We start from the raw sequence: 54,918 nt of genomic DNA, 5'->3' as shown, positions 1-54,918 counted from the left end.
GATGCGCCGTTCCATGAAGTCTCGTCTGTTGCATGCTGTCGTCTGCGCCGCCCTGGTCGGCGCCTCCTCCGTGGCGCTCGCGCAGGGCGCCTATCCCTCGCAGCCGGTGCGCCTGATCGTGCCGTTTGCCCCCGGCGGTTCCACCGACGTGCTGGCGCGCGTGGTGGCCGATGGCCTGCGCAAGGAACTGGGCCAGAGCGTGGTGGTGGAAAACCGCGCCGGCGCCGGCGGCCTGATCGGCACCGAGGCGGTGGCGCGCGCCGAACCCGATGGCTACACCCTGGGCATGGCCACGGTCAGCACCATGGCGGTCAATCCGCTGCTGTACGGCACCGCGCGCGTCGATCCGGCGACCCAGTTGAAGCCGGTCGGCTCGGTGGCGAATGTGCCGGTGGTGTGGATGGTCAATCCGGCGTTTCCGGCGACCGACTTCGCCCAGTTCCTGGCCGAACTACGCGCCCATCCCGGCAAGTATTCCTTCGGTTCGCCGGGCGTCGGCTCGCTCGGCCACCTGAACCTGGCGGCGATGAATGCCGACCTCAAGGTCGAGGTGCTGCACGTGCCGTACCGCGGCATGGGTCCGGCGCTGACCGCCGCCGTGGGCGGCGAGGTGCAGGTGCAGCAAGACCAGTACGCCTCGGCGCAGTCGCTGATCAAGGCGGGCAAGCTGCGCCCGATCGCGGTGGCCGCCCCAACGCGCCTGACGGGGCTGGCGCAACTACCGACGCTGGCCGAGCTGGGCTACCCGCGGTTGAACGCGCTGGGCCAGACCTGGTTCGGCCTGGTGGCGCCGGCCGGCACGCCCGACGCGGTGGTGGGCAAGCTCAACGACGCGGTGCGGCAAGCCATGGCGGATCCGGCGCTGGCGCAGCGCCTGGCCAGCCTGGGCGCCGAGCCCGACACCGGCACGCCGCAGGCCTTCGGTCAGCGCATCGCGCAGACGCTGGCCGCCAACCGCAAAATCATTGAAACTGCGGCCATCAAGCTTGACGAGTAAGCGTTGCACCGCCGGTGGCGCGTCGTCGCCGGCGCGGGTAGATCCTGTAGAACCAATCCTGTAGAACCGCCACTGGAGACACGATGGGAACCATCGACATTCTTGCCCCGTTCATTGACGCGCGCAGCGACCGCTACGCCGAGCTGAGCGACCGCATCTGGAGCCTGGCCGAGCTGCGCTATGACGAGCACAAATCGGCCGAACTGCACATCGCCATGCTGGAAGAGGCGGGCTTTCGCGTTACCCGCGACGCGGCCGGCATTCCCACGGCTTTCGTCGCCGAGGCGGGCACGGGCGGTCCGGTGATTGGCATCCTTGGCGAATACGACGCCCTGTCGGGGCTGAGCCAGGAAAGCGGGGCCTATGCTTGCCAGCCCTCGCCGGAAACGCCTAATGGCAATGGCCACGGCTGCGGCCATCACCTGTTGGGCACGGCCGCCCATTTCGCGGCGGTGGCGGTCAAGGAATTCCTGGAGCGCAACGGCCTGCCCGGGCGGATCCGCTTCTACGGCTGTCCGGCCGAGGAAGGCGGCTCGGGCAAGACCTTCATGGCGCGAGCCGGCCTGTTCGACGACCTGGACGCGGCGCTGACCTGGCATCCGGCTTCCCACACCGGCATCTTCCATCAATCGTCGCTGGCCAATATCCAGGCCTATTTCCGCTTTCGCGGCGTGGCCGCGCACGCGGCCAATTCGCCGCATCTGGGGCGCAGCGCGCTGGACGCGGTGGAGCTGATGAACGTGGGCGTGAACTACCTGCGCGAGCACATGGTGCCGGACGCGCGGGTGCACTATGCGGTGACCAACAGCGGCGGTATTTCGCCCAACGTGGTGCAGGCCCGCGCGGAGGTACTGTACCTGGTGCGCGCGCCCATCAATTCGCAGGCCGCCGAGCTATATGAGCGGGTCAAGAATGTGGCGCGGGGCGCGGCGCTGATGACGGGCTGCGAGCTGGAGATCGTGTTTGACAAGGCCTGCTCGAACTACATCCCCAACGGCGTGCTCAATCAGGTCATGTATGCCAACATGCAGGCGCTGCAGGGACCCGCGTACACCGACGGCGAGCAGCAGGCCGCGCGTCGCATGTGGGACGCGATTTCTGCCGATGACATCGATAACGCCGGCAAGAATCTGGGCGCGGTGCTGCGCAACCCCACGCCGCTGTTCAGCGGGGTGGCGCCGTACGAGCCCGGCAAGCACGAGATCAGCTATGGTTCGACCGACGTCGGCGACGTCAGTTGGGTGACCCCCACGGCGCAATGCTGGGGCGCGTGCTATGCCTACGGCACGCCGTTCCATTCGTGGCAGATGGTGGCCCAGGGCAAGCTGTCGCTGGCGCACAAGGGCATGGTGCACGCGGCCAAGATCATCGCGGCAACCGCGGCCGACCTGTATGGCCAGCCCGAGGCGCTCGCGCGCGCCAAGGAAGAGCTGCTGGAGATGCGCCGCGGCCAGCCGTATGTCTGCCCGATTCCGGCGGACGTGGTGCCGTCGTTCATGCGCAAGTAGGAGCGGGCGGGGCGGCCGCGATTCGGGGCCGCCCGGCGTATGCCGGTCCACGCCGCGGGCCGGCGTGTGTCAGGCCGGCAGGGATGGCGCGTATTGCGCTTCGGTGCTGACTTTCTGGTGGAATTCGACCACCTTGCGCACGACCTTGCGCGGATCATCCTCGATGATGAACAGATCCAGGTCGTGCGCCCCGATCATGCCATTGCCCAACACCTGGCCGCCGAGCCATTCGACCAGGCCGGACCAGTATTCGCTGCCCACCAGCACGATGGGCGCGGGCGGGACCTTGCCGGTCTGGATCAGCGTCAGGGCCTCGAAGAGCTCATCCAGGGTGCCGAAGCCGCCCGGCATCGCCACGTAGGCGAAGCTGTGCATGAAGAACGTGGCCTTGCGGGAGAAAAAGTACTCAAACGACAGGCTGATGGTTTGATACTCGTTGTTGTGGGCCTCGTGCGGCAGGCTGATGTTCAGCCCGATGCTGGTGCCGCCGGTTTCGAAGGCGCCCTTGTTGGCCGCTTCCATGATGCCCGGTCCACCGCCCGCGATGACCGCGAACCCCGCCTCGGCCAGGGCGGCCGAGATGGCCACGGTGGTTTCATAGTGGGGGGAGTTGCGGCTGACGCGCGCGCTGCCGAAGACACTGACCGCGGGCCCGATATGCGCGAGCTTTTCCGCCGCCGTCCGTATCTCTGACATAATCAGCGGAATTTGTTTTTCGGCGGGGGTAGCCGCAATTGTTGCCGCAGTTGTTGCCGCAGTTGTTGCCATATCTGCCTTTGTAACCATGAAAAAAACCTTATTGCTGGTCGACGGTTCAAGCTACTTGTACCGCGCTTTCCACGCTATGCCTGATTTGCGCAACGCGCAAGGCGAACCTACGGGTGCGCTGTACGGCGTGGTGAATATGTTGCGCAAGCTTGTATCCGACTATAAGGCAGAGTATGCCGCATGTATTTTCGATGCGCGCGGCAAGACCTTCCGGGACGACCTGTATCCGGAATACAAGTCGCACCGCCCGCCCATGCCGGAAGACCTGGCGGCCCAGATCGAACCCATTCACCGCGCCGTGCGGGCGCTGGGCTGGCCGGTGCTGGCCATCGAAGGCGTCGAGGCCGATGACGTGATCGGCACGCTGGCCTGCCGCGCCGCCGAACGCGGCGTGCACACGGTGGTGTCCACCGGCGACAAGGACCTGGCGCAGCTGGTCAACAGCCACGTCACGCTGGTCAACACCATGAGCGGCGAGGTGCTGGACGAGGCGGGCGTGGTCAACAAGTTCGGCGTGGCGCCGGACCGCATTGTCGACTACCTGATGCTGGTGGGCGATACCGTCGACAACGTGCCGGGCGTGACCAAGGTCGGCCCCAAGACGGCCGCCAAGTGGATCTCCGAATTCGGTTCGATCGACAAACTGGTCGAGGGCGCCGAGGGCATCAAGGGCGTGGCCGGCAGCAACCTGCGCGAAGCCATTCCCAATTTCCCGCTGACGCGCCAGCTGTTGACGGTCAAGTGCGATTGCGACCTGACCGGGTACGTCGACAGCGTCGACGACCTGACGCCGCGCGATCGCGACGACGCCACCCTGACAGAACTCTACGAACGCTACGGTTTCCGTACCTGGCTGCGTGACCTGACCGGCGACGCCGAGCGCGTGCCGACGGGCGACGCCCGCGTGGCGGCCGAAGTGCCAGCCGCGCCGACGGAACTGGATTACCGCATCATTGATGACTGGGCTGCGTTCGATGCCTGGATGGAATTGGTGGACAAGGCGCCCCTGGTGGCGCTGGATACCGAGACCACTTCGCTGGACGAGATGCAGGCCAAATTGGTCGGCCTGTCGATGGCGGTGGCGCCGGGCGTGGCCTGCTACATTCCGGTGGCGCATCGCGGCCCCGACGGCGCGACGCAATTGCCCAAGGCCGAGGTGCTGGAACGCCTGCGTCCGTGGCTGCAGGATGCCTCGCGCGCCAAGCTGCTGCATCACGCCAAGTACGACACGCATGTGTTCGCCAACGAAGGCGTCCGCCTGGCCGGCATTGCCGAAGACACCATGCTGCAGGCCTATGTGCTGGAGTCGCATCGCGGCGTCGGCCTGAACGACCTGGCGCAGCGCTACCTGGGCCGCAGCGGTGTCTCGTACGAGGACCTGTGCGGCAAGGGCGCCAAGCAGATCGGCTTTGATGAAGTGGCGGTGGACAAGGCCGGCCACTACGCCGCCGAAGACGCCGATTTCACCTTGCAATTGCATCAGGTGCTGCGTCCGCAGGTGGCGGCCGACGCCGGACTGGAACGCATCTACCTGCTGGAAATGCAGGTGTCCGCGGTGCTGACCACGATCGAGCGCAATGGCGTCAAGGTCGATGCCGCCGAACTGGGCCGCCAGAGCCACAAGCTGGGCCAGGAAATGCTGCAGCTCGAGCAGAAAGCCTACGAACTGGCCGGCCAGCCCTTCAATCTGAATTCGCCCAAGCAATTGGGCGAGATCCTGTTCGGCCGCATGCAACTGCCGGTGGTGCGCAAGACCGCTGGCGGCGCGCCGTCGACCGACGAGGAAGTGCTGAGCAAGCTGGCGCAGGACTATCCGCTGCCGCAGGTGCTGCTGGAGTACCGCGGACTGTCCAAGCTCAAGTCCACCTACACGGACAAGCTGCCGCGCATGATCAACCCCGATACCGGCCGCGTGCACACGCATTATTCGCAGGCCGCGGTGATCACCGGCCGGCTGGCTTCGTCCGATCCCAACCTGCAGAACATCCCGGTGCGCACCGAGGCCGGACGTCGCGTGCGCGAGGCCTTCATTGCCGAGCAGGGCATGCTGCTGTCAGCCGACTATTCGCAGATCGAGCTGCGCATCATGGCGCACGTGTCGGATGACGCCAACCTGCAGCGCGCCTTCGCGGCCGGCGAGGACATCCATCGCGCCACGGCGTCGGAAGTGTTCGGCGTGGCGCTGGCGGACGTGTCGTCCGAGCAGCGGCGCGCGGCCAAGGCGATCAACTTCGGCCTGATCTACGGCATGGGTGTGTTTGGCCTGGCGTCCAACCTGGGTATCACGCGCGACGCGGCGCAGGCTTACATCGACCGTTACTTCGCCCGCTATCCCGGCGTGGCGATGTATATGGAGAACACGCGCCGCGTGGCGCGCGAACAGGGCTACGTCGAAACCGTGTTCGGACGCCGGCTGCAGTTGCCGGAAATCCGCGGCGCATCCGGGCCGCGGCGCCAGGGCGCCGAGCGCGCGGCGATCAATGCGCCGATGCAGGGCACCGCGGCCGACCTCATCAAGATGGCGATGGTGGCGGTACAGGACTGGCTCGAAGCCGAAAAACTGCAGACCCGCATGATCATGCAGGTGCACGACGAACTGGTGCTGGAAGCGCCCGATGCCGAACTCGAATTGGTCAGGAAGACGCTGCCGCAATTGATGTGCAACGTGGCCGAGCTGCGCGTGCCGCTGGTGGCCGAAGTGGGCGTGGGCAAGAACTGGGAGCAGGCCCACTGAGTCAGGTTCCTGCACATCAGGGGGCCGTGGGCCGTCCGTCGCGCGGGCGGCCCATTTTTGCTTTTATGGCCGTAACAATATAATGTTGCGCTTCCTTCCCCAATAATACGTCCCCCAATGCTGCTGCTCTGGGTCCTGCTCGCCACCGTCACCGGTGGCCTCATCGCCGTCTTTGTCGCCAGCTGGCTGGCCTACAAGGTGTTCGCCCACTACCTGCACCACATGGTCAGCCTGTCCGTGGGCGTGCTGCTGTCGGTTGCGCTCCTGCATCTGTTGCCCGAGGCGTTCGAAAGCGGCGTGGCGGACGCCCACGTGCTGTTCGGGTTGATGCTGGCGTCGCTGATCGGTTTTTTCGTGCTGGAGAAGATCGCGCTGCTGCGCCACAGCCATCACCACGAGGGCGACGGACACCATCACCATCATGGCCACGACCGGCATGAGGCCGGTCGCGGGGGCGTGCTGATCCTGATCGGCAGTTCGTTGCACAATTTGTGCGACGGGGTGCTGGTGGCGGCGGCCTTCCTGACCGATCCGCTCCTGGGCGTGCTGACCGCGGCCTCGATCATCGTGCACGAGGTGCCCCACAAGCTGGGCGATTTCGTGGTGTTGCTCAACGCCGGCCTGGCGCGCCGCCGAGCGTTCGCGCTGATCCTGTTCACCAGCTTGTGTTCAGCCTTGGGCGGCATAATAGGCTACTTCGTGCTGCAACAGGCGCAGGATTGGGTGCCGTACGTATTGGTGGTTGCCGCCAGCAGCTTCCTCTACATTTCGGTGGCCGACCTGATGCCGCAGATGCACGAACGGGTATCCCTGGCCGATGCGGTGCCGCAGTTGCTGCTGGTGGGCGTGGGCGTGGCGCTGATCTACAGCGTGACGACCCTGATGCACCACGGGCACGACCACGAGGCGGACGCGGGCCACGGCGCGGCGCGTACGGAGCACATGCACACGCATTGAACCGTGGCGCGCGGTACCCGGCTTTGCTTACGAACCTGGCCGGTCACCGCGGATGCCCTGAAGGCGAGCCGCGGGATCGGTTCCGCGTTGATCCCTACACAGGAGTTCGCCATGAGTTTTTCCGCCGCCGCCGGCAACGTCGCCCCCACCGTGATCCACACCGATGCGCAGGGACTGGTCCACGGGGATTTCCGGCTGCCCGTGGCCGATGGATCCATCGATGCCTATTACGCCGCGCCCGAGGGCAAGCGCGACCTGCCGGTCGTGCTGGTGATCCAGGAAATCTTCGGGGTGCACGAGCACATCAAGGATGTCTGCCGCCGGGTCGCCAAGGCCGGCTATCTGGCCGTGGCCGCCAATCTGTACGAGCGCCAGGGGGATGCGTCGACCTATACCGATATTCCCAAGCTGATCGCGGAGATCGTCAGCAAGGTGCCCGACGAGCAGGTATTCGCGGATCTGGATGCCAGCGTGGCCTGGGCCGCGCAGCATGGCGGCGATCCGAAGCGCGTGGCGGTGACGGGGTTCTGCTGGGGGGGGCGCCTGACTTGGATGTACGCGGCGCACAATCCGGATGTGAAGGTGGGCGTGGCCTGGTACGGCAAGCTGAGCACGGGGCATGGGCCGTTGATCAAGCGCTATGCGTTCGATGTGGTGAATGACCTGCATGCGCCCGTGCTGGGGTTGTATGGGGCCAAGGATGCCAGCATTCCGGTGTCGGATATCGAGATCATGAAGACGAAGCTGGCGGCGGGCAATGAGAGTGCCCGGCGGTCGGAGTTCGTGGTGTATCCGCAGGCGGATCATGCGTTCATGGCGGATTACCGGGCGAATTATCAGGCGGAGGCGGCCAAGGATGGGTGGGGGCGGATGCTTGAGTGGTTCAAGCGGTACCTTTGAGGGGGGATTTTTCCTCTGGGCGTGATGAAGCCGCTGCGCGTTTGCGTGGCGGTTTTTTTTGGCGATTGTTGCTTCGTGGGGCGTCCGGCGCTACGTAGGCCCGCCCGGCGCGGGTGGCGCGCGGGTGGGCGCGCCTACGATTGCGGTCCGGAGCGTTCGCTCCGGACTTCCCCGCGCTCAACCTCGTCCGCCTTCGGCTCCCTACGGTTTCCGCCGGGCGCATCTGACGGCGCGCCCGCCCGCGCGCCACCCGCGCCGGGCTACCGGTTTCGAGGCTAGGGGCGCTGCTGGACCGAGGCGGCATGCGGGAGGGTTGCGGGGCCCGCCAGCGCCGGCTGCACGGGCAGCCGGCGCTGGCATACGTGGTGTGGGGCGTCGGGGCCGGGTTCGCTGCGCGCGGATGGCGATGTGTGTTTTGCTGGTAGGGTGACGCCGCATGGTGCGGTGCATCGTGATGCGTCGTGCTCACGTTGCATGTGCCGGTGTTTCCGCCTTGCGGCATTGCTGCTTCAAGCCGGGGTAGCTTCCAACGGTGGCAGCCAGTGAGGGGGAGCGCGGGCACCCTCAAAAACCTCCCGCCAGGATAGCCGCCCGGCCGCCCGGCTGCCCGAAGGCGGGCCAGGCCCCTCCGGGGGGGGGAGCAAGCGCGCAAAGCGTGCGCGGTGTGGGGGGGGCGCCCCGCCGCCCGGCCGCCCGAAGGCGGGGCAGCCCCCTCGGGGGGCAGCAAGCGCGAAGCGCGCCGCGTGGGGGCCGCCCCGCCGCCCGGCCGCCCGAAGGCGGGGCAGCCCCCTCGGGGGGCAGCTAGCGCGCAAAGCGCGCGCGGCGTGGGGGCCCTAATTCCCCGCTTCGCGCAGCCGGCTGGGGAGGAGTTCGCCGTGGCGGGCCAGGAGGGGGTAGGCGGCGGCGCCGACCAGGTGGGAGTTGATGCCCTTCATGTCGCGCAGGATGTCGAGGTAGAGGGCGCCGACTTCGGCGGCGTCGACCTGGCCGCCCTTGATCTTCTGCAGGTGGGCGTCGGCCGCCTGCGTTTCGATGGTGCGGAAACGCGACTTTTCACCGGCCAGGGCGCGGGCCTGGCGCAGGTCGTCGTTGACGAAGAGGGCGGCGGCCTGGCGTTGGTTGGCGATCAGTTCGCCCAGCGTGTCGTCGAGGCTGGCGCGTTGTTCGGGAGAGAAGGTCCAACCCTGCTTGCGCAGCTTGGCGATGTGGCTGAGCAGGCCATGGTGGGCGATGTCGCCGGCGTGGCCGATGTTGCTGATGAAGGCCAGGATGTCGTCCATGCGCTGCACGTCGTCGCGCGTCATGTTTTCCTGGTCTAGCGTGGCCAGGTAAGTGGTGATGGCGTTTTCGAGTTTGTCGAGGGCGGCGTCCAGCTGGCGGGCCTGCACCATGCGGTGCCGGTTGTCGCGCTTGAAGCCGGCGCGGGCGTACAGCAACAGGGTTTGCAGCATGTCGGCCATGCGCAGCGCCTCGCGCGCGGCGTTGCCCAGGGCGACGGCGGGCACATCATGGGCCCATTCATCCAGGTATTGGGGGCGGGACGGATCATTAGGGTCGGCGCGCTTGGGCAGCCAGCGGGTCAGCAACGCGGCGTAGGGCGCCAGCAGCGGCAGGAACACCAGCGCGATGACGGCGTTGAACAGAGTGTGGAAGTTGGCGACGGCGCGGGCCGGGTCGTTGGACATCTCGCTCATCAGCGGTTGCAGCCAGGGCAGCAGCACCAGGCCGGCCAGCACGCCCAGGACGCGGGTCAGCAGGTTGCCCAGGGGCAGGCGGCGGGCGGCGGGATCGTCGCCGGTGACGCCTTCGATCATGGGGTTGATGGCGGTGCCGAGGTTGGCGCCCAGCACCAGCGCGAAAGCCACGTGCGGCGCCACCATGTGGTGGCTGGCCAGCGACATGACCAGCACCACCACGGCGACGCTGGAATGGGCGGCCCAGGTGAAGGCGGCCGACAGCAGCACGGCCGCCACCGGCTGGGTGGCCAGGGCGTCCAGGATCATGCCCAGCATGGGAGCGGTCTGGAACGGCTCGAACAGTTCCACCAGTTGGTGCAGCGACAGCAGCAGCAGGCCCAGGCCGATGAAGACCCGCCCCAGGTCGCGGGTGCGCCCCGGCGGATAGCGGCGGAACATCCAGACGCCCGCCAGGATCAGGATGGGCGCCAGCGAGGTCAGGTCGAACGACAGCAACTGCACGATGAGGGTGGTGCCGACGTTGGCCCCCAGCATGGCGGCCAGGGCCGGCACCAGCCCGACCACGCCGCCGGCGGCGAAGCCGGTGATCATGAGGCCGGTGGCGGTGCTGCTTTGCAGCGCGGCGGTAATGCCGAGACCGGCGGCGAAGGCCCGCAGGCGGGTGCCGAGGGCGCGGCCCAGCGCGGCGCCCAGGGCGGCGCCGAAGGCGCGCTGCACGCCCGTCTGGACCATGTGCACGCCCCATAGCAGCAGGGCGACGTAGCCGGCGAAGTCAAGCAGGGTAATGAGTCCGGACATCCTGGGGCAGTTCCCTTCTTTTTATGACAAGAAATAATTCTGTAATGATCGCATGCCGGGAAGGGCGGGGAAACCCGTATCCGGAATACAGCATACGCCTCGCAGGGCTTTGCTGCGCAGCGCCGGACCTTCCGCGTATCATTGCCGGATCATTCTTGGATGCAGGGGTTTTGCGGTGGCCGTTTCCGTTTTCGATCTGTTCAAAATAGGCATAGGCCCGTCGAGCTCCCATACGGTCGGCCCCATGCGGGCCGCCTTGCTGTTTGCCCAGGGGCTGGAGCGAGACGGCCTGTTGCCCAAGGTGGCCAGCGTGCGCGCCGAGCTCTATGGCTCGCTGGGCGCCACCGGCAAGGGGCACGGCACCGACAAGGGCGTGCTGCTGGGCCTGATGGGCGAGGCGCCCGATACGGTCGACCCGGCCGCCATCGCCGGCATGATCGCGTCGGTGCGGGCCAGCCGCCAGCTGCCGCTGCTGGGCCACTATCCGGTGCCGTTCGTGGAAAAGGAACACATGATGTTCTACCGCCGCGAGGCCATGGCCGAGCACCCCAACGGCATGAAATTCCACGCCTTCGACGCTGAAGGGCAGTCGCTGCGCGAGGCCCGCTACCTGTCGGTGGGGGGCGGCTTCGTGGTGACGGCGGGTGCCTCCAACAGCCAGGTCATCGCCGCGCACGACCAGTTGCCGTACCCATTCCGCACCGGCCGTGAGCTGCTGACCATGTGCCGCGAAAGCGGCCTGAGCGTGGCGCAACTCATGATGAAGAACGAGCTGACCTGGCGCGAGGCGGGCGAGGTCGCGGGCGGGCTGGACCGCATCTGGCAGGTGATGCAGGACTGCGTGTCGCGCGGCTGTGGCATCAATTACCCCGAAGCCGATGGCGAACTGCCGGGTCCGCTGCGGGTGCGCCGCCGCGCCCCGGAGCTGTACCGCAACCTGACCCAGCGCGCCGAGCGCACGCTGTCCGATCCGCTGTCGGTGATGGACTGGGTCAACCTGTACGCCATGGCGGTGAACGAGGAAAACGCCGCCGGCGGGCGCGTGGTGACCGCGCCCACCAACGGCGCGGCGGGCATCATCCCCGCGGTGCTGCATTATTACGACCGCTTTGTCCCCGGTTCCAACCGCGAGGGCGTACGCGACTTCCTGCTGACCGCGGCGGCCGTGGGGCTGCTGTACAAGTACAACGCCTCGCTGTCGGGCGCCGAGGTCGGCTGCCAGGGCGAGGTCGGGGTGGCCTGTTCGATGGCGGCGGGCGGTCTGGCCGCGGCGCTGGGCGGTTCGGTCGAGCAGGTCGAGAACGCGGCCGAGATCGGCATGGAGCACAACCTGGGCCTGACCTGCGATCCGGTCGGCGGGCTGGTGCAGATTCCCTGTATCGAACGCAACGCGATGGCCTCGATCAAGGCCGTCAACGCTGCCCGCATGGCGCTGCGCGGCGACGGCCAGCACTACGTGTCGCTGGACTCGGTCATCAAGACCATGCGCGAGACCGGCGCCGACATGAAGACCAAGTACAAGGAAACGGCGCGCGGCGGCCTGGCGGTGAACATCGTCGAGTGCTGAGGCGGGGCCGCCCCCAACAAAAAGCCCCTTGATTGCTCAAGGGGCTTTTTCATTGCCGAGCCGCCTCACGATGAAAGCGCCCCGGGGGGACGCAAGCCGAAGGCGCGGCGTGGGGGCTTTTCCCAGGCCTGTGCCGGGATCAGATCACGCGGGCGTTCTGCAGCGCGGCGATGCGGGCCGGGATCGGCGGGTGCGAGGCGAACATGGCCGCCAGGCCGCCCTTGCCAGTGATGCCGGAGGCTTCGAACGACTTGGGCAGTTCGCCCGGCTCCAGGCCGCCCAGGCGGGCCAGGGCGCGGATCATGGGTTCGCGGGCGCCCATCAGGTGGGCCGAGCCGGCATCGGCGCGGTATTCGCGCTGGCGCGAGAACCAGGCCACGATGATCGAAGCCAGGATGCCGAAAATGATCTCACAGACGATCACGGTGACCATGTAGCCCGGCCCGAGGCCGCGTTCGTTCTTGAACACCACGCGGTCGATGAAGTAGCCGACCACGCGCGCCAGGAACACCACGAAAGTGTTGACCACGCCCTGGATCAGGGTCAGCGTGACCATGTCGCCGTTGGCGATGTGCGCCACTTCGTGGGCCAGCACCGCGGCCACTTCCTCTTCGCTCATGCTTTCGAGCAGGCCGGTCGACACCGCCACCAGCGAGTCGTTCTTGAAGGCGCCGGTGGCGAACGCGTTGGGCGCGCCGTCGTAGATGGCGACTTCCGGGCGGCCGATGCCGGCGCGGTCGGCGAGCTGGTGGACGGTGTCCAGCAGCCAGGCCTCGCGCTGGTTGCGCGGCGCGTTCGGGTCCAGCACCTGGGCGCCGGTGCTCCATTTGGCCATGGGTTTGCTGATCAGCAGCGAGATGATGGCGCCGGTGAAGCCGACCACGACCGAGAAGATCAGCAGCGCCTGCAGGTTCAGGCCGTTGGCGGTCAGGTAGCGGTCTACGCCCAGGATGCGTAGCGTGGCCGACAGCACGAGCATGACGGCCAGGTTGGTAATGACGAAAAGGATGATGCGTTTCATGCTTTTTTTGTTCCTCAGCGAGCGGGACTTGTGCGGGATTGGACTGTGCCGCGGCGCAGCAGTTCCCCGACTGCCGCGCTGCTCCCGGTGACGGAGAGTATAGTATCGCTTTCCCCTATTTCCCCCTCACTTTCACCTGAGCGCTAACCCCCAATGCAGGCACTTTGGATGTTGCTGGCGTCCGCCATGTTCGCCATCATGGGGTCGTTCGTGAAGCTGGGCACCGAGCACGGCGCGACGCTGCCGCAAGTGGTGCTGTTCCGCGGCCTGCCGTCGGTGGTGCTGCTGCTGATCTGGGCGCGCGCCGGGCGCCAGTCGATCGTGCCCACCAGCTGGAAGCTGCACCTGTGGCGCAACCTGTCCGGCGTCACCTCGATGTGGCTCGGCTTCTTCGCCATCGCCCACCTTCCCCTGGCCACCGCCACCAGCCTGAACTACACCGCGCCGCTGTTCATCGCCTGCTGGATGCTGGGGTGGGGCGGGGCGCAGCGCGATCCGGTGCGGATCGCCGCCGTGGCCCTGGGGTTCCTGGGCGTGATCGCGGTGCTGCGCCCCAGCATCAACGAAGACCAGTGGCTGGCGGCCTTGCTCGGCCTGGGCGCCGGCGCCATGTCGGCGATCGCCATGATGCAGATCCGCCAGCTTGGCCGCATCGGCGAACCCGAATGGCGCACGGTGCTGTTCTTTTCGGTGGCGGTGTGCGCCTCCAGTTTCGCCGGCCTGGGTTTCGAGGGCTGGGGCCAGGCCGACTGGACCGGCTACAGCTCGCTGCTGGGCGTGGGCGTGACCGGCCTGTTCGGCCAGTTGGCCATGACGCGGGCGTTCGGCCTGGGCTCGGCGCTGCTGACCGCCGCGCTGCAGTACAGCACCATTATCTTCGCGGCCCTGCTCGGCATGGGCTTCTGGGGTGACACCCTGGATGGCCTGGCCTGGGCCGGCATGGGCCTGATCATTTCGGCGGGTCTGCTGTCGGTCTGGCGCACCATGCGCGATCCCAAGCCAGCCTGATTCCGCGAACCCGACCCCATCAGAGGAGTATTTCCGATGACCATGACCCTGATTTCCGCGGCCGACCTAGCCACGCACCTGGGCGCGGCGGACGTGCGCGTGTTCGACGTGCGCCACGACCTGATCAATCACTCCGCCGGCCGCGAAGCCTATGCGGCGGGCCACATTCCTGGCGCCCGCTATCTCGACCATGAAACTGAACTGGCCGCCGCCCGCACCGGCCACAATGGCCGCCATCCGCTGCCCGAGCGCGGGCAGTTCGGCGCGCTGATGGCGGCGCACGGCGTCACGCCCGAGACCCTGGTGGTGGCGTATGACGCCAGCGGCGGCATGTACGCCGCGCACCTGTGGTGGATGCTGCGCTGGCTGGGTCACGACCGGGTCGCCGTGCTCGACGGCGGCTGGCAGGCCTGGCAGGCGGCCGGGCTGCCCACCTCCACCGAGGCGGCCGCGCCGGTGCGGCCGGGCGCGCCGGTGACGCCAGCGGCGCCGCTCGCGGGCAGCGTGGATGCGCAGGCGGTGCTGGACAACATCGCCCGGCCCGCGTTCACCGTGATCGACGCGCGCGCCACCAACCGCTATCGCGGCGAGGTCGAGCCGATGGATCCGGTGGCCGGCCACATTCCCGGCGCGCTGAATCGTCCGAACGGCCAGAACCTGCAGGCCGACGGCCGTTTCAAGGACGCGGCGCAATTGCGCGAGGAATTCACCGCCTTGCTGGACGGCCGCGACCCCGCGGCCATCGTGCACCAGTGCGGCTCGGGCATCACCGCGTGCCACAACCTGCTGTCGATGGAAATCGCCGGCCTGGCCGGCTCGCGGCTTTATCCGGGCTCGTGGAGCGAGTGGTGCAGCGATCCGTCCCGGCCGGTGGCCAAGGGCGAGTGAGCGCGCCGGCCGGCCCGGCCGCAAGCCGGGCCTGAAACCGCGCCGTGGTATCCCGACGGCGCGGGGGCGGCCTTACCAGACCGCAGCCAGCTTGACCCGTCCGGAGACGCTTTCGGCGATCTCCAGGAAGTGGTCCAGCGGCGGCGTGGCCAGCCCTGGCACCTTGGCCATGTCGTCCCAGCGCCTCAGGCGGATCGCATCCGGCGCGCCCGGCATGCTGGCGAAATCCACCGCCTGGCCCGCATCGAAGCTGCCCCCCTGAAGCGCCAGGCTGCGTTTCGAATCCTCCGAAAGCGACGCTTCATACTGCGGCTCCACATAGCAGAGGTAGCGCTTGGCCTCCACGTGCAGCCGGATCGGATCCAGCACCGCCGAACTGAACAACCCGCGCAGGAACGGCAGCACGAAATACTGGTGCTTGTCGTCGATGCCGCGCAGGGTGGGCGTGTCCGGATGGTCCGCGATCAGGTGGCCGAGGTCGTGCAGCAGGCAGGCAGTGATCAACTGGGCATTGGCGCCATGGCGTTCGGCCAGCGTCGCGGTCTGCAGCGCGTGGCGCAGGTGGCTGACGGATTCGCCATGATAGGAACGGTGCCCGCGTTCCAGGAAAAGCTGTTCGATGTCCTGCAGGGTCAAGGCCATGGTTGTCTCCTGAGTGGCCGCAAGGGGAAGAGGCGGGGCAGTGATCCCACGGATCAGCCGGCTGCCGGCGCCATCTCCAGAAAGCGCGCGATGAGCTGCACCGGTTGGCGCTCGCGCAGGCAGTACAGGTATTCATGCATCACGACATCGGCGCCCTCGATGTCCAGGGCCGCCAGTTCGGGATGGGACGGGATTTCGCGTGACGGGATCAGGCTGATGCCCAGTTCGCACAGGATCGCCTGGCGGATCGATTCGCGGCTGCCGATTTCCAGCGTGCGCTTGACCGTCACGCCGGCCGCCTGCAGGGCTTCTTCGGTCAGCTGGCGCGTCATCGATCCGGGTTCGCGCAGCAGCAGCGCGTGGTCGGCCAGGTCCGCCAGCGCCACCTTGCCGCGCCGCGCCAGCGGGTGGCCGCGGTGCGTCACCACGCGGATCGGATCGGCCGCGATCATGCGGCGGTACAAATGCTTGTCATCCATCAGAAACGAGGACGTGGCAATCTCGATACGATAATCATGCAGCGCCTGCAGCATGCTCTGCGAGTTGCCGATGGCCACGGTCAGGTCGATGCCGGGGTAGAGCTGGTTGTAGCGGCGCACCGTGTCCATGATGTAGTACGGCCCGGTGGCGCCGATGCGCAGGTTGCCCTCGCGCAGGTCGCTGGCGTCGCGTAGCCGGAAATCGATCTCGGTTTCCTGCTGCACCAGCTTTTCGACCATCGGCATCAGGCTGTGCCCGGCATCCGACAGTCGCATGCCGCGACCCTGGCGATGGAACAGCTCGACGCCATAGCGCGATTCCAACTGGCGCAGCTGCCCCGTCACCGTGGGTTGGCTGACGCCCAACTGGGCCGCGGCCTTGGTGACGGTGCCGCAGCGAGCCACGGCATAGAAGGATTTCAGTTCGGCGACGAGCACGTTGGGCAGGGCCTGTAAACGGATGAATCGGTGGACGGATTGCGCAAGACCGCCAGTACACCAAAATAATTTGATGTTTTTATTACTGCATTTACGCGAAGTGTCATAAACACTCAATACGCGCCTTCCATACTGCCTTCGTTCCCAGACCGGAGGCCCCATGGCCCAACAGCTCCAACGCGATACCAACACTGTTCCGACGGGCGCTACGCCCCAGCCCGGAGCGCAGCGCGGGGGCTTTCTTTCGGTCAGCAATCTCGTCAAGCGCTTCGGCAGCCATACGGCGCTCTCGGATGTGTCGCTGGATATCCGCGCCGGTGAACTGGTGTGCCTGCTGGGTCCCTCGGGGTGCGGCAAGACCACGCTGCTGCGCGCCATCGCCGGCCTGGAGCGCCAGGACAGCGGCACCATCCTGCTGTCGGGCCGTGACATCTCCCATGCCGAGCCGCAAGAGCGCGACTACGGCATCCTGTTCCAGTCCTATGCGCTGTTTCCCAACCTGACCGTGGCCCAGAACGTGGCGTATGGCCTGAGTGGCAAGCGCGCCCATCGCAAGCATGTGGCCGACCGGGTCGAGGAAATGCTGACGCTGGTGGGCCTGGCCGGCGCTTCCCATAAATATCCAGGACAGATCTCCGGCGGCCAGCAGCAGCGCGTGGCGCTGGCCCGCGCCCTGGCGCCGTCGCCGTCCCTGTTGCTGCTGGACGAGCCGATGTCGGCACTGGATGCGCGGGTGCGCGAACATCTGCGCATCGAATTGCGCGCGCTGCAGAAACGCCTGTCGATCACCACGCTGATGGTGACGCACGACCAGGAAGAGGCCATGGTCATGGCCGACCGCATCGCCGTCATGAACGGCGGCGTCATTGAACAATTCGGCACCCCGCGCGAGCTGTATCGCCAGCCGGGTTCTGCCTTCATCGCCGATTTTGTCGGCGAGGCCAACTGGCTGCCGTTCGAGCGCATCGATGCGCACCACGCTCGCGTCGGCCGCCAGGAACTGGCGGTGGACGAGGCGCTGGAGCGCAACGTCGGCAAGCTGTTCGTGCGGCCCGAGGCGGTGCGCGTGAGCGTGGCGCGTCCGGAGCAGCCCAACACCATGCTGGCCGACGTGCTGGACGGTGTGTTCCTGGGCCGCGGCTACCGCCTGGCGCTGCGCCTGGAAGGCGTGCCCGGCGCCACCGTGCACTCGATCGTGTCCCCTGAAACCGGAGATGCCCTGCTGGGGCCTCACGCTGCCAGCCGTTGCTGGGTGGAGCTGCCGCGCCATGCGATTCGCGCCTACGCTTGATCCGGCTGCGAGCCCCGTCCCCGCCGCCATGTCCATGCCCGCCGACACGTCCGTCGCCCCCGTTGCTGCGTCATTGGGCCGCCGGCCGCTGCCCGCCTGGGTCGGCGCCTTCGGGCTGACGCTCGGGCAGGGCGCCCTGGCGCTGGGCCTGGCGCTGTTCCTGGCCCTGCCGCTGGTGGCGATCCTGGCCAAGTCGGTCACCGACGCCAATGGCGACTGGGCCGGCCTGTCGGTGGTGCTGGGCATCATCGGCGCCGACGGTTTCCTCGGCATGGTCGGGCGCAGCCTGACGGTGGGCGTGGTCACCATGATGCTGGTGGTGCCATGCGCCTATGCCTTCGCCTACGCCCTGACGCGCAGCCGCATTCCGGGCAAGGGCCTGCTGCGCACCATCGCGCTGCTGCCGCTGCTGGCGCCGTCGCTGCTGCCGGGCATCGCGCTGGTATACCTGTTGGGCAACCAGGGCCTGCTGAAAGGCCTGTTCGGCGGCGCGACCATCTATGGCTTCTGGGGCATCGTGGTGGGCGAGGCGTTCTATACCTTCCCGCACGCGCTGATGATCCTGCTGACCGGCCTGACGCTGGCCGACGGCCGCCTCTATGACGCGGCGCGCGCCATGGGCGCCGGGCCGTTGCGCACCTTCGTGACGGTGACCCTGCCCGGCACGCGCTATGCGGTGTTCTCGGCCTGCTGCGTGGTGTTCACGCTGACGGTGACCGACTTCGGCGTGCCCAAGGTGGTGGGCGGCGACTACAACGTGTTGGCGATGGAAGCCTACAAGGCCGTGGTCGGCCAGCAGAACTTCCCCAAGGGCGCCGCCATCGGCATCCTGCTGTTGCTGCCGGCGCTGCTGACCTTCGTGCTGGACCGCCGCCTGCGGGCCCGCCAGGGCGCCCAGCTGAGCGGCCGCGCCCAGCCCTACGCGGCCGGCGCCAACCGCCGGCGCGACACGGCCTTCCTGCTGCTGGCAGGCGCCATGGCCGGGTTCCTGCTGCTCATCATCGGCGTGGCGGTGTGGGCCTCGTTCGTGAAGATGTGGCCCTACAACCTGTCGCTGTCGCTGCGTTCTTACGACTTCGACAACATGGATGGCGGCGGCTGGCTGGCCTGGCGCAACAGCCTGGAACTGGCCTTCTGCACCGCGCTGATCGGCACGGTGGTGGTGTTCCTGGGCGCCTGGATGATGGAAAAGGTGCCGGCCCGCAGCGCGTCGTCGCGCGGCCTGCGCGGCGTGCTGGGGATGCTGGCGCTGATGCCGATGGCCGTGCCCGGCCTGGTGCTGGGCCTGGGCTACATCTTCTTCTTCAACGGCGCCGCCAATCCGCTCAATGTGCTGTACGGCACCATGCCGCTGCTGGTGCTGTGCACGGTGGTGCACTTCTACACCAGCGCGCACCTGACGGCGGCCACCGCGCTGAACGCACTGGACCCGGAATTCGAGGCTGCCTCGGCCTCGCTCAAGGTGCCGCGCCTGACCACCTTCCTGCGCGTGACGCTGCCGATGTGCCTGCCGGCCGCGCTGGACGTCGCCCGCTACCTGTTCGTTTCCGCCATGACCACCGTGTCGGCCGTGGTGTTCCTGTACAGCCCGTCCACGGTACTGGCCGCCGTCGCGGTGCTGAACATGGATGACGCCGGCTTCATCGGCCCGGCCGCCGCCATGTGCACCGTGATCATGGCCAGCTCGGCGGTGGCGGCGCTGCTGCTGCACCTGGCCAGCCGCGCCCTGGTGGCGCGCAGCCAGGCCTGGCGCCGGCCCGCGACTCTTTGATTTGAATATTCTGCAAGGAAGACCCTCATGACTGTTTCGCCTCTGCCCGTCCGCCTGGAAGCGGTGATTTTCGATTGGGCCGGCACGCTGGTCGACTTCGGTTCGTTTGCCCCGACCAAGGTGTTCGTCGACGCCTTCGCCGAGTTCGGCATGGAGGTCACGCTGGAGCAGGCCCGCGGCCCGATGGGCGTGGGCAAGTGGGACCACATCCGCGCGCTGTGCGACGAACCCGCCATTGCCAATCAATACCAGGCCCGGTTCGGCCGCCTGCCGACCGACGACGACGTCACCGCCATCTACGAGCGCTTCCTGCCGATGCAGCTGGACAAAGTGGCGCAGTACTCGGCGGCCATTCCCGGCGCGGCCGAGCTGCTGCGCGCGCTGCGCCAGCGCGGCCTGAAGATCGGCTCGTGCTCAGGCTACCCCGGCAGCGTGATGCGCCGCGTGGTCGAGCGCGCCGCCGGCGAAGGCCTCGAACCCGATTGCATCGTCGCCAGCGACGACGTGCCACGCGCGCGCCCGGCGCCGGCCATGGCGCTCAAGAACGTGGTGGAGCTGGGCCTGGCGGATGTGGCCGGCTGCGTCAAGGTCGACGACACCGCTCCCGGCATCGAGGAAGGCCGCCGCGCCGGCATGTGGACCGTCGGCCTGCTGCTGTCGGGCAACGCCGCCGGCCTGACGCTGGACGAATACCTGAGCCTGGACGAGAACGGCCGCCAGGCGGCCCGCGAACGCGCCGGCCGTGAATTGTCGGGCGCCGCGCCGCACTACCTGATCGACACCGTGGCCGACCTGCCCGGCGTGATTGCCGATATCGAATCCCGCCTGGCGGCGGGGCAGCGACCCTGAGGCCGTCCACGCCGGGATCCTGACCCAACTTTTTTTCGCAACGCACCGCGGCGGGCATGGGCCGGCCGCGGCGACCCGACTCACCCTTTTTCCGCTCACCCACGGAGTACCCTCATGAAACGCTTCACGCTGCTTGCCCTAGCCGCCGCTTTCGCCGGCATCACCGGCGCCGCTTCCGCCGAGACCACGCTGACCGTCTACACGGCGCTGGAAGCCGACCAGATCAAGGCCTACCAGGCCGCCTTCGAGAAGGCCAACCCCGACATCAAGATCCAGTGGGTGCGCGACTCCACCGGCATCATCACCGCCAAGCTGCTGGCCGAAAAGAGCAACCCCAAGGCCGACGTGATCTGGGGCCTGGCCGGCACCTCGCTGGGCCTGATGGACAAGGAAGGCATGCTGCAGCCCTACGCCCCCAAGGGCCTGGACCAGATCGCCGCCAACATGCGCGATGCCAAGGCCGAGCCCACCTGGGTCGGCATGGACGGCTTTGCCGCCGCCATCTGCTTTAACACCGTCGAAGCCGAAAAGCAGAAGCTGCCCAAGCCCGAATCGTGGCAAGACCTGACCAAGCCGGTCTACGCCGGCAAGATCGTCATGCCGAACCCGGCCTCGTCGGGCACGGGCTTCCTGGACGTCAGCGCCTGGCTGCAGATCTTCGGCGAAGAAAAGGGCTGGGCCTACATGGACGCCCTGCACAAGAACATCGGTTCGTACACGCACTCGGGCTCCAAGCCGTGCAACATGGCCGCCGCCGGCGAATTCCCGATCGGCGTGTCGTTTGACTACCGCGCCGCCAAGCTCAAGGCCGACGGCGCGCCGGTCGAAGCCGTGTTCCCGTCGGAAGGGCTGGGCTGGGAAGTCGAAGCCACCGCCATCGTCAAGGGCACCAAGAACCTGGAAGCCGCGCGCAAGCTGGCCGACTTCTCGGCCAGCCGCGAGGCCAACGAGCTGTACAAGGCCAACTTCGCGGTGCTGGCGATTCCCTCGATCGCCACGTCCAACCCCAACCTGCCGGCCGACCTGACCAAGCGCATGATCAAGAACGACTTCGTCTGGGCCGCCACCAACCGCGATCGCATCATCGCCGAGTGGACCCGCCGCTACGACGGCAAGTCCGAGCCCAAGAAGAAGTAATCGGGCCAACGCGGCGGCCACGCCGCCGCGGCAGGGGAAGCGCCCGGGCGGGCGCTTCCCGCGCAACCTCTTTGCCTCGTTTTCCAAATGAAAAAATTCGACGTAGTCGTGGTCGGCGCCGGCATGCTGGGCATCGCCCACGCCTGGGCCGCCGCCAAGCGCGGCCTGTCGGTGGCCGTGATCGAACGCAGCCGCCAGGCGCATGGCGCGACCATCCGCAATTTCGGTCAGGTGATCGTCACCGGCCAGGCTCCCGGCATGATGCTGTCGCACGCCCAGCAGGCGCGCGAGCTGTGGCTGGACCTGGCATCCCAGGCCGGCTTCCATGTGCGAGCCAACGGCGCGCTGGTGTTGGCGCGCGACGCTGGCGAGGCCGACGTGCTGGACGAATTCGCCCGGACCCGCCTGCAACAGGAAGGCTATCGCGCCGAGCTGCTGTCGGGCCGTGAGGTGGCAAAGCTGTATGACGGCCAGCTGGCGCACCACTGCGCCGCGCTGCGCGGGCTGGACGACCTGCAGATCTACTCGCGCGAGGCCTTGCCGGCCATCACGCGCTACCTGGCCGATTCGCTGGGCGTCGAATTCGTCACCGGCACCCTGGCGCGCGCCGTCGAGCAAGGGCAGGTCGCGACCACCGCGGGCGACTTCGCCGGTGCGCACGTCTTCGTGTGTCCCGGCCATGACTACCTGACGCTGCTGCCCGAACAGTTCGCGCCGCTGAACCTGGAGGTGACGCGCCTGCAGATGCTGCGCGCGGCCTTCGAGACGCGTCCGATGGCGCTGGACCGCCCGCTATTGACTGGCCTGTCCTGCGTGCACTACGGCGCCTTCTCCGACCTGCCGTCGGCGCTGGCGCTGCGCGCGCAGATCCATGCGCGCACGCCGATGCTGCTGGAAAACGGCATCCACCTGCTGATCAGCCCCACGCCTTATGGCGAGCTGATCATCGGCGACTCGCACCGCTACGGCCAGGATGCCTTCCCGTTCAACGACGAGGCGGTCGACAACGCCATGCTGGACCTGGCGTCGCAGGCGCTGGGGGCGCGGCTGCGGGTGCTGGAGCGCTGGCAGGGCGTCTATGGCACGCACGGCCCCGCGCCGTTCTCCGTGATGCCGGTGGATGCCGCCACCACGGTGGCGGTGATGCATTCGGGCGTGGGCATGACGGTCGGACTGGCGATCGGGGAGCGCACCGTCGCCGCCGCCCTCGGCCGCTGAGCAGCCGCCCCGGCAAAAAGAAAGGGCTCGCGATCGCGAGCCCTTTTGCGTTGGCGGAGCGTGTCCTCAGAGCCGCTCCTGCATGATACGGCGGTACCACTCATGGAAGTGCTGCATGCCGTCTTCCATGGGCGACTGGTAAGGACCGGTCTCGTTCACGCCGCGCAGCATCAGCGCCTTGCGGCCGGCGTCCATGCGCTCGGCGATCTCGTCGTCCTCGATCGCCGTTTCCATGTAGGCCGCGCGCTGCGCCTCGACGAACTCGCGCTCAAAGGCGGCGATTTCCTCGGGGTAGTAGAACTCGACCACGTTGACCGTTTCCTGCGGGCTCTTCGGGTACAACGTCGACAGCACCAGCACGTGCGGATACAGCTCGATCATGTGGGTCGGAAAATACGTGACCCAGACGGCGCCGAAATCCGGCGCATCGCCGTCGCGGAACGACAGCAGGCGATCATGCCATTGCCTGTACACGTCCGAACCCGGCTGGGCCAGCGCGTTGTGCACGCCGACCTTCTGCAGGCTGTACCAGTCGTTGAACTCCCAGGTCAGGTCGTCGCAGGTGACGAAGCGGCCCAGGCCGGGGTGGAACGGGCCGACGTGGTAGTCCTCCAGATACACCTCGATGAAGGTCTTCCAGTTGTAGTTGCACTGGTGCACTTCGACGTGGTCCAGCACGTAATCGCCGAAGTCGAACTCCGGGCGCGCGAACAGCGGCGCCATGTCGGCGGCCGGGTCGCGCGGGCCTTCGAACAGCAGGCCGTGGCAATCACGCAGACGGAACTTCTGCAGGTTCATGCACGGCGTGGTGTCGAACTGCGGCGCGCCCAGCAGCTCGCCCCGGTTGTTGTAGGTCCAGCGGTGCAGCGGGCAGACGATGTTGCCGCCGGTGGCCTTGAGGCTGCCGTGCGAATTGCAATGGCCGGTGACGTCGCCGGCTTGGCCGCCCAGCATCAATGCCTGGCGGTGGCGGCAGACATTTGAGATGAGGTCAACGCCCTGCTGGTTGCGAACCAGCACGCGCCCTCCATTTTCCTGGGCCAAGGTGCGCCAATCCCCGACTTCGGGCACCAGCTTCTGGTGGCCGACGTACAGCGAGGATTGCTTGAAAATGAGTTCTTGCTCGCGGGCAAAGAGGGCTTCGTCAAAGTAAGCACTGACGGGTAGCTGGGTGCGAGCTGGCACAACATGTGCCATCCGACCGATGTCGGTCATGATTCCCTCCGCTCGGATGAATATTTCCCCCAACGCCGCGCCCACTGTGTACTACGTACCAGGTGGGCTGACTGCCCTCAAATGGGGGCCTCTTTCTGGGGCGGCCCGGCGTTAAAAAGCCAGGACGGCTTGAACATTGCCACGTCCCCGGCCGCTTTCGCGGTTTTGCAAACACGGTTTGCAAGGGGCGGTGGCCAAATCCGCAAATCCGTTCTGGCGCGAAGAAAAATCGGTGTCTGGCCGATCAAGTAAGCCGTCCATTGTACCCCAACCCTTTTCCCCACGCCCGTGAAGATCGGTGAAGCTTAGTGAAGATCCGGCCGTGTTGATTTGACCCCGCGCAAAACCCGAATAACCTTGCGCGGCGTAGGTTTTTCAGACCAGCTTGCGGGTGGCGGGATGGCGCCGCAACAGCCAACTGCTGGCGGCGGACAAGGCAAACACCGCCAGGGTCAGCAAAGGCACGACCCAGGCGTCGCGACCCGCGCCGCTGATGGCGCCGGCGCGGTGCGCCACATCCAGGAACACCGGATGGATCAGGTAGACCCCGAAGGTCAGCGGGGCCAGCGATGCCAGCCGCGGCAGCCGGGGCGACGAGACGATGCACTGGAACGCCGCCAGCGACATGAATGGCACGGTCAGGCTGAAGTAATCGTAGAAATAGGTGTCCAGCGTCCGGTTGCTGGACATGGTGTACACACCCAGGGCCGTGGCTGCCACGCTCGCGGCCAGCACCAGGGCCGGACGCGGCACACGTAGTTCGCCATCGAAGATCTGGCGGCCGGCCACGAAATAGCCCAGATAGGGCAGGAACCAGGTCAGGAAGAAACCCGGCTGCGCGCCGAGGGCGCGGCGATAGAGCGCATCGAGGATCGCCAGGCCCAGGATGCCCACCACCCACAGCGAACGCGAGCGCGGCGTGCTGCGCGCATACAGCAGCCGCACCAGCGGCGCGAACAGGTACAGCCCCACAATCATGTAGAGGTACCAGAGATGGTAGTAGGGCTCGCCCTGGGCGACCTTGCGCGGCCAGAAGGAAAAATCGACATGGCCGTCGTCCCACCAGTCCAAGCCGGTGCGCCAGGCCAGGTAGAACAGGCTCCAGAACACCAGCGGCGTCAGGATCCGCGCGGCCCGCTTGCTGTAGAAGCGGCGCGCGTCCTGCGGTCTGGCGGGGTCGAGCAGCAGGGCGCCGCTGACCATCACGAACACGGGCACGCACCAGCGCGCCGCCGAATCATAGATATTGGCGGCCAGCCAGGCGCCCTTGCCGAACGCCGCTGGTTCGCTGACGATCAGGGCGGCGCTATGCAGCAGCACCACCGCCGCGGCGGCGAGCCAGCGGGCGGCATCCAGTCGGGCGTAGCGGTCATCGGTCAATGGCATCGGACTCCCGGAGACGAGTGAAGCGGGGAGGGCGCGACGGCCCGTCCTCGCTTTTCACCTTAGCAGCCGATGCGGCGCCGGTACTGTATCCAGGGGTTAGGGGGCGCATGAAAAACCGACAGGCCCGGGCGGGCGCTGCCGGTCAAGGGCGCCGGGCGCGCCGGCTCGCGGACGATGCGGGTCCGTGAACCTTTTGTCACGAAACGGCGGCCGCCGTCATTGCAGGACGATATTGGCCTGTTTGATCAGTTGCGACACGATGGGCTGCTCGTTCTTGATCTGTTGCGCCAGTTCCGCCGGGCTGCCGGAACGCGGGTCGATGCCCATTTCCAGCATGCGTTTTTTCACGGCGTCGTCCTTGAGCGTATCGGCCAGGGCCGCCTGCAGCTTTTCCAGCGCCGGGGCCGGCGTGCCTTTCGGCGCGACAAAGCTGAACCAGGCCGTCATGTCGAAGCCTGCGTAGCCCTGCTCGGCCAGGGTCGGCAGTTTCGATTCGGTGGCCAGGCGGTTGGGGCTGGTGATGCCGAATACCTTGACCTTGCCGGCCTCGGCCTGCGGCATGCCGGTGGCGACCATGTCGAAGAACAGGTCCACGTCGCCGCTGATCAACGCCGGCAGGGCCTGGGTCGCGCCCTTGAACGGCACGTGCAGGATGTCGATGCCGGCGCGCTCCTTGAACAGTTCGCCCGCCAGGTGCGACGACGTGCCGGCGCCGAAAGTGGCGAAGGTCAGCTTGCCCGGATTCTGCTTGGCGAAGGCGACGACATCGGCGGTGCTGTTGAACGGACGCTTGGGGCTGGACAGCAGCACCAGCGGGCCCACGCCGACCATGCCGATCGGCGCGAAGCCGTCTGGGTCGTAGGGCAGTTCCTTATACAGATAGCGGTTGGTCACCAGGGTGGAGTTGGTGGCCATGAGTATGGTGTAGCCGTCCGGCGCCTCGCGCGAGACGAAGGCGGCGCCGATCGAGGTGCCGGCGCCCGCCTTGTTCTCGACAATCATGGGCTGGCCCAACGTCTTGGCCATGCGCTCGGCCAGGACGCGGGTCAGCACGTCGGTGGCGCCGCCCGCCGGGAACGGCGAGATCACCTTGATCGGGCGGGACGGGTAAGTATCGGCCTGGGCGCCCAGCGCGGCGACGCTGAGCAGCAAACCCGCCAGGAATGTGTAGCGCTTGCGAATCATGTTTTCCCCTTGAAATCGCGTGCATGAGTGGTTGGTCGGGCCCGGCTCGGCCCGGCCGGTCCGCTTGGGGGCGGGACGGCGCAGGCTTGCCAGGTCTCCATGGATGCATTAAATTCCGTTAATTGGAATTTAGTTTTGTTATTCGGAATAAACTATAAAAACGAAGCGAATAGAAATGCAATCTTTTTCTGACCCCAAGCGCATCCCCCATCCCGCCGCCAAGCCCGACCAGAAGCTGGCGCTGAGCGCGCCCGCGCGCCGCAAGCGCGCCGGCGCCGTGGGCGAGGGCCCGGTGTCGCCGGACTTCATCACCGCGCTGGCGCGCGGCCTGGAAGTGCTGCGCTGCTTCCGGCCGGGCGTGGCGGCGCTGGGCAATTTGGACTTGGCGCGCCTGACCGGCCTGCCCAAGCCCACCATCAGCCGCATCACGTACACGCTGACCGAGCTGGGCTATCTGCGCTATCACCCGGACACCGGCAAGTACTCGCCCGGCTACGGCGTGCTGGCGCTCGGGTTCGGCCTGCTGGCCGGGCTGGAGGTGCGCGAGCTGGCCAAGGCGTCGATGACCGATCTTGCGCGCGAAACCGGGGGCGCGGTGGCGCTGGGCGCGTTCGATGGCGATGCGATGACCTACGTCGAGGCCATCCACGGTTCTTCCGCCCTGTACCTGCGCCTGCCGGTGGGCTACCGCGCCAGCCTCGACAGCGCCATGGGCCGCGCCTACCTCGCCAGCCTGCCAGCCGCCGCCTGCGCCGACGTGCTGGAACGGTTGGGGCCGGCCGCGCCGGCCGCGGCCGCGATCGAGCGCGCCCGCGCCGAATTGGTCGATACCGGCTGCTGCTTCGCCATCGGCGAATGGCAATCGGGCATCAACGCGGTGGCCGTGCCGTTCGCCTCCGTGACGGGCGAGGGCGTCTTCGTCATGAGTTGCGGCGGGCCGGAGGCGCTGTTGCCGGAATCCGCGCTGCGCGGCCAGGTGGCCCCGGCGCTGCGGGCCGCCATTGCGGGACTGGCGGGCGCCTCTGCCTGAGCGTGGCGGCGCATCGGGGCGCGGCCTTGGTATCTCGTACAATTCACGGATTGATCCACCCCTAGTGCCCCCGGAGGCCCGTTTGGCCAAACCTTCACAAGCCGATCCGCAGACCGACGACCGTCCCTTGCCCCAGGATTTCGAAACGGCCCTGGCCGAACTGGAATCGCTGGTCGCGGCCATGGAAGACGGTTCGCTGCCGCTGGAGCAGTCGCTGGCCGCCTATCGCCGCGGCGTGGCGTTGACGCGCGTCTGCCAGGAACGCTTGGCGCAGGCCGAACAGCAGGTCAAGGTCCTCGAAGGCGACTTGCTGCGCCCGCTGGACCCGGCGGCGCTGGATGACGAATAAGAATCGGATGAAGCAAATACAACTCGCTTTCCCGGAGTGGCTGCAGGGCCGCGTGCGACATGTCGAAGACGTGCTCGACGACCTCCTGCCGGCCGCCGACGCCGTGCCCGCCCGCCTGCATGAAGCCATGCGCTACGCCGTGCTCGGCGGCGGCAAGCGGGTACGGGCCGCGCTGGTCTACGCCGCCGGCCAGGCCTGCCCGGTCAGCGGCAGCGTGCTGGCTGTCGAGGCCTCGCTGGACCGCGCCGCGGCGGCGGTGGAACTGATCCACGCCTACTCGCTGGTGCATGACGACCTGCCCTGCATGGACGACGACGTCCTGCGCCGCGGCCGCCCCACCACCCACGTGCAATTCGACGAAGCCACCGCCATGCTGGCCGGCGACGCGCTGCAACCGCTCGCCTTCGAGCTGCTGGCCTCCATGCCGATTGCTCCGGCGCTGATCGTGCAGGCGACGCAGTCGCTGGCGCGCGCGGCGGGCAGCCAGGGCATGGCCGGCGGCCAGGCCATCGACCTGCTCAGCGTCGGCCACCGGCTCTCGCGCGACGAACTGCAGCAGATGCACAGCATGAAGACCGGCGCCATGCTGGCCTGCAGCGTGGCGCTGGGCGGCATCGTCGCCGGCGCCAGCTCGGCCTCGCGCCAGGCCCTGGACATCTACGCCCAGGCCATGGGCCTGGCGTTCCAGGTGGTGGACGACATCCTCGACGTGACCGCCGATTCCGCCAGCCTGGGCAAGACGCCGGGCAAGGACGCGGCCGAAAACAAGCCGACCTACGTTTCGCTGCTGGGCCTGGACGAAGCGCGCGCGTTCGCCGGCGAGCTGCGCGAAGCCGCGCTGGCCGCGCTCGAGCCACTGGGCGACGCCGGCAAGCGCCTGGCCGAACTGGCGGATTTCATCGTCCTCCGAGACCGCTGACCGTGACCCGTCCGGGCTGGCCGCAGGCCGGGCATACGAACCCCATACAAGCATGACGACTGAATTACTGGACCGCATCCAATCCCCGGCAGACCTCAAGCGCCTGGATCGTCGCGAGCTCAAGCGGCTGGCCGACGAGTTGCGCGGCTTCGTCCTGGAGTCGGTCTCCAAGACCGGCGGCCACCTGTCGTCGAACCTGGGCACGGTGGAACTGACGCTGGCGCTGCACCAGGTCTTCGATACGCCGCATGACCGCATCGTCTGGGACGTGGGCCACCAGTCCTATCCGCACAAGATCCTGACCGGACGCCGCGCCGGCATGGCCAAGCTGCGCCAGCTGGGCGGCATCTCGGGCTTTCCCAAGCGTAGCGAATCCGAATACGACGCCTTCGGCACCGCGCATTCGTCCACGTCGATCTCGGCCGCGCTGGGCATGGCGGTGGCTTCGCGCAACGCCGGCGTGCAGCGCCAGCACATCGCCGTGATCGGCGACGGCGCGATGTCCGCCGGCATGGCCTTCGAAGCCATGAACAACGCCGGCGTCACCGCCAACATCAACCTGCTGGTGATCCTGAACGACAACGACATGTCGATCTCGCCGCCGGTGGGGGCGCTGAACCGCTACCTGGCGCGCCTGATGTCGGGCCGCTTCTACGCCGCCGCCAAGAACGTCGGCCGCGCCGTGCTGCAGCACGTGCCGCCGGTGCTGGAACTGGCGCGCCGCTTCGAGGAACACGCCAAGGGCATGGTCACGCCGGCCACGCTGTTCGAGGAGTTCGGCTTCAACTACGTCGGCCCGATCGACGGCCACGACCTCGACGCGCTGGTGCCGACGCTGCAGAACCTGAAGGCGCTGCAAGGCTTGCAGTTCCTGCACGTGGTCACCAAGAAAGGGCAGGGCTACAAGCTGGCCGAGGCCGATCCGGTGCTGTACCACGGGCCGGGCAAGTTCGATCCCGCCGTCGGCATCCAGCAATCGAAGGCGCCGGGCAAGCGCACCTTCACCCAGGTGTTCAGCGACTGGCTGTGCGAGATGGGCGAGCAGGATTCGCGGCTGGTTGCCGTCACCCCGGCGATGCGCGAGGGTAGCGGCCTGGTCGAATTCGAGAAGCGCTTCCCGCAGCGCTACTTCGACGTCGGCATTGCCGAACAGCACGCCGTGACGTTCGCCGGCGGCATCGCCTGCGAGGGGCAGAAGCCGGTGCTGGCGATCTACTCGACCTTCCTGCAGCGCGGCTACGACCAACTGATCCACGACGTGGCGCTGCAGAACCTGGACGTCACCTTCGCGCTCGACCGCGCCGGCATCGTCGGCGCCGACGGCGCGACCCACGCCGGCAACTACGACACCGCGTTCCTGCGCTGCGTGCCGAACATGGTGGTGGCTACCCCCTCGGACGAAAACGAAACCCGCCTGCTGCTGTCCACCTGTTATCAGTATCCCGGCCCGGCCTCGGTGCGCTATCCGCGCGGCGCGGGCTGCGGCGCGCCGGAAACGGCCGGCCTGGATACGGTCGAGCTGGGCCGCGGCGTGGTGCGGCGCGAAGGCCGCAAGATCGCCATCCTCGGCTTCGGCACGCTGCTGCAGCCGGCGCTGGCGGCGGCCGAAAAGCTGGACGCCACCGTGGCCGACATGCGCTTCGTCAAGCCGATCGACCGCGCGCTGATCCTGGATCTGGCCAGCCGCCACGACGCGCTGGTGACGATCGAGGACGCCGCCATCATGGGCGGCGCTGGCAGCGCGGTGCTGGAGGTGCTGGCCGCCGAAGGCGTCTCGATTCCGGTGCTGCAACTGGGCTTTCCCGACGAGTTCATCGACCACGGCGATCAGCTGGCGCTGCTGGCCGGGATCGGCCTGGACGTTGCCGGTATCGAGCAATCGATCCGGACGCGCTACGCCACGCTGCTGGCCTGATTGCGCGCACCCACGGACCGGCCCGCCGGTTTGGTCCGTGTGGCGAAACAGTGTGTTCCGGCCCCGCCGGCCTACGAATGAAAGGGTTTTCCCTGGCGCTGGCGGGACTTTGGGCGATAATGGCCCCCTCCTAAAGATTCCTGGGTCTGCGTGTTTACGCCACGCTCGTCGCCCAGACTGGTAAGCCGAAATGAATTCTCCGATCGACCCCGCCATCGTGATGCCCGACGTCCAGAGCTCGACGGACACGCGGCACATCCCGATCCAGCGCGTGGGCATCCGTGGCGTGCGCCACCCCATGCTCATCGAGAACGCCGACGGTTCGCCCCAGGGCACCGTGGCCAACTGGACCCTGACGGTGGCGCTGCCCCCCGAAGAAAAGGGGACGCATATGTCCCGCTTCGTGGCGCTGCTGGAAAAGTACCGCAGCACCCCCATGACGCCGACGCTGTTCCGCGCCATGGCGGCCGACATGCTGCCGTTGCTGCACGCCGAGCGCGGCGACATCACCGCGGCCTTCCCGTACTTCATCAACAAGTCGGCGCCGATCTCCGGCGTGCAGAGCCTGCTGGACTACGAAGTGCAGTGGATCGCCCGCGCCCAGGGCGACCAGGTCGAGTTCGAACTGGTGGTGCAGGTGCCGGTGACCAGCCTGTGCCCGTGTTCCAAGGCCATCTCCGAATACGGCGCGCACAACCAGCGTTCGCACGTGACGGTCTCGGCCATCCTGGAGTCGGACATCAGCATGGATGGCGTCATCCGCCTTATCGAAGACGAAGGCTCGTGTGAGCTCTGGGGCCTGCTCAAGCGCCCCGACGAGAAGTACGTCACCGAACGCGCCTACGACAACCCCAAGTTCGTCGAAGACCTGGTGCGCGACGTGGCGGCCCGCCTGAACGCGCACCCCGGCATCGCCCGCTACCGCGTCGAGGCCGAGAACTTCGAATCGATCCACAACCACTCGGCCTACGCCGTGGTGGAAGGCTGAGTCCTCCGTGCGGCATCCGGCGGCCAGCGACTGGCCGCTCATTGCGCGACTGGCGGGATGGGAAGCGCGGCTGGCCGATCACCTGGCCGGCCGCGGTCGTTTGGGCCTCGCGCTCTATGAGTTCTTCCGTTTCGGCGTGAAGCAGGGTTGGGCCTGTCTGTTCGGTGGCCTGATGTGCGCGCTGCTGCTGGGCACGCACTGGTGGTATCCCAAGGACGCCTGGCTGGCGCGCTACGACTTCCTGACGCTGGCGGCGCTGGCGATCCAGGCCGCGCTGCTGGCCCTGCGCATGGAAACCTGGGACGAGGCCAAGGTCATCCTGATGTTCCATGTGGTCGGCACCGGCATGGAACTGTTCAAGACAGCGGCCGGCTCCTGGATCTACCCCGAGGCGAGCGTGCTGCGCATCGGCGGCGTGCCGCTCTTCACCGGCTTCATGTACGCCGCGGTCGGCAGCTACCTGGCGCGGGTCTGGCGCCTGTTCGACTTCCGCTTCCGGGCCCATCCGCCGCTGGCCGCCACCGTGGCGCTGTCGGTGCTGATCTACGTGAACTTCTTCGCGCACCATTTCATTGTCGATTTCAGGCTGGCGCTGTTCGGCCTGACGGCGCTGCTGTTCGCCCGCACCTGGGTCTATTTCCGCATCTGGCGCGACTACCGCCGCATGCCGTTGCTGCTGGGCTTCGTGCTGGTGGCGCTGTTCATCTGGTTTGCCGAGAACATCGGCACCTTTGCCAACGCCTGGCGCTATCCCAACCAGTCGCAAGGCTGGGAGCTGGTGTCGATCAACAAGCTGGGCTCGTGGTTCCTGCTCATGATCATCAGCTACGTGATGGTCAGCGTGGTCAGCCGGCCCCGGGAGATCGGCGTGGCCGATATGCCGCGCCCGGCAGGGGCGAATAACGCGTCCCCGATTTCCTGAACGCCGCTGGCTTGCGCCCAGCAGCCCGATCGGCGATAATCGAGAGCTTTCTTGCTCGACCGCCCATGTTTTTTGGGCAGCGGGCTGCCCCTTGCAAGCCATACGCCTCGAAGAAAAAGACCAGTGATAGAGAAAGCACTGGAAAGCCGGAACTGACCGCGAACGCGATGCGTGCGCGGACTGATGACGGTGTCGGGCGAGCGGCAGGCAAGACATCCTCAAGGAGTTTTACTCATGCGTCACTACGAAGTGGTGTTTATCGTTCACCCCGACCAAAGCGAGCAAGTGCCCGCCATGGTCGAGCGTTACCAAGCGCTGGTCACGGGCCAAGGCGGCTCGGTGCACCGCCTGGAAGACTGGGGCCGCCGTCAACTGGCCTACCCGATCCAGAAGCTCGTCAAGGCTCACTACGTCTGCCTGAACATCGAGTGCGGCCAAGCCACGCTGGATGAGCTGGAACACTCGTTCCGCTACAACGACGCCGTGCTGCGCCACCTGGTCATCAAGACCAAGAAGGCCCAGACCGCTCCCTCGATCATGATGAAGTCGGTCGAGCGCGAAGAAGCCCGCAAGGCTTCGGCGGAAGCTGTCGCGGCTCAGGCCGAGTAAGCAGGGCTCAGGCAGAGCCCATCCCATGAAGTCCCCTTGGTGCCTGGCAGGATGAACAAGCTGGAACTCAGCGCCCGCGTTCTCGAATGCGAGCCTTTGCGCCACACTCCCGCCGGTCTGCCAGCCCTGGAAATGGTGCTGGCGCACGAATCCGAGGTCATCGAAGCCGGCCATCCGCGCCGTGTCGAACTGACGATCTCGGCCGTGGCACTGGGCGATCTGGCGTTGCTGTTGCAAGGAACGGCGCTGGGGTCCGAATTGCAGGTGCAGGGGTTTCTGGCCCCCGTGCGCAAGGACTCGGTGAAGTTCAAGCTGCATCTGCAGCAGGCGCGCAGGATCAGCGGCAGCGCAGGACGCGATCCGCTGGTGGCTTGACAGGGAAGGGCAACGGGCGCGCGAGCGCCTTCTGAATACGGATAGGTTACGGGGAGTCGGGCCCGATCAAGGCAGACCCGGTCCCCTCAAACATAGAGGCACATATCATGGCTTTCTTCGGAAAACGCAAGGAAAAACGCAAATTCACGCAGCAGAACCCGCTCTTCAAGCGTCGTAAGTTCTGCCGCTTCACCGCCGCCGGCGTCGAAGAGATCGACTACAAGGATCTGGACACCCTGCGCGACTTCGTGCAAGAAAACGGCAAGATCATCCCGGCTCGCCTGACCGGCACCAAGGCAATCTACCAGCGCCAGCTGGACACCGCCATCAAGCGCGCGCGCTTCCTGGCCCTGTTGCCTTACACCGACAACCACAACTAATCCGGGGCACTGAAATGCAAGTTATTCTGCTCGAAAAAGTCGTCAACCTGGGTAACCTCGGCGAAGTCGTTCGCGTGCGTGATGGCTACGCCCGCAACTTCCTGATCCCCCAGAAGAAGGCCCGTCGCGCAACCGACGCCGCCCTGAAGGAATTCGAAGCCCGCCGCGCCGAACTGGAAAAGATCCAGGCCGAGAAGCTGGCCGCCGCCCAGGCCCTGGGTGAGCGCGTCAACGGCTACCAGCTGAAGATCGTCCAGAAGGCTGGCGTCGACGGCCGTCTGTTCGGCTCGGTGACCAACGCCGACATCGCCGAAGGTCTGAAGAAGGCCGGTTTCGAAGGCATCGAAAAGGCCCAGGTGCGCATGCCCAATGGCCAGCTCAAGGCCATCGGCGAGTTCCCGATCCAGGTCGCCCTGCATGCTGACGTCGTCGTCGACGTCACGGTGCTGGTCGAAGGCGAACTGTCGTAAGCCTGACCCCGCGGTAGAAAAAAAGCCGGCCCGCGCGCCGGCTTTTTTTCTTTGCGCCTTGTTTCTCCTCGCTTTACCCGCCGCCATTTACGTGTAGTCTTGCGGGCTGCACGCTTGTCTCCCACGCTGTTTCGTCCGAGGACCTCTTGACCCCGCCGCCCGTCCATCACAATGCCCCCCCCGGATTGCGCGCCTGGCTCGACAGCGTGGATGCCGAGCGCGAGCCGTCGGTGCGCGATGTGACCATCGACGGGGTGCGCTGCATCATCAAGCGCCGGCGTCCGAGCCTGGCCAGTGGTGTGAGCTATGTGTTGCGCTATGCGCGCGCACTGTTTCTTGGACTGGGGTGCAAGCTGTTCCTGGGCGAATTCCCGCGGCCCGGCATCCTGCTGCGCAACGGCCTGGAACACGAGGCCCGGCGCCTGAAGCAGTTGCTGCAGGCCGGCTGTCGCGTGCCCGAGGTCTGGTGGCAGGAAGAGGGGCTTCTGGTGCTGGAGTTCGTTGGCGAAGACCTGGCCGACCTGATCCGCAATGAAGACACCACCTCGCGCCTGTGGCTGACGCGCGCCGCCGCGACCGACCTGGCCGCCTTCCACGCCCGCGGGTTGTGGCATGGCGGCGCGCAGATTCGCAATATCACCCTGCAGGACGGCGAGCTGTGGCGCATCGATTTCGAAGAGAACATCGGTTCCACGCTGTCGCGGCCGCTGGCCCAGGCCTATGATCTGTTCCAGATGCTGGCCTCGCTGGTGTCGTTGCGTAAATTGCCCGACGACGTGGGCCGAGCGCTGGGTAAACTGGCGCTGGATGTCTATTTCGAATGCAATCCCGACCCCGAGGTCAAGGCCCGCCTGCGCCGCCTGACCCGGGTGCTTTCCTTCATCGCCACGCCGCTGCGGCCCCTGCTGGGCCGCCTGCCGTCGCGCGATGTGCAGGGTTTCTTCCGCGTCGCGGATATCCTGCAGCCGTTATTATTGAAGCCATGAACACACCTGCCGATTCCCAGCTCGAATACCTGCGCGTTCCTCCCCATTCCATTGAGGCGGAGCAGTCGGTGCTGGGCGGCCTGCTGCTGGACAACGCAGCCTGGGACCGTATCGCCGACGTGCTGGTCGAGGAAGACTTCTACCGCCACGACCACCGGCTCATCTGGCACCACATCGCCCGGCTCATCGGTCTGGCGCGGCCGGCCGACGTCATCACCGTGCACGAATCGCTGGTCAGCGCCGGCAAGGCCGAAGACGCTGGCGGCCTGGCGTATCTGAACGCGCTGGCGCACAACACGCCGTCCGCCGCGAACATCCGCCGCTATGGCGAGATCGTGCGCGAGCGCGCCATGCTGCGCAAGCTGGTGTCGATCGCCGACGAGATTTCCTCGGCCGCCATGAACCCGCAGGGCAAGGAAGCGCGCCAACTGCTGGACGAGGCCGAGTCCAAGGTGTTCCAGATCGCCCAGGAAGGCGCGCGCGGCGCCGCCGGCTTCCAGGAAATCCAGCCGCTGCTGACGCAGGTGGTGGAACGCATCGACGAGCTCTACCACCGCGAAAGCACTTCCGATGTGACCGGCGTGCCCACCGGCTTCACCGATCTCGACAAGATGACCTCGGGCATGCAGGGCGGCGACCTGATCATCGTGGCCGGCCGCCCGTCCATGGGCAAGACCTCGTTCTCGATGAACATTGGCGAACACGTCGCCATCGAAGAGGGCCTGCCGGTGGCGGTGTTCTCGATGGAAATGGGCGCGGTGCAGCTGGCCATGCGTATGCTGGGTTCGGTCGGCCTGCTCGACCAGCACCGCATGCGGACCGGCAAGCTGATCGCCGAAGACTGGCCGCGCGTGACCCACGCGGTGCAACTGATGCAGGACGCGCAGGTCTACATCGATGAATCGCCCGCGCTTAGCCCGATGGAAGTGCGCGCCCGCGCCCGGCGCCTTGCGCGCCAGTGTGGCCAGCTCGGCCTGATCATCATCGACTACCTGCAGCTGATGTCCGGCAACGGTTCGGGCGAGAACCGCGCCACCGAAGTGTCGGAAATCAGCCGTTCGCTCAAGGGCCTGGCCAAGGAGCTGAACTGTCCGCTGATCGCGCTGTCGCAGCTGAACCGCAGCCTGGAGCAGCGTCCCAACAAGCGTCCCGTGATGAGCGACCTGCGCGAGTCGGGCGCCATTGAACAGGATGCCGACGTGATCCTGTTCATCTACCGCGACGAGGTCTACAACCCGGATTCGCCGGACAAGGGCACCGCCGAGATCATCATTGGCAAGCAGCGTAACGGCCCCATCGGCACGGTGCGCCTGACCTTCCAGGGTTCGAGCACGCGCTTCCTGAACTTCTCCGGCGCGCAGCCGCGCGACATGTATTGAGCGTGCGCAACCGCCCTGCCAAAAAAAAGCCGCGCCCGAGGGCGCGGCTTTTTCATGCTGGCGTGGCGGAATCATTCTTCCGTTTCGGGCCGCTTGCCGTAGCGCGCGGCCAGCACGCCGCAGACCATCAGCTGGATCTGGTGGAACAGCATCAGCGGCAGCACGATGGCGCCCACCGCGTGGCCCGCGAACAGCACCTGGGCCATCGGAATGCCGCTGGCCAGGCTCTTCTTGGAGCCGCAGAACAGCAGCGTGATGCGGTCGGGCAGGTTGAAGCCGAACATCCTGCCGGCCAGCGCCGACAGGCCCAGCGCCAGCGCCAGGATGACGGCGCAGCACGCCACCAGGCCCAGCAGCGCCGGGATCGGCGTGGAGCGCCACAGGCCCTCGTTGATGGCTTCCGAGAACGCGGTGTAGACCACCAGCAGGATCGAACCCTGGTCGACGAATTTCAGCATCGCCTTGCGCTTGTGCACCCAGGCGCCGATCCAGCGACGCGCGAACTGACCCAGCACGAACGGCAACAGCAACTGCAGCATGATCTTGCCGACCGCGTCGAACGAAATCGGCGCGCTGCCGGCGTTGGCGACGACCGTGCCAACCAGCAGCGGCGTCAGGAAAATGCCCAGCAGGCTCGAGGCCGAGGCGCTGCAGACCGCCGCCGGCACGTTGCCGCGCGCCATCGAGGTGAAGGCGATGGCCGACTGCACCGTGGCCGGCAGGCAGCACAGGAACAGGATGCCGAGGTAGAGCTCGGGCGTGACCAGCGGCTCCAGCACCGGCTTGAGCGCCAGGCCCAGCAGCGGGAACATCAGGAAGGTGGCCGAGAAGATCGTGAGGTGCAGCTTCCAGTGCGTCAGGCCGGCGATGATGGCCTCGCGCGACAGGCGGGCGCCATGCAGGAAGAACAGCAGGCCCACGGCAATGTTGGTGATCCAGCCGAACACCACCACGCCCTGGCCATGGGCGGGCACGATGCTGGCGATGATGACGGTGCAGATCAGGTAGAGGGTGAAGCGGTCGGGCAGGAGACGGACGAGGCGTGACATGAAGGGGGTAGGGGCAATGACGGAAAGCGGCGGCGCGCCAGGGCGCCGGAATCGGGGCGTATTGTAGACCCCGGGCGCATGCGGCCCGCCGGCGGGCCGTGGCGGGTGTCCGCCTGCCGGCCCCGCCGGGGGATCAGGGCGTCATGGCCAGGGCCAGGTCGAAGGCGGCGATCAGCGAGGCCGGGTCGGCCACGCCCTTGCCGGCGATGTCGAAGGCGGTGCCGTGGTCGACGCTGGTGCGCACGAACGGCAGGCCGACGGTGACGTTGACGCCGTGGTCCACGCCTAGGTACTTCACCGGGATCAGGCCCTGGTCGTGGTATTGGGCCACCACGATGTCGAACTCGCCGCGGCGGGCCCGCATGAAGACTGTGTCGCCGGGCCACGGACCGCTGGCATCGATGCCTTCGTCGCGTGCCTGACGGATGGCCGGCGCGATGATGTCGAGGTCCTCGCGGCCGAACTTGCCGCCTTCGCCGGCATGCGGGTTCAGGCCGGCCACCGCGACGCGCGGCCGGGCGATCCCCATCTGGCGGCAGGCGCGGTCGGCCAGGCGCATGGCGGTCAGTTCGGCCTCCGGCGTGATGCGCGCCATGACGTCCGCCAGCGCGACGTGAATGGTCACCAGCAGCACGCGCAGTTCGTCGTTGGCGAGCATCATGGCGAAGTCGTCGGTGCCCGAGCGTTCCGCCAGGATCTCGGTGTGGCCGGGGTAGTCGATGCCGGCCTCGTGCATCGACTGCTTGTTCAGCGGCGCCGTGACGATGGCGCGGATGCGGCCGGCCTGGGCGTCGTCGATGGCGGCGCAGACGTAGTCGTAGGCGGCGCGTCCGGCGGCCGCGCTGACCTTGCCGTGGGGCAGGTCGGGCGGCAGGGCGGGACCACAGGCCACCACCTCGATACGGCCGGCATCGCCGCTGGCCTGGCCGACGTTGGCGATCTCGCGGATCTCCAGGCGCGCGCCCAGCGCGGCCGCGGCGCGCCGCAACGCGCCCGCATCGCCATACACCACGCAAGGGGCATTCAGGCCCTGGGCGCAGGCCTTGACGACGATTTCGGGGCCAATGCCGGCGGCATCCCCCATGGTGATGCCCACGGGCGCAGGGGTGTTCACGATAGGTTCCCGGTTTACTGCCTGGTGTTCTTCGGCGGTTCGATCTCGCCGCACTCGAACGTGACGGTGGCGCGCTTGGAGCCCAGGCCCGTGGCATGGTTGGAGGTGACCGTGGGCTTTTGCAGCTTGCGGCCGATCGACTGGCAGTACTGATCGGCGCGCTGCAGTGCCTGGTTCTTGATTTCGACCCAGGTCAGCAGCTGCGTGCCCGAGCTGTACGTGACGCTGTAGGAATTCTTGCCGGTAGGCGTCACTTCGCTCATGCTGGAGCAGGCGGCCAGGATGGCGAGCAAGGCGGAGGCGAGGGCAAGGCGAGCGAGCATGGTGGATCCGTAGAAGGCGACAAATCACATTACAACATTATGCCGCCCGCATCGGGCGCGCGTCACGGCATCGGGAGGGCGGCCAGGCCGAGGGCGGCGGCAGGGTCAGGGCGCGCCGACGGCTCTGCGGCGGTCGACCTTGCGGCTGAGCACGATGGAGGTCTGCGTCTGCTTGACGCCATCGATCAGGCCGATGCGGTCGAGCAATGCGTCCAGTTGCTCATGGGTTTCGCAGCGCAGGAAGATCAGGTAGTCATAGGGGCCGCTGACCGACGAGACCTCTTCGACTTCGGGCATCTTTTCCAATTCGCGGATCACCGCCGCCGGCGTCTTCGGCAGCACGCTGATGAAGCAATAGGCGCGCACCGCGGCCTCTTCCAGCAGGCGTCCCAGGCGCACGCCGTAGCCGGCCACGATGCTTTCGCGTTCCAGCCGGGCGATGCGCGCCACCACGGTGGTGCGCGCCAGCCCGAGCTTGCGGGCCAGAATGGCGGCGGGTTCGCGGGCGTTGGCCTGCAGCAGGCTGAGCAGTTGCCGGTCAATGGCGTCTAGGCGTTCGTTCATGCGCCCGACCATACAGGGGCGACGCGGCGCGCGTCAATCGGCGCGTCAACCGTCGGATTCGGGCGGCAGGCCGTCGCGATAGACGCGGCCATCGAAGGCGAAGCGGGTGATGGTTTTCGACGCCGCGTCGAAGACCCGGTCGCGGCGCGCGGCGTCTTCCGGGCGTGGCGGCGCCAACGTGAAGCGGCACAGGTCGGCGCCGCTGTCGTAGCGCGCCGTGCGCACCAGGTCGCTGGCGCCGGATTCATGCACGTGGTGGGCGAACTCGCGCAGTTGCTCCATTTCGTGGAACGCGCCGCGGTCGCTGACCAGCAGCATGCCGAATTTGGTTTCCTGCTCCGGCGCCGGGATCGGGGAGGGCGCCGGGGCGGCGGCGTCGGGCGCGCCATAGTCGAAGCGCGCGCCGGCCTCGCGCATGGCCGCCAGCACGCCCTGCCAGGCCGGTTCGTCCAGGGTCAGGCGGGCCGCCATGGCCAAGAGGCGCTGGCGTCCGAGCGCGCGGGGTTCCGGGCCGCCAATGTAGCTGGACCAGGACACCGCCTCGTCCAGCCCGGCCAGTTCGGCCATCTGCGCATCGCTGTAGCCCAGCCGCTCCTGCAGGCGCCGCAGCGAGGCCGCGTCGGGAGGCACATAATTGTCGATCGTCTTCATGGGCGCGCTCCAGTTGCGCCACGCGCCGTCGGCGCGCCGCGCTACGCGTCATGCTAGCGCGCGCGCCTGGTCTTGCCCAGCGGCCCGTCGTGCCCGTGCTAGGATTTGCGCCGACTTTATCGCCAGGAGGCATACCCATGGACACCCAGGAACAAATCGCCGTCATCGTGCACACCATCTCGCACCAGGGCGGCCGTATCGACGCGCTCAATTCGGCGCTGCTGACGATGCTGCATCTGGCCAAGGCCTCGCCGGGCCTGCGCGAAGCCATCGAGGCGCAGCTGGAACAGAACTACTCCAGCCTGCTCGCCCGTTCCGAGAACCCGCAATACGTGGCGGGCTTCGAAAGCGTGCGCGACCAGATCGTGGCGGCACTGAAGTAGGCGCGGGTGACGCCCGGAGTTACCCACAACTTCTGTGGACAAGCCTTGGGATAGCGCGGGCATAGAAAGCCTTTTTCCTTTATTTACAATGGCTTGCAAAGCGCGCTCAAAGGCAGCCCCAAAACCGCGCCTGGCCGCCCCCGCGACGGGAAGCGGCAGAGGTCACGCAAGCCGGGTAATATGCCGCCCCATGCGGAATCAGTATCCATTGGAAAACCGGAACCGTGGCCTGGTGGCCCGCGTTTCGGAAGCGGCAAAGCTGGCGGCCTTCGACCCCGGCAAACTTTCTCCCGAGGCGCGCCAGAGCTGGGAACGCCTGGGCCATGGCTTCAAGGCCTGGCACGACTTCGACCAGCGCCACCCCGTCCTGCGGCGGCTGGCCCTGCTGCCCTTCATCGGCCGGCTGTATCGCGCGGCCCGCCGCCGCCACGTGCTGCGGGCCAGCGGCAAGCTGGTGTTCTGACGCAAGTCGTCGCGTCAGCGACGCCGCCGCGCATACAGCCAATAGGCCAGCCAGACCGCCAGGCCGATCGCTACGGCCACCGCCAGCTTCGTTTCCACGCCGTGAAGGCGGCCGAGCAGGGACTCGATGGTCTGTCCGAACAGATAGCCCACCAGGCTGAAACACACCGCCCAGATGGCCGCGGCGATGGCGTTGAGCGCCAGGAAGCGCATGGGCGAAACCTGCGATACGCCCAGCGCCACCGGCCCCACCGTGCGCAGGCCATACAGGAAGCGTAGCGCCAGGATGAATCCGTGCGGATAGCGGTCGATCGCCGCCAATGCCTTGCCGAACGCCGGCTGGGCGCGGATCCGCTGGACGTAGCGGTGTTCGCGGTAGCGCCGGCCCAGGTAGAACAGGCCCTGGTCGGCGATGAACGAACCGGCGAACGCGCACAGCATTACATAAGGCAGATGCAGCAGGCGTTGGTGCGACAGGAATCCCGCCAGCACCACCACGCTTTCGCCTTCGAGCAGCGTGCCGCCCAGCACGGCCCACAGGCCGTAGTCGACGATGAACTGGTGCAGCTGCGGGTTCATGGCTGGCGCTCCGCGACGATGCGCGCCAGCGTGGCCAGCGCCCGCGCGATCTCTGGTGTGTGGCGCTGGCCGCAACTGATGCGCAGGAAATGGTTGTAGCGCGTGCTGTTCGAGAACATGGCGCCGGGCGCCACGCGGATGCCCTGCCGCAGCGCGGCCTCGAATACCTCCAGCCCGGAACGGCCATCCGGCATCTCCACCCACAGCAGCATGCCGCCCGTGGGCATGCTCAGGCGCGTGCCGCGCGGGAAATGCGCGGCGATGACTTCGGCGGTCTGGTCGCGCTGCATTTTCAGTTGTCGGCGCAGCCGTGTCAGGTGCCGGTCGTACGCGCGCGAGCCGAGGTATTCGGCCACCGCCATTTGCGCCAGCGGTTCGTTGGGCCGGCTCTGCGCGAACTTCAGCATGGCGATGCGCGCTTTCCAGCGCCCGCCCAGCAACCAGCCCAGCCGCATGCCCGGCGCGAGCGTCTTGTGCAGCGACGAGCAATAGATGACATTGCCAGTCGGATCCCAGGACTTGGCTGCCGCCAGCGGCGTGTCGTCATCGTTCAGGGCGCCGTAGGTGTCGTCTTCGATCAGGGGCACCTGCTGGCGCTCGCACAGGGCCACCAGGCGGGCCTTTTCGGCGTCGGGCATGACGCAGCCCAGCGGATTCTGGAAGTTGGGCACCACCACCACCGCGCGGATGTTGCCGTGGGTCTGGAAGGCCAGGTCCAGTGCCTCGATGGACAGGCCGTGTTGCGGACTGGTGGGGATTTCCAGCGCGCGCATGCCCAGGCTTTCCAGGATCTGCAGCAGGCCGAAGTAGGTGGGGGATTCGACCGCGATGGTGTCGCCCGGACGCGCCACCGCGCGCAGCGCCAGGTTGAGGGCCTCGATGCAGCCGTGCGTGACGATGACGTCGTCGGGCGTGGCATTGATGCCGTTGGCCAGGGCGCGCCGCGCCAGCACCGTGCGCAACAGCGGATGGCCTTGCGGCGGCACCGGGCTGACCAGCACTTGCGGCGACTGCCGCAGGGTGCGGATCATGGCCTGCTTGAGTTCCTCCATCGGATACGCTTGCGGCACCGCGGCGGCCAGCGCGAAGTTGGCGCTGACGGGGTGGGCTTCGCACTTCGCCACGAAGTCCGACACGCGGTCATGGATGCCGACATACTGGGCGGTGCCCAGCGCCTGGCGGATGTCCGGCTCGTTGACCGGCGGGATACTGTTGCGGCGCGGCTTGAGGACGAAATAGCCTGAGCGGGGGCGGGCCTCGATCAGGCCATCGTCTTCGAGCAGCCGGCAGGCCTGCAGCGCGGTCGAAAGGCTGACATGGTGGGTGCGTACCAGGGTGCGCACCGACGGCATGCGCTGCGCCGGGGCCAGGACCCCGGTCTGGATGGCGCGCCGGTAGTGGTTCGCCAGGCGTAGATATAGCGGTTGCGGGTCCATGCGCCGATCATGCTCCCCGAGGGTAGGTTGAGGTAGGCACAGATTTCCGCAAAGTACACCATAACAGTGCCAAAACTGATAGCCTGCATCGGTACAGAAAGGCAAATTGTGTGGCTGTTGCGCAAAGCAGGGCGGGCGCAGACTGTGGGCATCAGATTGGAGATGACCATGGCCCTTTTTCCCGCACCCGACCCGCATTCGCAACGTTTCGATCTCCCGTCCGGCGCCAGCCGCCAGCTGCGCCTGCGGGGCGGCGCAACGGTCATCTGCGTCAGCGGCCGCGTGCTGGTGGCCGAGCCCGCCTACCGCTCGGAACTGCCGCCAGGCACGTATTTGCCGCCGCCCACGCGCCTGCATGCGGGCGAGAGCTTCTTCCTTCCGGAGCGGGGGACGCTGACCGTGACGGCGCTCGGGAAGGCGCAACTGATCTGCCTGCAAGCCCCCGGCGCAAAGGCGTGGATCTTGGCCTTCGCCCGCTGCCTGCGGCGCCTTGTGGGCAAAAATAATCCGCCGAATCGCCTCGGTGCGCTGCACAACATTTCAAAATGATGTATGATTCACACATCAGACGCGGGGTGGAGCAGTCTGGCAGCTCGTCGGGCTCATAACCCGAAGGTCGTAGGTTCAAATCCTGCCCCCGCAACCAGATTCAAGCAGCATCGGCGCCCGGCGCGGTCCGCAATCCAGGCCCGCCGCCCGCCCAGCAGAAAAAACCGCGACGCTCGTCGCGGTTTTTTTTCGTCCCGCGCTTGCCTTGCATCAAGCCATCGTTCCAGTCCGGAGTTTCCCGGGGGGCGCCGGCCGCACAGGGGCCGGGCGCTGCGCTACCATGGCTCAAGCGCGCGCGTCCGCCGCGCACACGAGGAGGGTCCATGGGCACGGCAAAATACGATCATCCCGGCTACGTCGCCGATACCGGCACCGAAGGCAAGTATCACGTGGGCATCTGGTGCCCGCACGGCTATCCCGCCCACATCCATATCGGCCGGCCTGCCGAGCAGGGCGATCCCCGGGCGTTGTTGCGGCTGCGCATTCCAGATGGGGTGTTCCAGTCCCTGCCGGATGACCCCGAGACCCTGTGCCGCCGCGCTTTGGGGCAGGCCCTGGGCGCGGGGCTGCTGCGCTCGGTGGCGGTCGATGGCGAATACCAGGAATTGCGCTTTCAGCTCGATGCCGAGCCCTGGCCGGGTCCCATGCAGGCCGCGGGCAACGCCTAGGCCCCGCGGGTCAGGAGGCCGGTTACCCACAGCGACTGTGGACAAGCCTTGGGATAGGCGTTGCGCATGTCGCGATATCGCAGCAATATCAAAGGCTTGGCCGCAACGATAAAAAAATGCCCCGCGCGGGGCATTTTTTTATCCGACGCCCGCTGCGGCAGGAGGCGTGGCCGTCCCATGCGACAATCGCAGCCCCGGCGGTTCGTCCCGCCCTGGTCATCCTGAATCCCGTTTCCATGCCTTCCGATCCGCATTCCTCCCATCGCGCCCAGAATCCGTGCGGCAGGCGCGTGGCCGTGATCGGCGGCGGACCGGCGGGGCTGATGGCGGCCGAGAAGCTGGCCGCGCGCGGCGCGCAGGTCGATGTGTACGACGCGATGCCGTCGGTGGGGCGCAAGTTCCTGATGGCGGGCCGTGGTGGCTTGAACCTGACGCATAGCGAAGCCGCGGCGCCGTTCCTGGCGCGCTATGGCGAGCGGGCCGCGCTGATCGAGCCTTGGCTGCGCGAACTCGATGCGACCGGCTTGCGCGACTGGGCGCGGCAACTCGGCATCGAGACCTTCGTGGGCTCGTCGGGCCGTGTTTTTCCCGCGGAGATGAAGGCGGCGCCGCTGCTGCGGGCATGGCTGGCCCGGCTGCGCGCCAGCGGCGTGCGCTTTCACATGCGCCATCGCTGGCTGGGCTGGCCGCCGGCCATTGCGCCTGGGGCGGCCGAACTGCATTTCGATACCCCCGAGGGTGCACTGGCGCTGGCGGCCGATGCCGTAGTGCTGGCCCTGGGCGGGGGCAGTTGGGCCAAGCTGGGGTCGGACGGCGCCTGGTTGCCGGGGCTGGCCGCGCACGGCATCGCCACGGCGCCATTGCGCGCCGCCAACTGCGGCTTCGAGGTGGCCTGGTCCCAGCACTTCCGCCAACGCCATGCCGGGCAGCCGGTCAAATCCGTGACCTTGCGTTGCGTGGGGGAGGCTGGCCCCGGGCCGGCGCGCCAGGGCGAATTCGTGGTCACGGAAAACGGCATCGAGGGCAGCCTGGTTTATGCCTTGTCGGCGTCCTTGCGCGACCGGATCGAGTCCGCCGGTCACGCCCTCGCGCTGTTGGACCTCGCGCCCGGCTGGACGCAGGAAAAGGTACTGGCGGCGGTGACCCACCCACGCGGCGCGCGCTCGATGTCGAGCCATCTGCAGAGCCGGCTGGGGCTGACGGGTGTCAAGGCGGGCCTGTTGCGCGAGTGTGCCGGGGCGGAGGACTTCCGCGATCCCGAACGCCTGGGCCGGCTGGTCAAGGCGCTGCCATTGCGGTTGGAACGCCCGCGGCCGATGGACGAGGCCATCAGCACGGCGGGCGGCGTCAGCTTCGAGGCGCTGACGCCCGGCCTGATGCTGCGGGCCGCGCCCGGCGTGTTCTGCGCGGGGGAAATGCTGGATTGGGAGGCGCCGACGGGCGGCTACCTGTTGACCGCCTGCATGGCCAGCGGCGTGGTCGCCGCGGCGGGTGTGGCGGATTTCCTGGCGGGACGCTGAGCCGCGTCAGGAGCCGCGCGGATAGGACGACGCGCCCTGCGGCGGGCGTGGCGCGAGATCGTTGACCACATGGCCGACGACCGCCGGGCCATCAGGCTGCGTGATGATGCCGATGACGCGGGTGACGGCGCTGGCCGGCACGCTGGTGCCCTGGCCGGGATCCTGCACCAATTGCCAGATCTTGGCGTCGCGCGGAAGGACGCTGGCGGGCGCCTCGTCCGAGGCGTCCAGGCAATCGCGGGCGAATATCGACCAGTCCGAGGCGCTGCAAGGCAAGCCGTGCGCGGTGGCCAGCCGGGCCAACGCCAGAGGCGCATCCGCCTGGCTCGCGGCGTGCTGGGCGGCGGCGCCCAGCGAGACATCCAGCGACAGCAGGCGGAGAAACTCTACGACATTGTCTGTATTCATACTGCGGTCTCCCTCTCTTGTTTGCGCTGTTCTGGGTGGCGGCCAGGGGGCGTTGTGTCAGCCGGGGCCTTGTCCAAGCATCGCGACCAGCGACTGCTTCAGGCGTGCGGAAAAAATAGGTACTGTATGCGAGACGCCGCTGCGGTCGACACCTTCCTTGAGTTGCACCGACTGGCCGAGGAAGATCTCGGGCGCGCCGGCTATCTCGTTGTATCGGGCCAGCAGGTCGTCGACCTGCTCCTGGGCGTCGGCCAGGGTGCTGCTGGCAGCGAGCTGGCCGGCGGCGTGCGCCTGGAGGATGCGATGCAGATCGTCGATGAAGAGGGCCAATGCCGCCTGTCCGCGGCACTGTGGCTGCTCCCAGCCCCAGGCGACAGGCGAGCCGCCGCTGTTTTCCGATACGTGTTTCTTGGTCATTAGCGCATCCTAATCCATTGCCGCCAAATACGCGACAGCTGCGCGAAAGCCGCGCGCGGCGCGGTCATGTGACCGCCTGGTCGGCGGCGGGGTTGGTCACCGGCATCTGCGCAAATGGCGGCCTTTGCGGTATGCTGGCGTCGGTTTCCACGCCTCGATAGGAGATGCTCCATGAAGAACAAAGTGATTCTCGTCATGCTGCTTTCGATTGCCGCCATGTCGGCGGGCTGCAATACCGTCGCGGGGGCTGGCAAGGACATCCAGCGCGGTGGTGAAAAGATCGAGGGCGCCGCGACTAAATAAGGGTGCCGGGCGTTCCACGCGCCCGGGCGCGTTCAGGGCCACGCGGAAATGTTGCGGCATTTCGGGCGTGGCCTTTTTGCGGCCGCTGGCATAATCGCGGGAATCCGAATCCGATGGCAGGAAGAATCATGCGCAAGTCTGTGTGGGTGGGCGTCACGTTGATGGCTTTGCTGGGCGGGTGCGCCAGCACCGGCGTGTACGAGTCCGAGACCGTGCTGAAAGAGACGTTCAGCGTGGACACCAACTACCAGGCGGCGTTCCGCCGGGCCGGCGAATACGTGCGCACGTGCCACGTCAATGTTCAGCACCCCTACAACGTCGCCTACGCCTGGAAACACGTCCTGGGCGAGAAGGGCGCGCCCGACGAGGTGCAGGTCTACAAAGTGGGCGAAACCGCCAAGATCCTCGAATTGATCGCGGCCGAGTCCGACGGTCCGGCCAAGGCCAAGGTCACCATCACGGTCCTTGGCCAGGGTCGCTGGGACGCGGCCGAGATCGCCGCCGCGCGCGCCTCGATCCAGAGCGCCACGCCGGTCTGCCGCAAGGGCGACTAGGGCCATGGACCCGCGCGCCCAGCAGCTCCGCGCCGCCGGCTCGCCGTTCGCGCTGCTGGCCGGCGCATTCCGCCTGCTGGGCTGGCTCAACGGGGGCGCGGCGCTGGGCCTGACGGCATTCGCGCTGGGCATGGTGGGCGGCGATATCGCCGCCCCCGATCTGCAATTGCCGCTGTTGTCGTTGCTGGCCGGTCTGTTGCTGGCTTGCCTGGGGGCGGTGTTCGCCTACCTGGCGCAGGTCAGCCTGTTGCGCCAGGGCTACAACGGCCGCCTGACCCGCGCGCACCTGCCGGCGCAGGCGCTGGCGCTGCTTTGTTACCTGGCCAGCGCGCTGGCTTTCTGCGTCGGTTGCTGGCTGGCCGCCGGGCAGGCCACGACGGACGCGGCGCCACACATGACGACTTACGCTCGGCGCTGAATTTCGAGGGTAAACCCGTGTGCGCAAAAGTGTTGGACATGCACTGGCGCAGGGAATAATATGCGCAGTGCGTATATAAACCCCTCTCTCCGGGACCTGTCATGACCATTTCCCAGCAAGCCTTCCTGCGCGACGCCATGCGACGCCTGAACCTCACGCGCGACGTGTTCGCGACCCGGATCGGCGTCAAGCGCCGCGCACTGGATACCTGGCTGCTGCCGGAGGGATCGCAGGAGTTCCGCGCGATGCCGGAAGTGGTGCAGCGTTTCGTCAGCGAAATCGTTCAGAACGGCGTACTGCTCGAAAAATATACGCAAAGCGTACAAGACGGGCCGCTGCGCGAGCGGATCGCGGTAGAGGGCAAGCACCAACTGCTGTCGGTGGACCAGTTCACCCGGGAATCGGTCGAGGACCTGTTCCGCGTGGCCGACATGATGCAGCCCATCGCCCGCCGGCAGAAAGTCTCGCGCGTCCTGGAAGGCGCGGTGCTCGGCAACCTGTTCTTCGAGGCCAGCACCCGTACCCGGGTCAGCTTCGGCTCGGCCTTCTGCCGCCTGGGCGGCTCGGTCTGCGACACCACCGGCTTCACCTTCTCGTCGATGGCCAAGGGCGAATCGATCTACGACACCAGCCGCGTCATGAGCGGCTATGTCGACGCGATGGTGATCCGCCATCCCGACCAGGGTTCGGTGGCCGAATTCGCGCGCGCCACCAACATCCCGGTGGTCAACGGCGGCGACGGCCCCGGCGAGCACCCGAGCCAGGCGCTGCTGGACCTGTACACGATCCTCACCGAGTTCTCGCGCCTGGGCAAGCTGCTCGACGGCGCGCACATCGCCATGGTCGGCGACCTGAAGTACGGCCGCACGGTGCATTCGCTGATCAAGCTGATGGCGCTGTACAAGAACGTCAAGTTCTCGCTGGTGTCGCCCAAGGGCCTGGAGATGCCCTCCTACATCATCGAGCAGGCCAGCCGCAACGGCAACATCATCGAACAGAAGACTTCGCTGGCCGAGGGCCTGGCGGGCGCCGACGTGATCTACGCCACGCGCGTGCAGAAAGAGCGCTTCGCCAACGAAGAGAACGAGGGCTACACGCCGGACTTCCAGATCAACCGCGCCATCATCGACGCCTATTGCGGCCCGGATACCATCGTCATGCACCCGCTGCCGCGCGACAGCCGGCCGGGCGCCAACGACCTGAGCGTGGACCTGAATCATGATCCGCGCCTGGCGATCTTCCGCCAGACCGACAATGGCATTCCCATCCGCATGGCCATCTTCGCCGTGCTGCTGGGCGTGGAAGGGCTGGTGCAGCATTCGCTGCGCGATGTGACCTGGCAGCATCCCTCGCACATCGGTCCGGACGACTCGGTGTTCCACGGCCTGGAATAGGGCGCCGCGCGAGGCGGCGCGGCACGGCCGTCATGACGGCCGCCGCCGGCGATTTCAAGCATAATCCGCGCTGGTTTTTCCCGCCGCGTGTCGTTCCGAGACACGCGGGGGAATCTTCGGTCGGAAGGTCCTATGTCTTCGAGCAGTCGCGCAGTCCCGTCTTCTCCTGATCCCGCCGGGCAGGCGTGCTATCTGAGCGCCTCCAACGCCCAGGCCTGGCAAGCCGTCTATTCCTCGGTCGATGCCTACACCCGCGGCCAGGTCGCGGCGGTGGTGTCGGACAGCGCCAACGAACTGGTCGACGCCTTCTATTCCACCCTGCTGGCCGATGCCGAGGCCGGTCCGCGCCTGTCGCACGAGATCGTCGCCACCCGCCTGCACCAGGGCATGAAGGGTTGGCTCAGGGGCCTGCTGTGCGTGCGCGAACAAGGCGATATCGCGGCGTTGATGGCGATCCAGAAAAAGGTCGGCGAAGTGCATGCGCGCGTGCATATTCCGATCCATCTGGTGATGGCCGGCGCCCGCATCCTGAAGAACGAGATCGCGCAACGCCTGCGCGCCAGCGACCTGGATGGCGTGGCGGCTTCGATCGCGACCCAGTACGTCTGCAACCTGTTCGACCTGGCCATCGAGCAGATGAGCCGCGCCTTCATGCGCGACATCAACCGCGGCGCGCGCAATGACGAAGCCTACCGCCTGTTCGCGCTGGGCCAGAACATTTCGACCGAACGCGAGCGCCAGCGCGCCGCGCTGCTCGAATGGAGCCAGGCGGTGCTGATCGGGCTGCACTACCGCGCGCCCGAGCAGGTGCTGCCGCGGCTGGCGGCCTCCGAATTCGGTCTGTGGTTGCAGCACAAGGGCGGCGTACTGTTCGAGAGCGCGCCGGCCCTGCGGCAGATTACCGAGGCGGTGGCGCGGCTGGATGACGTGGTGCTGCCGAGCCTGTTGCTGGTCGGGCCGGAATCCCTGCCCGACCAGGTGCGCGAACTTCAGGAACTGGTGGCGCGCATCAAACACCTGCTCAATGGGCTGTTCGACATGGTGGCCGAGATCGAAAGCGGCAGCGATCCGCTGACCAATGTGCTCAACCGCCGCTTCCTGCCGTCGGTGATCGGCCGCGAAATCCTGATTGCCACGCGCGAGCGGTCGATGTTTTCGGTGCTGCTGTTGGACATCGACCATTTCAAGGCGATCAATGACCAGCACGGCCATGCGGGCGGCGACCAGGTGCTACGCCAGTTCGCCGAAGTGGTGCACCAGTCCTGTCGTTCGAGCGATTTCGTGTTCCGCTACGGCGGCGAGGAGTTCCTGGTGGTGCTGGTGGATACGGGGCGCGAGGCCGCGCTGGCCGTGGCCGAGAAGCTGGGCGCCGAAATCCGCCGCCATGCCTTCTCCATTCCGGAGGCGGGCGGCCTGCGCATCACCACCAGCATCGGCGTGGCGACCTTCGACGGGCATCCCGACTACGCCTATCTGATCGACCGCGCCGACAAGGCCTTGTACCAGGCCAAGCAGTCGGGCCGCGATCGCAGCGTCGCCGCCTGACGCGCACACGGCTGTCCTGCCCGTGGCCGCGCGCCGCCGCGCCGATTCAAGCGGCATGCAAGGCGCCATGCGAATGGCAGCGCCATGAAAAAGGCCGCTCCCTCACAGGAGCGGCCCTTGCCGCGGACCAAGGCGCAAGGCTCAGATCTTCTTTTCGCCGCCCAGTGCTTCCACCAGCTCGGCCAGCATCTTGGCCAGCTCGCCGGTCATGAGCATCATGTCGGAGTCGAACTTCTCGTCGTCATTGGCGGCGACGGTGTCGTTGCCTTCCTTGAGCACGTCCAGCGGCGCGACGCGCTTGACGTCCAGGCCTTCGGTCAGCACGAACGAGATGCGGTCGGCCCAGGTCATGGCCAGGCGGGTGCACTGCTTGCCCGACTGGATGTGGCGGCGCACGTCGTCGGCGTCGATCGAGTGCTTGACGTAGCGGATGGCCGCGCCGCTTTCACCGGAGGAGCGCAATTCGGTGTCCTGGTCGATGCTGAAATTGGACGGCGCTTCATCCTCGGCCAGCCAGCCCGTCATGGCGGAGGCGGGCGATTGGGCCACGTACAGGTTCTCGAGCGGGAACGGATCCACGCATTTTGCCAAGAGGCCGATGACTTCATCGGCCTTGGCCGAGGCGGCGGCGTCGATCACCAGCCAGTGGTTCTGCGGGTCGATCCACACGCGGGTGTCGCGGTACACGCTGAAGGCGCGCGGCAGGAGTTCGTCGGTGACGCGCTCCTTGATTTCCTTCATCTGCTTGCGGCCCGGCTTGTAGCCTTGCTGCTCTTCGATTTCCTGGGCGCGCGCCTTGGCGACCTGGTTGACCACGGTGCTGGGCAGCAGCTTTTTCTCGGCGCGCAGATTCAGCAGGATCTGTCCGCCCACGACGTGCGCCAGCCCGCCATTTTCGCGCGGCGGGACCCAGCCCAGGCTTTGCATTTCGAGGTTGTTGCCGGCCTGATAGGCATGCCGCGCAAGCGTTTCTTCAAGCTGCTCGCCGGTCAGCGTCCACGGCGAGGAGAGACGGTAAATCTTGAGATTCTTGAACCACATGAGCGTCGGCCAAAAGGGTTGATTCTATACGACGCCGGCTGCTTTGCCGTAGCGTCGCAATAGGATGGGGCCAGGCGACACGTTCTGTCACTGACAGGGGGACGGCCTTGCGGTAATGTCCGCGTCACCCCTGTGCAATAGGAGAAGAAGCATGAAGATTGTCGGTGCCATCCTGATCGTGCTGGGCATTGCCGCCCTGGCCTACAAGGGCTTTAGCTACAAGTCCGAGGAAACCGTGCTGCAGGTTGGCTCGGTCAAGGCCACGGCCGAAACCGAGAAGTCCGTGCCGATTCCGATGTGGGCCGGTATTGCCGCGATCGTGGCCGGCGTGCTGGTCATCGGGGTCGGCATGCGCCGTTGAGGCGCATCCCCCGGGAAACCGGAGGCGGCCGCTTGCGGCCGCCTTTTTTTGCGCCGGCGGTACCCCGCCAAAAAAAGCGGCCCGGCTCAATAGAGGCCGGGCCGGTACGGGAGCACACAATACCGCGTCATAAAAGGCTCGCGGGGAACGCGGTATCGGTGTCAGAACACTAGCCCTGCAATCGCCTGGCAGGGGGATCAATCGCCGGGCGAAGAGGCGCAAGGCCGTAATCTGAGGCGCCAGTCTAACGGCGGGGGTCTGACAGCGTCCTGAATCGGAAGCGCCTTGTGTCCGCCATTTTTCGCGCGCAAAAAAAAAGCTCCCAGGGGAGCTTTTGAAAGGCCGGGCAGGCGCAGCAGTCCCGCCCGGCGGGGGATGGTCGGTCAGGCGTTGATGTCGTTGTCCTTGGATTCGCGCACGAACAGCGTGCCGATGACCAGGGTCATCACCGCAATGATGATCGGGTACCACAGGCCGTCGTAGATGTTGCCGGTGGCGGCCACCACGGCGAAGGCGACCGGGGGCAGGAAGCCGCCGAACCAGCCGTTGCCGATGTGGTACGGCAGGCTCATCGAGGTGTAGCGGATGCGGGTCGGGAACATTTCCACCAGCATCGCCGCGATCGGGCCGTAGACCATGGTCACGTAGATCACCAGAATGGTCAGCAGCACGACGACCATGACGTTGTTGCTCTGCGCCGGGTCCGCCTTGGCGGGGTAGCCGTGGCTGCGGATGGCGGCGGTCAGGGCCTTGTCCAGTTCGGCGGCCTTGGCCTTGAAGTCGGCCGGGGCCATGCCCTTGCCGTCGAACGAGGCGAACTCGTCGGTGCCGATCTTGACCTTGGCCACCGAGCCGGCCGGGGCGGCTTCGTTCTTGTAGTTCACCGAGTTGCGGGCCATGAACGACTTGACCACATCGCACGAGCTGGTGAACGAGGCGGTGCCCACCGGGTTGAACTGGAACGAGCAGGTGGTCGGGTCGGCAATGACCGTCACCGGCGCGGTTGCCTGCGCCTTTTCCAGCGCGGGGTTGGCAAAGTGCGTCAGGCCCTGGAAGATCGGAAAGTAGGTCGCCGCGGCGATCAGGCAGCCCGCCATGATGATGGGCTTGCGGCCGATCTTGTCCGACAGCGCGCCGAAGATCACGAAGAACGGCGTGCCGATCAGCAGCGCGATCGCGATCATGATGTTGGCGGTGTTGGCGTCCACCTTGAGCGTCTGCGTCAGGAAGAACAGCGCATAGAACTGACCCGTGTACCAGACCACGGCCTGGCCGGCGGTCAGGCCCAGCAGGGCGAGCAGCACGACCTTCAGGTTCTTCCACTGGCCGAACGATTCGGCGATCGGCGCCTTCGAACCCTTGCCTTCGGCCTTCATCCGCTGGAAGGTCGGCGATTCATTGAGCTGCAGGCGGATCCACACCGAGATGCCCAGCAGCACGACCGAGATCAGGAACGGAATGCGCCAGCCCCAGGCCTTGAAGTCGTCTTCGCCCATGAACGAGCGGATGCCCAGGATCACCAGCAGCGACAGGAACAGGCCCAGCGTCGCGGTGGTCTGGATCCAGGAGGTGTAGAAGCCGCGGCGGCCATGCGGCGCGTGTTCGGCGACGTAGGTCGCGGCGCCGCCGTATTCGCCGCCCAGCGCCAGGCCTTGCAGCAGGCGCAGGACGATCAGGATGGCGGGCGCGGCGATGCCGATGCTGGCATAGCTGGGCAGCACGCCCACCAGGAAGGTGGACAGGCCCATCAGCACGATGGTGACCAGGAAGGTGTATTTACGTCCGACCAGGTCGCCCAGGCGGCCGAACACCAGCGCGCCGAACGGACGCACGGCGAAGCCGGCGGCGAAGGCCAGCAGCGCGAAGATGAAGCCCGCGGTCGGGTTCACGCCGGAGAAGAAGTGCTGGGCGATGATCGCGGCCAGCGAACCGTAAAGATAAAAGTCGTACCACTCGAACACCGTGCCCAGCGACGAGGCAAAGATGACACGGCGTTCATCCTTGGTCATCGGGCGCGGATCCGCGGATGGACCGCGACCTGCCATGGTAGTTGTGCTCATGATGTCTCCTCGATTTTTCTGGCCGGCGGTTTTCCGCCGTGCTTGACCCTCCGCCGGCGAGCCGACATCGAGCTATGGCAAGGTTGGAGCGCGAGGCTGACGAGGTTCTGACGCGACCCTTACCTGAATCTTAAAATTGAAACAAAAAGTAATTTCCCCCTGGGAGGCTAGGGATAATCCTAGGGACGGAACGAGGAACTCCTGGCGCCACATCGCCGCATTCGCGCAGGGCGGGCGCACCTAGTCGCCGAGGTCGTCGACCGGCTCGGCGTAAAGCGGGAAGACCACGCGGATGCGGGTGCCCGGCAGCTCGGAATGGGGCGTCGGATGGTCGCTGATGAGC

56 protein-coding genes and 1 tRNA gene (1 of these 57 only partly in view) are annotated in these 54,918 nt (G+C 67.0%); 37 read left to right on the top strand and 20 right to left on the bottom strand.

All coding sequences use genetic code 11. The features are described 5' to 3' along the window. Positions 1-13 precede the first annotated feature (13 nt). Positions 14-997 carry a Bug family tripartite tricarboxylate transporter substrate binding protein gene (locus tag HV742_RS16910; RefSeq protein ID WP_100504095.1) on the top strand — a complete coding sequence of 328 codons (984 nt, stop codon included), beginning with the start codon at positions 14-16 and terminating at the stop codon, positions 995-997. 83 nt (positions 998-1,080) lie between these two features. After that, a complete protein-coding gene (locus HV742_RS16905; protein WP_068950443.1) occupies positions 1,081-2,505 on the top strand; it encodes a M20 family metallopeptidase in 1,425 nt (474 codons plus the stop codon). 69 nt (positions 2,506-2,574) lie between these two features. On the opposite strand, the gene HV742_RS16900 is transcribed toward HV742_RS16905, so the two are convergent. Beyond that, a complete protein-coding gene (locus HV742_RS16900; RefSeq protein ID WP_445343477.1) occupies positions 2,575-3,291 on the bottom strand; it encodes an LOG family protein in 717 nt (238 codons plus the stop codon). Here HV742_RS16900 and polA point away from each other — a divergent pair. From polA to HV742_RS16885, 3 genes are all read left to right on the top strand, one after another. Beyond that, positions 3,290-6,007, top strand: a complete 2,718-nt coding sequence (gene polA, locus HV742_RS16895; RefSeq protein ID WP_049072421.1) for a DNA polymerase I — start codon at positions 3,290-3,292, stop codon at positions 6,005-6,007. The genes HV742_RS16900 and polA overlap by 2 nt on opposite strands. A gap of 117 nt (positions 6,008-6,124) precedes the next feature. Beyond that, positions 6,125-6,964, top strand: coding sequence for a ZIP family metal transporter (locus tag HV742_RS16890; protein WP_049072423.1), 840 nt, complete (start codon positions 6,125-6,127; stop codon positions 6,962-6,964). A 111-nt stretch (positions 6,965-7,075) separates the two neighbouring features. Then, positions 7,076-7,864 (top strand): dienelactone hydrolase family protein, encoded by a 789-nt coding sequence (locus HV742_RS16885; protein WP_175145931.1) that lies wholly within the window; start codon positions 7,076-7,078, stop codon positions 7,862-7,864. Between the two features lie 833 nt (positions 7,865-8,697). Here the strand turns inward: HV742_RS16885 and HV742_RS16880 are convergent. After that, the gene (locus HV742_RS16880; protein WP_059269627.1) at positions 8,698-10,359 is read right to left on the bottom strand and encodes a Na/Pi cotransporter family protein; all 1,662 of its coding nucleotides are present in this window, start codon (positions 10,357-10,359) and stop codon (positions 8,698-8,700) included. Between the two features lie 175 nt (positions 10,360-10,534). On the opposite strand from HV742_RS16880, the gene HV742_RS16875 reads away from it, so the two are divergent. Next, positions 10,535-11,926, top strand: coding sequence for an L-serine ammonia-lyase (locus HV742_RS16875; RefSeq protein WP_020924538.1), 1,392 nt, complete (start codon positions 10,535-10,537; stop codon positions 11,924-11,926). Positions 11,927-12,065: 139 nt separating this feature from the next. Here the strand turns inward: HV742_RS16875 and htpX are convergent, their stop codons facing one another. Next, the gene (gene htpX / locus HV742_RS16870; protein ID WP_006388347.1) at positions 12,066-12,947 is read right to left on the bottom strand and encodes a protease HtpX; all 882 of its coding nucleotides are present in this window, start codon (positions 12,945-12,947) and stop codon (positions 12,066-12,068) included. Between the two features lie 153 nt (positions 12,948-13,100). On the opposite strand from htpX, the gene HV742_RS16865 reads away from it, so the two are divergent. Both HV742_RS16865 and HV742_RS16860 read left to right on the top strand, forming a co-directional pair. After that, positions 13,101-13,955 (top strand): DMT family transporter, encoded by an 855-nt coding sequence (locus HV742_RS16865; RefSeq protein WP_049072427.1) that lies wholly within the window; start codon positions 13,101-13,103, stop codon positions 13,953-13,955. 36 nt (positions 13,956-13,991) lie between these two features. Then, on the top strand, positions 13,992-14,843 hold the full coding sequence (locus HV742_RS16860; protein ID WP_175145930.1) for a sulfurtransferase: 852 nt from the start codon (positions 13,992-13,994) through the stop codon (positions 14,841-14,843). Between the two features lie 72 nt (positions 14,844-14,915). Here the strand turns inward: HV742_RS16860 and HV742_RS16855 are convergent, their stop codons facing one another. Further along, a complete protein-coding gene (locus HV742_RS16855; protein ID WP_049072430.1) occupies positions 14,916-15,485 on the bottom strand; it encodes a phosphonate degradation HD-domain oxygenase in 570 nt (189 codons plus the stop codon). 53 nt (positions 15,486-15,538) lie between these two features. Further along, positions 15,539-16,402 carry a LysR family transcriptional regulator gene (locus tag HV742_RS16850; RefSeq protein WP_006388352.1) on the bottom strand — a complete coding sequence of 288 codons (864 nt, stop codon included), beginning with the start codon at positions 16,400-16,402 and terminating at the stop codon, positions 15,539-15,541. A 160-nt stretch (positions 16,403-16,562) separates the two neighbouring features. On the opposite strand from HV742_RS16850, the gene HV742_RS16845 reads away from it, so the two are divergent. The 5 genes from HV742_RS16845 to HV742_RS16825 all read left to right on the top strand — a co-directional run bounded on the left by HV742_RS16845 (position 16,563) and on the right by HV742_RS16825 (position 22,668). Then, a complete protein-coding gene (locus HV742_RS16845) occupies positions 16,563-17,693 on the top strand; it encodes a putative 2-aminoethylphosphonate ABC transporter ATP-binding protein (protein ID WP_049072431.1) in 1,131 nt (376 codons plus the stop codon). Between the two features lie 28 nt (positions 17,694-17,721). Then, positions 17,722-19,464 (top strand): putative 2-aminoethylphosphonate ABC transporter permease subunit, encoded by a 1,743-nt coding sequence (locus HV742_RS16840; RefSeq protein ID WP_437340593.1) that lies wholly within the window; start codon positions 17,722-17,724, stop codon positions 19,462-19,464. Between the two features lie 27 nt (positions 19,465-19,491). Further along, positions 19,492-20,313, top strand: coding sequence for a phosphonoacetaldehyde hydrolase (gene phnX, locus HV742_RS16835; protein WP_100507349.1), 822 nt, complete (start codon positions 19,492-19,494; stop codon positions 20,311-20,313). Positions 20,314-20,427: 114 nt separating this feature from the next. After that, the gene (locus tag HV742_RS16830) at positions 20,428-21,450 is read left to right on the top strand and encodes a putative 2-aminoethylphosphonate ABC transporter substrate-binding protein (RefSeq protein ID WP_059269632.1); all 1,023 of its coding nucleotides are present in this window, start codon (positions 20,428-20,430) and stop codon (positions 21,448-21,450) included. Positions 21,451-21,537: 87 nt separating this feature from the next. Further along, entirely contained in the window at positions 21,538-22,668 is a 1,131-nt protein-coding gene (locus HV742_RS16825; RefSeq protein ID WP_175145928.1) for a TIGR03364 family FAD-dependent oxidoreductase, read from the top strand. A 66-nt stretch (positions 22,669-22,734) separates the two neighbouring features. Here the strand turns inward: HV742_RS16825 and HV742_RS16820 are convergent, their stop codons facing one another. The 3 genes from HV742_RS16820 to HV742_RS16810 form a co-directional block, all read right to left on the bottom strand. Beyond that, positions 22,735-23,883, bottom strand: a complete 1,149-nt coding sequence (locus tag HV742_RS16820) for an aromatic ring-hydroxylating oxygenase subunit alpha (protein WP_175145927.1) — start codon at positions 23,881-23,883, stop codon at positions 22,735-22,737. Between the two features lie 375 nt (positions 23,884-24,258). Continuing rightward, the gene (locus HV742_RS16815) at positions 24,259-25,269 is read right to left on the bottom strand and encodes an acyltransferase (RefSeq protein WP_049072436.1); all 1,011 of its coding nucleotides are present in this window, start codon (positions 25,267-25,269) and stop codon (positions 24,259-24,261) included. A 216-nt stretch (positions 25,270-25,485) separates the two neighbouring features. Beyond that, positions 25,486-26,454: a Bug family tripartite tricarboxylate transporter substrate binding protein gene (locus HV742_RS16810; protein WP_049072437.1), complete on the bottom strand. Its 969-nt coding sequence runs from the start codon at positions 26,452-26,454 to the stop codon at positions 25,486-25,488. A 175-nt stretch (positions 26,455-26,629) separates the two neighbouring features. Between HV742_RS16810 and HV742_RS16805 the strand changes: the two genes are divergently transcribed. From HV742_RS16805 to HV742_RS16750, 12 genes are all read left to right on the top strand, one after another. Next, complete coding sequence (locus HV742_RS16805; protein WP_049072438.1) at positions 26,630-27,484, top strand: IclR family transcriptional regulator; 855 nt, start codon at positions 26,630-26,632, stop codon at positions 27,482-27,484. A gap of 82 nt (positions 27,485-27,566) precedes the next feature. Beyond that, on the top strand, positions 27,567-27,833 hold the full coding sequence (locus HV742_RS16800; protein WP_049072439.1) for an exodeoxyribonuclease VII small subunit: 267 nt from the start codon (positions 27,567-27,569) through the stop codon (positions 27,831-27,833). 7 nt (positions 27,834-27,840) lie between these two features. Next, entirely contained in the window at positions 27,841-28,752 is a 912-nt protein-coding gene (locus HV742_RS16795; protein WP_049072440.1) for a polyprenyl synthetase family protein, read from the top strand. A gap of 52 nt (positions 28,753-28,804) precedes the next feature. After that, positions 28,805-30,667 (top strand): 1-deoxy-D-xylulose-5-phosphate synthase, encoded by a 1,863-nt coding sequence (gene dxs / locus HV742_RS16790; RefSeq protein WP_175145926.1) that lies wholly within the window; start codon positions 28,805-28,807, stop codon positions 30,665-30,667. A gap of 190 nt (positions 30,668-30,857) precedes the next feature. After that, complete coding sequence (gene folE2, locus HV742_RS16785) at positions 30,858-31,655, top strand: GTP cyclohydrolase FolE2 (RefSeq protein ID WP_006388366.1); 798 nt, start codon at positions 30,858-30,860, stop codon at positions 31,653-31,655. Positions 31,656-31,662: 7 nt separating this feature from the next. Then, positions 31,663-32,577 (top strand): DUF817 domain-containing protein, encoded by a 915-nt coding sequence (locus tag HV742_RS16780; RefSeq protein ID WP_175145925.1) that lies wholly within the window; start codon positions 31,663-31,665, stop codon positions 32,575-32,577. A gap of 234 nt (positions 32,578-32,811) precedes the next feature. Beyond that, complete coding sequence (gene rpsF, locus HV742_RS16775) at positions 32,812-33,186, top strand: 30S ribosomal protein S6 (protein ID WP_020924524.1); 375 nt, start codon at positions 32,812-32,814, stop codon at positions 33,184-33,186. Between the two features lie 51 nt (positions 33,187-33,237). After that, positions 33,238-33,561: a primosomal replication protein N gene (gene priB, locus HV742_RS16770; RefSeq protein WP_006388369.1), complete on the top strand. Its 324-nt coding sequence runs from the start codon at positions 33,238-33,240 to the stop codon at positions 33,559-33,561. 107 nt (positions 33,562-33,668) lie between these two features. Beyond that, entirely contained in the window at positions 33,669-33,941 is a 273-nt protein-coding gene (rpsR, locus tag HV742_RS16765) for a 30S ribosomal protein S18 (RefSeq protein WP_006218308.1), read from the top strand. A gap of 14 nt (positions 33,942-33,955) precedes the next feature. Beyond that, on the top strand, positions 33,956-34,411 hold the full coding sequence (gene rplI / locus HV742_RS16760; protein ID WP_020924523.1) for a 50S ribosomal protein L9: 456 nt from the start codon (positions 33,956-33,958) through the stop codon (positions 34,409-34,411). 146 nt (positions 34,412-34,557) lie between these two features. Continuing rightward, the gene (locus HV742_RS16755) at positions 34,558-35,397 is read left to right on the top strand and encodes an RIO1 family regulatory kinase/ATPase domain-containing protein (RefSeq protein ID WP_049072444.1); all 840 of its coding nucleotides are present in this window, start codon (positions 34,558-34,560) and stop codon (positions 35,395-35,397) included. Further along, positions 35,394-36,776 carry a replicative DNA helicase gene (locus HV742_RS16750; RefSeq protein WP_006388372.1) on the top strand — a complete coding sequence of 461 codons (1,383 nt, stop codon included), beginning with the start codon at positions 35,394-35,396 and terminating at the stop codon, positions 36,774-36,776. Before HV742_RS16755 ends, HV742_RS16750 begins: the two co-directional genes overlap by 4 nt. Before the next feature lie 71 nt (positions 36,777-36,847). Here HV742_RS16750 and HV742_RS16745 read toward each other — a convergent pair whose 3' ends face one another. The 5 genes from HV742_RS16745 to HV742_RS16725 all read right to left on the bottom strand — a co-directional run bounded on the left by HV742_RS16745 (position 36,848) and on the right by HV742_RS16725 (position 40,477). Beyond that, complete coding sequence (locus tag HV742_RS16745; protein ID WP_049072445.1) at positions 36,848-37,825, bottom strand: bile acid:sodium symporter family protein; 978 nt, start codon at positions 37,823-37,825, stop codon at positions 36,848-36,850. A gap of 133 nt (positions 37,826-37,958) precedes the next feature. Then, the gene (gene pdxA, locus HV742_RS16740; protein ID WP_082889770.1) at positions 37,959-38,939 is read right to left on the bottom strand and encodes a 4-hydroxythreonine-4-phosphate dehydrogenase PdxA; all 981 of its coding nucleotides are present in this window, start codon (positions 38,937-38,939) and stop codon (positions 37,959-37,961) included. A 14-nt stretch (positions 38,940-38,953) separates the two neighbouring features. Further along, positions 38,954-39,262 carry a hypothetical protein gene (locus HV742_RS16735; RefSeq protein WP_068980150.1) on the bottom strand — a complete coding sequence of 103 codons (309 nt, stop codon included), beginning with the start codon at positions 39,260-39,262 and terminating at the stop codon, positions 38,954-38,956. A gap of 105 nt (positions 39,263-39,367) precedes the next feature. Next, positions 39,368-39,826 carry an Lrp/AsnC family transcriptional regulator gene (locus HV742_RS16730; protein ID WP_175145924.1) on the bottom strand — a complete coding sequence of 153 codons (459 nt, stop codon included), beginning with the start codon at positions 39,824-39,826 and terminating at the stop codon, positions 39,368-39,370. A gap of 45 nt (positions 39,827-39,871) precedes the next feature. Further along, on the bottom strand, positions 39,872-40,477 hold the full coding sequence (locus tag HV742_RS16725) for a hypothetical protein (protein WP_175145923.1): 606 nt from the start codon (positions 40,475-40,477) through the stop codon (positions 39,872-39,874). Positions 40,478-40,614: 137 nt separating this feature from the next. Here HV742_RS16725 and HV742_RS16720 point away from each other — a divergent pair, with 137 nt between their 5' ends. Then, entirely contained in the window at positions 40,615-40,860 is a 246-nt protein-coding gene (locus HV742_RS16720) for a hypothetical protein (protein ID WP_006388378.1), read from the top strand. Positions 40,861-41,092: 232 nt separating this feature from the next. Next, entirely contained in the window at positions 41,093-41,323 is a 231-nt protein-coding gene (locus tag HV742_RS16715; RefSeq protein WP_231891642.1) for a hypothetical protein, read from the top strand. A gap of 14 nt (positions 41,324-41,337) precedes the next feature. Here the strand turns inward: HV742_RS16715 and HV742_RS16710 are convergent, their stop codons facing one another. Continuing rightward, entirely contained in the window at positions 41,338-41,901 is a 564-nt protein-coding gene (locus HV742_RS16710) for a DedA family protein (RefSeq protein WP_049072448.1), read from the bottom strand. After that, positions 41,898-43,337: an aminotransferase-like domain-containing protein gene (locus HV742_RS16705; RefSeq protein ID WP_049072449.1), complete on the bottom strand. Its 1,440-nt coding sequence runs from the start codon at positions 43,335-43,337 to the stop codon at positions 41,898-41,900. Before HV742_RS16705 ends, HV742_RS16710 begins: the two co-directional genes overlap by 4 nt. A 168-nt stretch (positions 43,338-43,505) precedes the next feature. Between HV742_RS16705 and HV742_RS16700 the strand changes: the two genes are divergently transcribed. The 4 genes from HV742_RS16700 (at position 43,506) to HV742_RS16685 (ending at position 46,074) form a co-directional block, all read left to right on the top strand. Then, positions 43,506-43,886: a hypothetical protein gene (locus HV742_RS16700; protein WP_175145922.1), complete on the top strand. Its 381-nt coding sequence runs from the start codon at positions 43,506-43,508 to the stop codon at positions 43,884-43,886. 20 nt (positions 43,887-43,906) lie between these two features. Beyond that, a tRNA-Met gene (locus tag HV742_RS16695) sits at positions 43,907-43,983 on the top strand. Positions 43,984-44,209: 226 nt separating this feature from the next. Further along, complete coding sequence (locus HV742_RS16690; protein WP_049072452.1) at positions 44,210-44,554, top strand: hypothetical protein; 345 nt, start codon at positions 44,210-44,212, stop codon at positions 44,552-44,554. A gap of 236 nt (positions 44,555-44,790) precedes the next feature. Then, on the top strand, positions 44,791-46,074 hold the full coding sequence (locus tag HV742_RS16685; RefSeq protein ID WP_175145921.1) for a TIGR03862 family flavoprotein: 1,284 nt from the start codon (positions 44,791-44,793) through the stop codon (positions 46,072-46,074). A 6-nt stretch (positions 46,075-46,080) separates the two neighbouring features. Here the strand turns inward: HV742_RS16685 and HV742_RS16680 are convergent, their stop codons facing one another. Together HV742_RS16680 and HV742_RS16675 are read right to left on the bottom strand one after the other, a co-directional pair. Further along, entirely contained in the window at positions 46,081-46,482 is a 402-nt protein-coding gene (locus HV742_RS16680; RefSeq protein WP_175145920.1) for a hypothetical protein, read from the bottom strand. A 57-nt stretch (positions 46,483-46,539) separates the two neighbouring features. Continuing rightward, entirely contained in the window at positions 46,540-46,899 is a 360-nt protein-coding gene (locus HV742_RS16675; protein ID WP_054417611.1) for a hypothetical protein, read from the bottom strand. A 171-nt stretch (positions 46,900-47,070) separates the two neighbouring features. On the opposite strand from HV742_RS16675, the gene HV742_RS16670 reads away from it, so the two are divergent. The 5 genes from HV742_RS16670 to HV742_RS16650 all read left to right on the top strand — a co-directional run bounded on the left by HV742_RS16670 (position 47,071) and on the right by HV742_RS16650 (position 51,113). Then, a complete protein-coding gene (locus tag HV742_RS16670) occupies positions 47,071-47,202 on the top strand; it encodes an entericidin A/B family lipoprotein (protein WP_006388387.1) in 132 nt (43 codons plus the stop codon). 128 nt (positions 47,203-47,330) lie between these two features. Beyond that, complete coding sequence (locus tag HV742_RS16665; RefSeq protein ID WP_049072458.1) at positions 47,331-47,756, top strand: BPTD_2524 family lipoprotein; 426 nt, start codon at positions 47,331-47,333, stop codon at positions 47,754-47,756. A 4-nt stretch (positions 47,757-47,760) separates the two neighbouring features. Continuing rightward, on the top strand, positions 47,761-48,174 hold the full coding sequence (locus tag HV742_RS16660; RefSeq protein ID WP_059269640.1) for a hypothetical protein: 414 nt from the start codon (positions 47,761-47,763) through the stop codon (positions 48,172-48,174). Between the two features lie 101 nt (positions 48,175-48,275). Then, positions 48,276-49,568, top strand: coding sequence for an aspartate carbamoyltransferase (locus HV742_RS16655; protein ID WP_049072460.1), 1,293 nt, complete (start codon positions 48,276-48,278; stop codon positions 49,566-49,568). Between the two features lie 132 nt (positions 49,569-49,700). Next, positions 49,701-51,113, top strand: coding sequence for a diguanylate cyclase (locus HV742_RS16650; protein ID WP_175145919.1), 1,413 nt, complete (start codon positions 49,701-49,703; stop codon positions 51,111-51,113). A gap of 141 nt (positions 51,114-51,254) precedes the next feature. Here HV742_RS16650 and HV742_RS16645 read toward each other — a convergent pair whose 3' ends face one another. After that, positions 51,255-52,154, bottom strand: coding sequence for a recombination-associated protein RdgC (locus HV742_RS16645; RefSeq protein ID WP_020924508.1), 900 nt, complete (start codon positions 52,152-52,154; stop codon positions 51,255-51,257). A gap of 151 nt (positions 52,155-52,305) precedes the next feature. Between HV742_RS16645 and HV742_RS16640 the strand changes: the two genes are divergently transcribed. Continuing rightward, positions 52,306-52,515 (top strand): hypothetical protein, encoded by a 210-nt coding sequence (locus HV742_RS16640; RefSeq protein WP_006388393.1) that lies wholly within the window; start codon positions 52,306-52,308, stop codon positions 52,513-52,515. 383 nt (positions 52,516-52,898) lie between these two features. Here the strand turns inward: HV742_RS16640 and HV742_RS16635 are convergent, their stop codons facing one another. Then, on the bottom strand, positions 52,899-54,560 hold the full coding sequence (locus HV742_RS16635; protein WP_049072464.1) for an MFS transporter: 1,662 nt from the start codon (positions 54,558-54,560) through the stop codon (positions 52,899-52,901). A gap of 255 nt (positions 54,561-54,815) precedes the next feature. Further along, on the bottom strand, positions 54,816-54,918 hold the 3' portion of the coding sequence (locus tag HV742_RS16630; RefSeq protein WP_100504346.1) for a sensor histidine kinase. 1,274 nt of this gene lie beyond the right edge of the window; only the last 103 of its 1,377 coding nucleotides appear in the window; its start codon lies beyond the right edge, outside the window; its stop codon occupies positions 54,816-54,818.

Origin of the sequence: Achromobacter ruhlandii, from assembly GCF_902859695.1 — a bacterium.
Taxonomy (GTDB): Bacteria; Pseudomonadota; Gammaproteobacteria; order Burkholderiales; family Burkholderiaceae_B; genus Achromobacter; species Achromobacter ruhlandii.
The sequence above is the reverse complement of the archived record's forward strand: the minus strand, read 5'-3'. Positions and strand labels throughout refer to the sequence as shown.

Coding starts and splice junctions, on each gene's coding strand:
- HV742_RS16660 (WP_059269640.1), top strand. CDS start 47,761: ATGGACCCGCGCGCCCAGCAGCTCCGCGCCGCCGGCTCGCCGTTCGCG.
- HV742_RS16710 (WP_049072448.1), bottom strand. CDS start 41,901: ATGAACCCGCAGCTGCACCAGTTCATCGTCGACTACGGCCTGTGGGCC.
- HV742_RS16705 (WP_049072449.1), bottom strand. CDS start 43,337: ATGGACCCGCAACCGCTATATCTACGCCTGGCGAACCACTACCGGCGC.
- HV742_RS16730 (WP_175145924.1), bottom strand. CDS start 39,826: ATGAACGAACGCCTAGACGCCATTGACCGGCAACTGCTCAGCCTGCTG.
- HV742_RS16655 (WP_049072460.1), top strand. CDS start 48,276: ATGACCATTTCCCAGCAAGCCTTCCTGCGCGACGCCATGCGACGCCTG.
- HV742_RS16820 (WP_175145927.1), bottom strand. CDS start 23,883: ATGACCGACATCGGTCGGATGGCACATGTTGTGCCAGCTCGCACCCAG.
- HV742_RS16910 (WP_100504095.1), top strand. CDS start 14: ATGAAGTCTCGTCTGTTGCATGCTGTCGTCTGCGCCGCCCTGGTCGGC.
- HV742_RS16900 (WP_445343477.1), bottom strand. CDS start 3,291: ATGGTTACAAAGGCAGATATGGCAACAACTGCGGCAACAACTGCGGCA.
- polA (WP_049072421.1), top strand. CDS start 3,290: ATGAAAAAAACCTTATTGCTGGTCGACGGTTCAAGCTACTTGTACCGC.
- HV742_RS16890 (WP_049072423.1), top strand. CDS start 6,125: ATGCTGCTGCTCTGGGTCCTGCTCGCCACCGTCACCGGTGGCCTCATC.
- HV742_RS16905 (WP_068950443.1), top strand. CDS start 1,081: ATGGGAACCATCGACATTCTTGCCCCGTTCATTGACGCGCGCAGCGAC.
- HV742_RS16815 (WP_049072436.1), bottom strand. CDS start 25,269: ATGCCATTGACCGATGACCGCTACGCCCGACTGGATGCCGCCCGCTGG.
- HV742_RS16750 (WP_006388372.1), top strand. CDS start 35,394: ATGAACACACCTGCCGATTCCCAGCTCGAATACCTGCGCGTTCCTCCC.
- HV742_RS16665 (WP_049072458.1), top strand. CDS start 47,331: ATGCGCAAGTCTGTGTGGGTGGGCGTCACGTTGATGGCTTTGCTGGGC.
- HV742_RS16795 (WP_049072440.1), top strand. CDS start 27,841: ATGAAGCAAATACAACTCGCTTTCCCGGAGTGGCTGCAGGGCCGCGTG.
- rpsF (WP_020924524.1), top strand. CDS start 32,812: ATGCGTCACTACGAAGTGGTGTTTATCGTTCACCCCGACCAAAGCGAG.
- rpsR (WP_006218308.1), top strand. CDS start 33,669: ATGGCTTTCTTCGGAAAACGCAAGGAAAAACGCAAATTCACGCAGCAG.
- HV742_RS16830 (WP_059269632.1), top strand. CDS start 20,428: ATGAAACGCTTCACGCTGCTTGCCCTAGCCGCCGCTTTCGCCGGCATC.
- HV742_RS16885 (WP_175145931.1), top strand. CDS start 7,076: ATGAGTTTTTCCGCCGCCGCCGGCAACGTCGCCCCCACCGTGATCCAC.
- HV742_RS16745 (WP_049072445.1), bottom strand. CDS start 37,825: ATGTCACGCCTCGTCCGTCTCCTGCCCGACCGCTTCACCCTCTACCTG.
- dxs (WP_175145926.1), top strand. CDS start 28,805: ATGACGACTGAATTACTGGACCGCATCCAATCCCCGGCAGACCTCAAG.
- HV742_RS16720 (WP_006388378.1), top strand. CDS start 40,615: ATGGACACCCAGGAACAAATCGCCGTCATCGTGCACACCATCTCGCAC.
- phnX (WP_100507349.1), top strand. CDS start 19,492: ATGACTGTTTCGCCTCTGCCCGTCCGCCTGGAAGCGGTGATTTTCGAT.
- priB (WP_006388369.1), top strand. CDS start 33,238: ATGAACAAGCTGGAACTCAGCGCCCGCGTTCTCGAATGCGAGCCTTTG.
- HV742_RS16805 (WP_049072438.1), top strand. CDS start 26,630: ATGCAATCTTTTTCTGACCCCAAGCGCATCCCCCATCCCGCCGCCAAG.
- HV742_RS16865 (WP_049072427.1), top strand. CDS start 13,101: ATGCAGGCACTTTGGATGTTGCTGGCGTCCGCCATGTTCGCCATCATG.
- HV742_RS16680 (WP_175145920.1), bottom strand. CDS start 46,482: ATGAATACAGACAATGTCGTAGAGTTTCTCCGCCTGCTGTCGCTGGAT.
- HV742_RS16690 (WP_049072452.1), top strand. CDS start 44,210: ATGGGCACGGCAAAATACGATCATCCCGGCTACGTCGCCGATACCGGC.
- HV742_RS16855 (WP_049072430.1), bottom strand. CDS start 15,485: ATGGCCTTGACCCTGCAGGACATCGAACAGCTTTTCCTGGAACGCGGG.
- HV742_RS16880 (WP_059269627.1), bottom strand. CDS start 10,359: ATGTCCGGACTCATTACCCTGCTTGACTTCGCCGGCTACGTCGCCCTG.
- HV742_RS16635 (WP_049072464.1), bottom strand. CDS start 54,560: ATGGCAGGTCGCGGTCCATCCGCGGATCCGCGCCCGATGACCAAGGAT.
- htpX (WP_006388347.1), bottom strand. CDS start 12,947: ATGAAACGCATCATCCTTTTCGTCATTACCAACCTGGCCGTCATGCTC.
- HV742_RS16810 (WP_049072437.1), bottom strand. CDS start 26,454: ATGATTCGCAAGCGCTACACATTCCTGGCGGGTTTGCTGCTCAGCGTC.
- HV742_RS16700 (WP_175145922.1), top strand. CDS start 43,506: ATGGCCCTTTTTCCCGCACCCGACCCGCATTCGCAACGTTTCGATCTC.
- HV742_RS16640 (WP_006388393.1), top strand. CDS start 52,306: ATGAAGATTGTCGGTGCCATCCTGATCGTGCTGGGCATTGCCGCCCTG.
- HV742_RS16845 (WP_049072431.1), top strand. CDS start 16,563: ATGGCCCAACAGCTCCAACGCGATACCAACACTGTTCCGACGGGCGCT.
- HV742_RS16650 (WP_175145919.1), top strand. CDS start 49,701: ATGTCTTCGAGCAGTCGCGCAGTCCCGTCTTCTCCTGATCCCGCCGGG.
- HV742_RS16685 (WP_175145921.1), top strand. CDS start 44,791: ATGCCTTCCGATCCGCATTCCTCCCATCGCGCCCAGAATCCGTGCGGC.
- HV742_RS16825 (WP_175145928.1), top strand. CDS start 21,538: ATGAAAAAATTCGACGTAGTCGTGGTCGGCGCCGGCATGCTGGGCATC.
- HV742_RS16735 (WP_068980150.1), bottom strand. CDS start 39,262: ATGCTCGCTCGCCTTGCCCTCGCCTCCGCCTTGCTCGCCATCCTGGCC.
- HV742_RS16675 (WP_054417611.1), bottom strand. CDS start 46,899: ATGACCAAGAAACACGTATCGGAAAACAGCGGCGGCTCGCCTGTCGCC.
- HV742_RS16725 (WP_175145923.1), bottom strand. CDS start 40,477: ATGAAGACGATCGACAATTATGTGCCTCCCGACGCGGCCTCGCTGCGG.
- folE2 (WP_006388366.1), top strand. CDS start 30,858: ATGAATTCTCCGATCGACCCCGCCATCGTGATGCCCGACGTCCAGAGC.
- HV742_RS16860 (WP_175145930.1), top strand. CDS start 13,992: ATGACCATGACCCTGATTTCCGCGGCCGACCTAGCCACGCACCTGGGC.
- HV742_RS16645 (WP_020924508.1), bottom strand. CDS start 52,154: ATGTGGTTCAAGAATCTCAAGATTTACCGTCTCTCCTCGCCGTGGACG.
- HV742_RS16670 (WP_006388387.1), top strand. CDS start 47,071: ATGAAGAACAAAGTGATTCTCGTCATGCTGCTTTCGATTGCCGCCATG.
- rplI (WP_020924523.1), top strand. CDS start 33,956: ATGCAAGTTATTCTGCTCGAAAAAGTCGTCAACCTGGGTAACCTCGGC.
- HV742_RS16840 (WP_437340593.1), top strand. CDS start 17,722: ATGTCCATGCCCGCCGACACGTCCGTCGCCCCCGTTGCTGCGTCATTG.